General features: G+C 68.1%; 51 protein-coding genes. 25 read left to right on the top strand and 26 right to left on the bottom strand.

The features are described 5' to 3' along the window. Window positions 1-99: 99 nt before the first annotated feature. Complete coding sequence (locus ACFV15_RS25640; protein WP_378353138.1) at window positions 100-1,641, bottom strand: GMC oxidoreductase; 1,542 nt, start codon at window positions 1,639-1,641, stop codon at window positions 100-102. A 265-nt stretch (window positions 1,642-1,906) separates the two neighbouring features. On the opposite strand from ACFV15_RS25640, the gene ACFV15_RS25635 reads away from it, so the two are divergent. The 3 genes from ACFV15_RS25635 (at window position 1,907) to ACFV15_RS25625 (ending at window position 4,862) form a co-directional block, all read left to right on the top strand. Then, the gene (locus ACFV15_RS25635; protein WP_378353137.1) at window positions 1,907-2,320 is read left to right on the top strand and encodes a VOC family protein; all 414 of its coding nucleotides are present in this window, start codon (window positions 1,907-1,909) and stop codon (window positions 2,318-2,320) included. A 2-nt stretch (window positions 2,321-2,322) separates the two neighbouring features. Then, window positions 2,323-2,862 (top strand): YdeI family protein, encoded by a 540-nt coding sequence (locus tag ACFV15_RS25630; RefSeq protein ID WP_378353136.1) that lies wholly within the window; start codon window positions 2,323-2,325, stop codon window positions 2,860-2,862. Between the two features lie 179 nt (window positions 2,863-3,041). Then, on the top strand, window positions 3,042-4,862 hold the full coding sequence (locus ACFV15_RS25625) for a DUF262 domain-containing protein (RefSeq protein ID WP_378353135.1): 1,821 nt from the start codon (window positions 3,042-3,044) through the stop codon (window positions 4,860-4,862). 439 nt (window positions 4,863-5,301) lie between these two features. On the opposite strand, the gene msrA is transcribed toward ACFV15_RS25625, so the two are convergent. Continuing rightward, window positions 5,302-5,823, bottom strand: coding sequence for a peptide-methionine (S)-S-oxide reductase MsrA (gene msrA, locus ACFV15_RS25620; protein WP_378353134.1), 522 nt, complete (start codon window positions 5,821-5,823; stop codon window positions 5,302-5,304). Window positions 5,824-5,981: 158 nt separating this feature from the next. Between msrA and ACFV15_RS25615 the strand changes: the two genes are divergently transcribed. Then, the gene (locus ACFV15_RS25615) at window positions 5,982-6,335 is read left to right on the top strand and encodes a hypothetical protein (protein WP_378353133.1); all 354 of its coding nucleotides are present in this window, start codon (window positions 5,982-5,984) and stop codon (window positions 6,333-6,335) included. Here ACFV15_RS25615 and ACFV15_RS25610 read toward each other — a convergent pair. Together ACFV15_RS25610 and ACFV15_RS25605 are read right to left on the bottom strand one after the other, a co-directional pair. Then, window positions 6,325-7,767, bottom strand: coding sequence for a hypothetical protein (locus tag ACFV15_RS25610; RefSeq protein WP_378353132.1), 1,443 nt, complete (start codon window positions 7,765-7,767; stop codon window positions 6,325-6,327). The genes ACFV15_RS25615 and ACFV15_RS25610 overlap by 11 nt on opposite strands. Window positions 7,768-7,809: 42 nt before the next feature. Further along, complete coding sequence (locus ACFV15_RS25605) at window positions 7,810-10,080, bottom strand: NACHT domain-containing protein (protein ID WP_378353131.1); 2,271 nt, start codon at window positions 10,078-10,080, stop codon at window positions 7,810-7,812. A gap of 163 nt (window positions 10,081-10,243) precedes the next feature. On the opposite strand from ACFV15_RS25605, the gene ACFV15_RS25600 reads away from it, so the two are divergent. After that, entirely contained in the window at window positions 10,244-11,332 is a 1,089-nt protein-coding gene (locus tag ACFV15_RS25600) for an alpha/beta hydrolase (protein WP_378353130.1), read from the top strand. A gap of 69 nt (window positions 11,333-11,401) precedes the next feature. On the opposite strand, the gene ACFV15_RS25595 is transcribed toward ACFV15_RS25600, so the two are convergent. From ACFV15_RS25595 to ACFV15_RS25580, 4 genes are read right to left on the bottom strand one after another with little or no spacing between them, the layout of a single operon-like run. Continuing rightward, entirely contained in the window at window positions 11,402-12,610 is a 1,209-nt protein-coding gene (locus ACFV15_RS25595) for a glycosyltransferase 87 family protein (protein ID WP_378353129.1), read from the bottom strand. Then, the gene (locus ACFV15_RS25590) at window positions 12,607-13,686 is read right to left on the bottom strand and encodes an acyltransferase family protein (RefSeq protein WP_378353128.1); all 1,080 of its coding nucleotides are present in this window, start codon (window positions 13,684-13,686) and stop codon (window positions 12,607-12,609) included. Before ACFV15_RS25590 ends, ACFV15_RS25595 begins: the two co-directional genes overlap by 4 nt. A 57-nt stretch (window positions 13,687-13,743) precedes the next feature. After that, entirely contained in the window at window positions 13,744-15,162 is a 1,419-nt protein-coding gene (locus tag ACFV15_RS25585) for a sensor histidine kinase (protein WP_378353127.1), read from the bottom strand. Beyond that, entirely contained in the window at window positions 15,152-15,829 is a 678-nt protein-coding gene (locus ACFV15_RS25580) for a response regulator transcription factor (protein ID WP_378353126.1), read from the bottom strand. Before ACFV15_RS25580 ends, ACFV15_RS25585 begins: the two co-directional genes overlap by 11 nt. A gap of 19 nt (window positions 15,830-15,848) precedes the next feature. Here ACFV15_RS25580 and ACFV15_RS25575 point away from each other — a divergent pair, with 19 nt between their 5' ends. Next, window positions 15,849-17,015: a GDSL-type esterase/lipase family protein gene (locus tag ACFV15_RS25575; protein WP_378353125.1), complete on the top strand. Its 1,167-nt coding sequence runs from the start codon at window positions 15,849-15,851 to the stop codon at window positions 17,013-17,015. A 32-nt stretch (window positions 17,016-17,047) separates the two neighbouring features. Here the strand turns inward: ACFV15_RS25575 and ACFV15_RS25570 are convergent, their stop codons facing one another. Continuing rightward, complete coding sequence (locus ACFV15_RS25570) at window positions 17,048-17,611, bottom strand: TetR/AcrR family transcriptional regulator (RefSeq protein ID WP_378353124.1); 564 nt, start codon at window positions 17,609-17,611, stop codon at window positions 17,048-17,050. 128 nt (window positions 17,612-17,739) lie between these two features. On the opposite strand from ACFV15_RS25570, the gene ACFV15_RS25565 reads away from it, so the two are divergent. Further along, the gene (locus tag ACFV15_RS25565; RefSeq protein WP_378353123.1) at window positions 17,740-18,450 is read left to right on the top strand and encodes an alpha/beta fold hydrolase; all 711 of its coding nucleotides are present in this window, start codon (window positions 17,740-17,742) and stop codon (window positions 18,448-18,450) included. A 45-nt stretch (window positions 18,451-18,495) separates the two neighbouring features. Here the strand turns inward: ACFV15_RS25565 and ACFV15_RS25560 are convergent, their stop codons facing one another. From ACFV15_RS25560 to ACFV15_RS25545, 4 genes are all read right to left on the bottom strand, one after another. Beyond that, window positions 18,496-19,146 carry a cutinase family protein gene (locus ACFV15_RS25560; RefSeq protein ID WP_378353122.1) on the bottom strand — a complete coding sequence of 217 codons (651 nt, stop codon included), beginning with the start codon at window positions 19,144-19,146 and terminating at the stop codon, window positions 18,496-18,498. Between the two features lie 44 nt (window positions 19,147-19,190). Continuing rightward, complete coding sequence (locus tag ACFV15_RS25555) at window positions 19,191-19,562, bottom strand: VOC family protein (RefSeq protein WP_378353121.1); 372 nt, start codon at window positions 19,560-19,562, stop codon at window positions 19,191-19,193. Between the two features lie 10 nt (window positions 19,563-19,572). Beyond that, entirely contained in the window at window positions 19,573-20,022 is a 450-nt protein-coding gene (locus ACFV15_RS25550) for a hypothetical protein (protein ID WP_378353120.1), read from the bottom strand. A 448-nt stretch (window positions 20,023-20,470) separates the two neighbouring features. Next, window positions 20,471-21,877 carry a carboxylesterase/lipase family protein gene (locus ACFV15_RS25545; RefSeq protein ID WP_378353119.1) on the bottom strand — a complete coding sequence of 469 codons (1,407 nt, stop codon included), beginning with the start codon at window positions 21,875-21,877 and terminating at the stop codon, window positions 20,471-20,473. A gap of 57 nt (window positions 21,878-21,934) precedes the next feature. Between ACFV15_RS25545 and ACFV15_RS25540 the strand changes: the two genes are divergently transcribed. Continuing rightward, on the top strand, window positions 21,935-22,288 hold the full coding sequence (locus ACFV15_RS25540; protein ID WP_378353118.1) for a hypothetical protein: 354 nt from the start codon (window positions 21,935-21,937) through the stop codon (window positions 22,286-22,288). Between the two features lie 85 nt (window positions 22,289-22,373). On the opposite strand, the gene ACFV15_RS25535 is transcribed toward ACFV15_RS25540, so the two are convergent. Genes ACFV15_RS25535 through ACFV15_RS25520 form a run of 4 tightly spaced genes read right to left on the bottom strand, consistent with a single transcriptional unit; the run spans window position 22,374 to window position 26,315 of the window. Beyond that, window positions 22,374-23,192 (bottom strand): chitosanase, encoded by an 819-nt coding sequence (locus tag ACFV15_RS25535; protein ID WP_378353117.1) that lies wholly within the window; start codon window positions 23,190-23,192, stop codon window positions 22,374-22,376. A 16-nt stretch (window positions 23,193-23,208) separates the two neighbouring features. After that, window positions 23,209-24,186 (bottom strand): TolB family protein, encoded by a 978-nt coding sequence (locus ACFV15_RS25530; RefSeq protein WP_378353116.1) that lies wholly within the window; start codon window positions 24,184-24,186, stop codon window positions 23,209-23,211. Next, window positions 24,183-25,445, bottom strand: coding sequence for an MFS transporter (locus ACFV15_RS25525; protein ID WP_378353115.1), 1,263 nt, complete (start codon window positions 25,443-25,445; stop codon window positions 24,183-24,185). Before ACFV15_RS25525 ends, ACFV15_RS25530 begins: the two co-directional genes overlap by 4 nt. A gap of 3 nt (window positions 25,446-25,448) precedes the next feature. After that, on the bottom strand, window positions 25,449-26,315 hold the full coding sequence (locus ACFV15_RS25520; RefSeq protein ID WP_378353114.1) for an alkaline phosphatase family protein: 867 nt from the start codon (window positions 26,313-26,315) through the stop codon (window positions 25,449-25,451). A gap of 298 nt (window positions 26,316-26,613) precedes the next feature. Here ACFV15_RS25520 and ACFV15_RS25515 point away from each other — a divergent pair, with 298 nt between their 5' ends. Further along, window positions 26,614-27,117: a MerR family transcriptional regulator gene (locus ACFV15_RS25515; RefSeq protein ID WP_378353113.1), complete on the top strand. Its 504-nt coding sequence runs from the start codon at window positions 26,614-26,616 to the stop codon at window positions 27,115-27,117. A 63-nt stretch (window positions 27,118-27,180) separates the two neighbouring features. Here the strand turns inward: ACFV15_RS25515 and ACFV15_RS25510 are convergent, their stop codons facing one another. Then, on the bottom strand, window positions 27,181-27,918 hold the full coding sequence (locus tag ACFV15_RS25510) for an SDR family oxidoreductase (RefSeq protein WP_378353112.1): 738 nt from the start codon (window positions 27,916-27,918) through the stop codon (window positions 27,181-27,183). Window positions 27,919-28,087: 169 nt separating this feature from the next. On the opposite strand from ACFV15_RS25510, the gene ACFV15_RS25505 reads away from it, so the two are divergent. After that, on the top strand, window positions 28,088-28,513 hold the full coding sequence (locus tag ACFV15_RS25505; RefSeq protein WP_378353111.1) for a hypothetical protein: 426 nt from the start codon (window positions 28,088-28,090) through the stop codon (window positions 28,511-28,513). A gap of 47 nt (window positions 28,514-28,560) precedes the next feature. After that, on the top strand, window positions 28,561-29,352 hold the full coding sequence (locus ACFV15_RS25500; RefSeq protein ID WP_378353110.1) for a sensor histidine kinase: 792 nt from the start codon (window positions 28,561-28,563) through the stop codon (window positions 29,350-29,352). On the opposite strand, the gene ACFV15_RS25495 is transcribed toward ACFV15_RS25500, so the two are convergent. After that, window positions 29,327-30,529, bottom strand: a complete 1,203-nt coding sequence (locus ACFV15_RS25495; protein ID WP_378353109.1) for a serine hydrolase domain-containing protein — start codon at window positions 30,527-30,529, stop codon at window positions 29,327-29,329. The genes ACFV15_RS25500 and ACFV15_RS25495 overlap by 26 nt on opposite strands. A 110-nt stretch (window positions 30,530-30,639) precedes the next feature. Beyond that, window positions 30,640-31,536 (bottom strand): alpha/beta hydrolase, encoded by an 897-nt coding sequence (locus tag ACFV15_RS25490; protein ID WP_378353108.1) that lies wholly within the window; start codon window positions 31,534-31,536, stop codon window positions 30,640-30,642. Window positions 31,537-31,632: 96 nt separating this feature from the next. On the opposite strand from ACFV15_RS25490, the gene ACFV15_RS25485 reads away from it, so the two are divergent. Next, entirely contained in the window at window positions 31,633-32,673 is a 1,041-nt protein-coding gene (locus ACFV15_RS25485) for a helix-turn-helix domain-containing protein (protein ID WP_378353107.1), read from the top strand. 190 nt (window positions 32,674-32,863) lie between these two features. Beyond that, the gene (locus ACFV15_RS25480; protein WP_378353106.1) at window positions 32,864-33,289 is read left to right on the top strand and encodes a hypothetical protein; all 426 of its coding nucleotides are present in this window, start codon (window positions 32,864-32,866) and stop codon (window positions 33,287-33,289) included. Between the two features lie 74 nt (window positions 33,290-33,363). Here the strand turns inward: ACFV15_RS25480 and ACFV15_RS25475 are convergent, their stop codons facing one another. Beyond that, window positions 33,364-33,894, bottom strand: a complete 531-nt coding sequence (locus ACFV15_RS25475) for a 4'-phosphopantetheinyl transferase (protein WP_378353105.1) — start codon at window positions 33,892-33,894, stop codon at window positions 33,364-33,366. On the opposite strand from ACFV15_RS25475, the gene ACFV15_RS25470 reads away from it, so the two are divergent. Further along, the gene (locus ACFV15_RS25470) at window positions 33,863-34,549 is read left to right on the top strand and encodes an acyltransferase domain-containing protein (RefSeq protein ID WP_378353104.1); all 687 of its coding nucleotides are present in this window, start codon (window positions 33,863-33,865) and stop codon (window positions 34,547-34,549) included. The genes ACFV15_RS25475 and ACFV15_RS25470 overlap by 32 nt on opposite strands. Window positions 34,550-34,715: 166 nt before the next feature. Here the strand turns inward: ACFV15_RS25470 and ACFV15_RS25465 are convergent, their stop codons facing one another. The 5 genes from ACFV15_RS25465 to ACFV15_RS25445 form a co-directional block, all read right to left on the bottom strand. Further along, window positions 34,716-35,189, bottom strand: a complete 474-nt coding sequence (locus ACFV15_RS25465; protein WP_378353103.1) for a MerR family transcriptional regulator — start codon at window positions 35,187-35,189, stop codon at window positions 34,716-34,718. 10 nt (window positions 35,190-35,199) lie between these two features. Then, window positions 35,200-36,060, bottom strand: a complete 861-nt coding sequence (locus ACFV15_RS25460) for an SDR family NAD(P)-dependent oxidoreductase (RefSeq protein WP_378353102.1) — start codon at window positions 36,058-36,060, stop codon at window positions 35,200-35,202. Between the two features lie 245 nt (window positions 36,061-36,305). Beyond that, window positions 36,306-36,929 carry a glyoxalase gene (locus ACFV15_RS25455; RefSeq protein WP_378353101.1) on the bottom strand — a complete coding sequence of 208 codons (624 nt, stop codon included), beginning with the start codon at window positions 36,927-36,929 and terminating at the stop codon, window positions 36,306-36,308. A gap of 55 nt (window positions 36,930-36,984) precedes the next feature. Continuing rightward, window positions 36,985-37,587 carry a DUF4360 domain-containing protein gene (locus ACFV15_RS25450; protein WP_378353100.1) on the bottom strand — a complete coding sequence of 201 codons (603 nt, stop codon included), beginning with the start codon at window positions 37,585-37,587 and terminating at the stop codon, window positions 36,985-36,987. Window positions 37,588-37,694: 107 nt separating this feature from the next. Further along, complete coding sequence (locus ACFV15_RS25445; RefSeq protein WP_378353099.1) at window positions 37,695-38,978, bottom strand: amidohydrolase family protein; 1,284 nt, start codon at window positions 38,976-38,978, stop codon at window positions 37,695-37,697. A gap of 303 nt (window positions 38,979-39,281) precedes the next feature. Between ACFV15_RS25445 and ACFV15_RS25440 the strand changes: the two genes are divergently transcribed. From ACFV15_RS25440 to ACFV15_RS25390, 11 genes are all read left to right on the top strand, one after another. Next, complete coding sequence (locus tag ACFV15_RS25440; protein WP_378353098.1) at window positions 39,282-39,725, top strand: HIT family protein; 444 nt, start codon at window positions 39,282-39,284, stop codon at window positions 39,723-39,725. A gap of 233 nt (window positions 39,726-39,958) precedes the next feature. Continuing rightward, a complete protein-coding gene (locus ACFV15_RS25435) occupies window positions 39,959-41,110 on the top strand; it encodes an MFS transporter (RefSeq protein ID WP_378353097.1) in 1,152 nt (383 codons plus the stop codon). Between the two features lie 32 nt (window positions 41,111-41,142). Continuing rightward, window positions 41,143-42,177 (top strand): polysaccharide deacetylase family protein, encoded by a 1,035-nt coding sequence (locus tag ACFV15_RS25430; protein WP_378353096.1) that lies wholly within the window; start codon window positions 41,143-41,145, stop codon window positions 42,175-42,177. 2 nt (window positions 42,178-42,179) lie between these two features. Continuing rightward, the gene (locus tag ACFV15_RS25425; protein WP_378353095.1) at window positions 42,180-43,142 is read left to right on the top strand and encodes a diiron oxygenase; all 963 of its coding nucleotides are present in this window, start codon (window positions 42,180-42,182) and stop codon (window positions 43,140-43,142) included. After that, a complete protein-coding gene (dcd, locus tag ACFV15_RS25420) occupies window positions 43,139-43,669 on the top strand; it encodes a dCTP deaminase (RefSeq protein ID WP_378353094.1) in 531 nt (176 codons plus the stop codon). Before ACFV15_RS25425 ends, dcd begins: the two co-directional genes overlap by 4 nt. Next, the gene (locus tag ACFV15_RS25415) at window positions 43,666-44,190 is read left to right on the top strand and encodes a deoxycytidine triphosphate deaminase (RefSeq protein ID WP_378353093.1); all 525 of its coding nucleotides are present in this window, start codon (window positions 43,666-43,668) and stop codon (window positions 44,188-44,190) included. Before dcd ends, ACFV15_RS25415 begins: the two co-directional genes overlap by 4 nt. Further along, window positions 44,187-45,233: a glycosyltransferase family 4 protein gene (locus tag ACFV15_RS25410; RefSeq protein WP_378353092.1), complete on the top strand. Its 1,047-nt coding sequence runs from the start codon at window positions 44,187-44,189 to the stop codon at window positions 45,231-45,233. Before ACFV15_RS25415 ends, ACFV15_RS25410 begins: the two co-directional genes overlap by 4 nt. After that, entirely contained in the window at window positions 45,230-47,008 is a 1,779-nt protein-coding gene (locus ACFV15_RS25405; protein ID WP_378353091.1) for a glycosyltransferase, read from the top strand. Before ACFV15_RS25410 ends, ACFV15_RS25405 begins: the two co-directional genes overlap by 4 nt. Continuing rightward, on the top strand, window positions 47,005-47,820 hold the full coding sequence (locus ACFV15_RS25400) for an HAD family hydrolase (protein WP_378353090.1): 816 nt from the start codon (window positions 47,005-47,007) through the stop codon (window positions 47,818-47,820). Before ACFV15_RS25405 ends, ACFV15_RS25400 begins: the two co-directional genes overlap by 4 nt. Continuing rightward, a complete protein-coding gene (locus tag ACFV15_RS25395; RefSeq protein WP_378353145.1) occupies window positions 47,813-49,240 on the top strand; it encodes a glycoside hydrolase family 3 protein in 1,428 nt (475 codons plus the stop codon). The genes ACFV15_RS25400 and ACFV15_RS25395 overlap by 8 nt, the downstream gene beginning before the upstream one ends. An 11-nt stretch (window positions 49,241-49,251) precedes the next feature. Then, window positions 49,252-49,647 (top strand): phospholipase A2, encoded by a 396-nt coding sequence (locus ACFV15_RS25390; protein ID WP_378353089.1) that lies wholly within the window; start codon window positions 49,252-49,254, stop codon window positions 49,645-49,647. Window positions 49,648-49,717 lie beyond the last annotated feature (70 nt).

The raw sequence follows: 49,717 nt of genomic DNA, 5'->3' as shown, positions 1-49,717 counted from the left end.
ACTCGTTGTCCCCCCCCCTCCCACACCCCCCGTAGGTTCGGGCGCTGGGGGCGGGCCCCCCCCGTCACCCCCCGGCCGTACCACTCACGACTCCTTGGCTCAGAGGTCGGTGGCGATGATCTTTTCGATGTTGCGCTCGGCCAGTGCGGTGATCGTGACGAAGGGGTTGACGCTGGTGTTGCCGGGGATGAGCGAGCCGTCGATCGCGTAGAGCCCCGGGTGGCCGTGCAGGCGGCCGTAGTTGTCGGTGGCCTTGCCGAGTACCGCGCCGCCGAGCGGGTGGTACGTCAGGTGGTCGCCCCAGATCTTGTACACACCGAACAGATCGGTGCGGTAGATCGTGCCCTCCTTGGCGTTGATCTTGTCGAAGATCGACTTGGCCATGTCGATCGACGGCTGCTTCCACGCGGTCTGCCAGTTGAGGTCGACCTTCCCGGCCGCGCCGTTCCAGGTGAACTCAGCGCGGTTGGGGTTCTTGGTGATCGACAGGTAGAACGAGGCGTAGGTCTCGATGCCCGTCGGCAGCGGGGCGACCTCCGCGAAGGCGCCGCCCGCGGCCCAGTTGTCGATGCCACCACAGGGAATGGAGGACTGGAGCGCGCCCGTCGGGTCCCACATGTGGTTGGCGCGGCCGCACATGACGTTGCCGTTGTCGCCCCAGCCTTTGCCGATCTCGTTGTTGAGGTTGGGCAGCGCGCCGGTCGCCTTGAGCTTGACCAGGAGCTTGCTGGTGCCGACGCTGCCCGCCGCGAAGAACACCTTGTCGGCGACCACGGTCTTCGTCGCGATGGTGTCGCCGTTGGTGTTGAGCTGGTCCATGGCGACCGTGTAGCCGCCGCCGGACGCCGGGGTCACCGAGGTGACCTTGTGCAGTGGCGTGATGGTGACGCGGCCGGTCGCCTTGATCTGCGCGAGGTAGGTCTTCTGCAAGGACTTCTTGCCGTAGTTGTTGCCGTAGAGGATTTCGCCTGCCAGCGCGGACTTCGGGACGGTGCCCGCCGCCTCCTTCTTCATGTAGTCCCAGTCGTACACGTCCGGCACGAAGACGAACGGGAAACCCGAGCGCTGCGCGTGTTTGCGGCCGACGCGTGCGTACTGGTAGCAGTCGGTGGTGTCGAACCAGGCCGGGTCGATGGTGCTGACGCCGAGACCGGCGTTGGCGCGCGGGTAGTAGGTGCTGTACATCTCGTCGGCGTTGACCGTCGGGAGCACGGCGCCGAAGTTCTCACGCCTCGGCGTGACGGCCATGCCGCCGTTGACCAGCGAGCCGCCGCCGACGCCTCGGCCCTGGTACACGATGATCCCGCCGAACTCCTCGGCGTCGAGGATGCCGGTGTAGCGCGGGATGTCCTTGTCGATCGGGAAACCGAGGAAGTTGCTCAGCGGTTGTTTGGTCCTGGTCCGCAGCCAGAAGGACCGCTGGTCGGGGGTGGTCGTGTTGGCGAAGATCTTGCCGTCGGCGCCGGGGGTGTCCCAGGCCATCCCCATCTCGACCATCTGCACGTCGACCCCGGCCTGCGCGAGGCGCAACGCGGCGACCGAACCGCCGTATCCGGTCCCGATCACCAGTGCCGGTACCCGCGTGCCCGGGGTGAGTGGCGGGGCCGCGGAGGCACGGCCGCCGGCGATCGCGGCTCCCAATATAGAACTTGTTCCTACGATGAACGTGCGGCGTGAGACGTCTCCGAAACCCTTATAACTCCTGCTCTTGTCGCCCATGTGATGTTCCTCACTGTCGGCAGATAAGAACAAGTTATACTTGCAGGAGTAAGTCAAGTCACTACGTACTTGTGAGTAACTTTCAGGTTGACGCACCGCGGCAACTTCTCCGTAAAAGTGCTCAGTTGGTGAGCACTTTGGCAGGCAGAGTGGTCCTCATCAGACACACCGAAGGAAGGACCCACCGATGTTGCGAGGACTCACCACCTTCAACGTTTTCGCCGACGACGTCACCGCCGCCGCGGCCTGGTACACCGAGTTCTTCGGTACCGAGCCGTACTTCGCCCGCCCGCTCGAGGGCCCGCCCTCGTACGTCGAGTTCCGCATCGGCGACTACCAGGCCGAGTTCGGCATCGTCGACAGCCGGTTTTCCCCGCACGGCAAGTCGGAAAAGCCTGCGGGTGCGCTGACCTACTGGGCCGTCGACGACGTCCAGGCCACCTTCGACCGGCTGCTCGAACTCGGCGCCACCGTCCACGACAAGATCGTCGAGCGCGGCCCCGGTTTCGTCACCGCTTCGGTGATCGACCCGTTCGGCAACATCCTCGGCATCATGTTCAACCAGCACTACCTGGACATCCTGGCCACGAAGGGTGCCTGACGATGCACACGTTTTCCGCGGCCACCACTGAGGAATGGCGCGACTGGCTAATCCACAATGGACAGTCCGAAAAGGAAATCTGGCTGATCATCCACCACAAGGACAGCGAGACGCCGAGCATCCGCTACCACGAGGCGATCGAGCACGCGCTCTGCTTCGGCTGGATCGACGGCCTGCATCGCAAGCACGGCACCGGAAGTTCCCAGCTCCGCTTCACCCCGCGCACCGCGCGCAGCTCGTGGAGCGAGGTCAACCGCGAGCGCGCCGCGCGCATGATCGAGCAGGGCCTGATGACCCCGCACGGCCAGGCGCTGATCGATCTCGCCAAGGCGAAGGGCACCTGGGAGGTCTCGATGCCCGACGATCTGCGCGAGCAGCTCACCCGCGAACCGGCGGCGCACGCGAACTACGAGAAGTTCCCGCCGTCGTCGAAACGCCTGATCCTGCAATGGATCGTGACCGCGAAGAAGCCGGAAACCCGGCAGCGCCGCATCGCGGAGACGGTCACGCTCGCGGCGGCGAACATTCGCGCCAATCATTAACCACAAAGCCGATCAACGCCAGAGCGGCATCACAGCAAATCGGCCAGCGTCAGGCGCTAAGTCGTCGTTGCTCTTGACATCGCGCCAACATGGTGATTCCCGTAACACGCTGCCTAACGGAAGCGATAATCACCGGCACCGAAACAAGAGCCAGAATCCCAGCAGAGGAGACCGCGTACGTGCAGGCCAACACGCTGACGCCGCAAAAGTTGTTCGAGCCGCAGGTTCGGTACGTGATCCCGGTGTTTCAGCGCCCGTACGTGTGGCAGGTCGAGAAGCAGTGGGAACCACTGTGGGCAGACGTGCGCGCGGTCTCCGAGGAGTTGCTCGACAGTCAACTCGGCGGCAAGACCGCCGAAGTGCCGCCCCACTTCATGGGCGCAGTCGTACTTGATCAGCAACCGAATCCGGCCGGGTTCATCCAAGTCAGGCATGTCATCGATGGACAGCAGCGGCTCATCACACTTCAGTTGCTCCTCAACGCGGCGCGTCAAGTCGCCGAGAAGCACGGTCGTCCTCGCGATGCCGCGCTGCTGAAAGCGCTTGTCCGCAATCCCGAACACATCATCGACGAGCCGGACGAACTACTCAAGGTCTGGCCGATCCAGGCTGACCGCACCGCTTTTCAAAACGCCATGGATGACGATCCGGAAAACGACTCAAGCGAACATCGCGTCAGCAAGGCAATCGTCTTTTTGCGTGAGCGTATCGAAGCCTGGGCACTGGACGCCGAGGATGAACGCGAACCCGCGGATCGTCTTCGCGCATTGACCATGGCACTGGCACTTCACCTGAAACTGGTCGTCATAGACCTCGAACCTGGCGATAATGCACAGGCGATCTTCGAAGCACTCAACGATAGGGGCAGCCCGCTGCTCGCGGCCGACCTTGTCAAAAATGCCGTATTTCAGGCCGCCGAACGCCAGAAGCAAGACACTGAGCTCCTTGATCGTGAGTACTGGGACGCGTTGTCCGGTGATTACTGGCGCTTCGAACTCCGGCAAGGTCGCCTGGTCCGGCCGCGGATCGACGTCTTCCTCAACTACTGGTTGACGATGCGCCGAGCCCATCTCGTGCCCTCGGATCGCATCTTCGCAGACTTCCGCGATCACGTACTCGCAGGCGCAGACGATGTGCGCCCTGTGCTCTCAGAGCTCAAAGCCGACGCCGCTTGCTATCGGCAGCTCAGCGAACAGCCACCGCATTCCACGCCCGGTACTTTCTACTACCGCATCATCGAAGTCATGGACATCGCGGCAACCATGCCCCTGCTTCTCTGGTTGCAGAGGCCGAACTCGGCAGTGCCGACAGAGGCGCGAGACAGGGCTTTGCGGGCAGTGGAGAGCTGGCTCGTCCGACGAATGATCTGTCGTGTCACGTTGGCGGACACCAACAGCGTCGTCGTCGAGCTTCTGCGCCACCTCAAGCAGGCCGCACCAGCAGACGTCGGAAGCGAGTGCGAGAGGTTCCTCGCAGAACAGTCCGGCGACTCTCGACGGTGGCCACTCGACAACGAGGTGATCAGCAGCCTTTCACGCATCCGCTTCTATTCGATCATGATTCCGCGGCGACGCGGCCGCATGATCCTGGAAGCGTTGGAGGACAGCTACCGCACGTCTCATACGGAAGAAACCCACTGCCGCCGTGGGGAGCTCACGATCGAGCATGTGCTGCCGCAGACCTGGCAAACCCATTGGGCTCTTCCGGATGACGACAAGTCAGCCGAGGCCGAACGCAATCATCGGGTGCAGACCTTGGGTAACCTCACGCTCCTTACCAGCCGGTTGAATCCGCTGGTTTCGAACTATCCGTGGACACGCCAGGACAGCGGCGAAGGACCACGAGGCAAACGCGAAGCTCTCAACGAACACAGTGTGCTCATGCTCAACAAACACCTGATCGACGCGCATCCGCAGAACTGGAGCGACGCGGATATCGACCGACGCACACGGGCCCTCGCGGAACAGGTGGTCCGCATCTGGCCTCGGCCAGCGAACTGACCACCGGGGTCGTGAGTGTTGCGGGCGGTTATTGGGCGGAAGGTCAAAGGTGTCATGTTGTGCTGGGCGACCTTGGCCAGCGTCAGCCCTCCTCGAATGAGTGACTGTGGAGGATTTGCGGCGTTAGGCGACGCGAATCCTCCACGGTCAGCCTGCCAGGGCTTCGGGCGAGGGTTCCCCAACTGCATCGAGCGGAGGCAGGGAAACCCCTCGTTCAGCATGGGCGAGTGGTAACTCTGCTCCGTTAGATGCAGCAGAGTCACCACTCGCGGACTCCGCCAGCACCCCATCGTGAAGCGAGGGTGCCCCCGAGTGCGTACTACGCACCCAAAGGCCCCCTCGCTTCACGCCCACCCGAGGCTTCGGCGCGCCTCACCAGCCAGCCACATTTGGCTTTCAGCACAATAACCGCCCGCAACGCTCACGAGTCCTTTGAAACTCAGCCCGCGGAGGACGTCTTACGGGCGGGGAGCTTCCAGCCGGGCCGGATGAAGTGGCAGGTGTACCCGTTCGGGTACCGCTCCAGGTAGTCCTGGTGCTCCGGCTCGGCCTCCCAGAACGGCCCGGCCGGCTCGACCTCGGTGACGGCCTTACCAGGCCAGAGCCCGGAGGCGTCGACGTCGGCGATGGTGTCCTCGGCGACGCGCTTCTGCTCTTCGCTGGTGTAGTAGATGGCCGACCGGTAGCTCAGGCCGAGATCGTTGCCCTGACGGTTCTTGGTCGTCGGGTCGTGGATCTGGAAGAAGAACTCCAGCAGCTCACGGTAGGTGATGCGCTCGGGGTCGAACAGGATCTCGATGGCCTCGGCGTGCGTGCCGTGGTTGCGGTACGTGGCGTTGGGCACGTCGCCGCCGGTGTAGCCGACGCGGGTGGCGAGCACGCCGTCGTACTTGCGGATCAGGTCCTGCATGCCCCAAAAACAGCCGCCCGCGAGCACGGCCTTCTCGCTGGTCACAGTCATGTCCTCACTCTCCTCGCTGAGGTTCAACAGCACCTGGTCTCCGGCGATTCCCGGCGGCTCTACGCCACCTTACGTACCGCCGAGAGACGACACCGGGCGGACGCCGCGCCCCAGGTCGCGCGGACATGCTGAGCGCCTACCCGAACGAAGGAGAAAACATGAACGCGCGAGTGCTCACCATGGCCGGTCTGCTGATCGGCGCCATCGGGATCGCGGTGCTGTGGGCGTCAGGGGTCGTCTTCCCGTTCTACCCGCCGCCGGGGATCCTGATCCTGAGCGCGGGCACGATCTTCATCGCGCTGGTGAAGTGGCGGTGGGCGCCGCTCGTGGGCACCGCGCTCGGCTTGTTCATCATCGCCGGCTTCCTGATCAGCCCGACCGGGATCGGCAACCTGACCGGCGACTACGGCGCCGCCACCTCGATCGGCACGGTGATCCAGCTCGCGGGTGTGCTGACCGCGACCATCGCCGGCGTGGCCGCGGCCGTTCCCGCGCGCCGGGTCATGGGCTGACGACCGCCGCGAAGGCCGCCCTGATGTCGGCGTCGGACGGGGTCACGTACATCTCCGATGGCGGCCCGAGGTCGGCGATGAGGCTGGAGCGCGAGTAGTGGATGGTCTGGGGGCAGCTCGTGCCGCCGATCTCCGGGCGGGTGTCGGCCACGAGCTTGCCGGTCCGCAGCTCATAGGCGCGGATCGGGATCACGATCTTCTTGAACGTCACGTCCGTCGGGAAGCCGCGGATGCTCCCCTTGCTCGTGTACGGGCAGGTCCGGACCGGTGTGCCGTACTCCGCCTTGCCGACGCAGACGATCAGCGCCGCGTCTTCGGGACCCGAGGCCCGCCACTCGGCGGGAAGGCTGCCCGTGTAGGCCGTGTCGCCGTACATGAGCGTGCGATTCGGTCCTTTCGCGTACGAAGGCGCGCCGCTGTACTGCGCGGGGTTCCTGCAGTAGCTGGGTTCCGAGGTGCCGTACGCGCCTGACAGCAGGCCGCGGACGTCCTTGAGTTCGATCGCCAACGTGGCTTTCCGGGCGCCCTCTTCGGCCTTGGCCGTGAGGTCCCGGTCCCGGCCGCGGTAGTGGTCGAGGTATTGCTGATACCGCGCCCGCGCGGGTTCCAGGTAGCCGCCGGCCGCGAGCTGGTCACCGCAGCCGACGAGCGTGACGGGCTCGGTCCGGCCGATCGCCTCCACGGACCGGTCGAGGTCGTTGTTGGTGAACTGGCGAGCGCGAAGCCAGTCGGTGACTTTGGCGGTCTCGCAAGGATTCTTGGCCGGCAAGCCCGTGAGGAAACCGTCGAGTGTCTTGCCGACCATCTTTTCGTGGCCAGGCACTTCCGCGAGCACGGACGTCAGAGTCTCGAAACCGGCCTGCAGCGCGGCAGTGTCGCCGGTCAATCCGGTCGCGAGGCTGCCTGCGGCGTTTTGGATCCGGTGACACGCTTCGGCGGTCCGCTCACCGCGCACCGTCAGCGGGCCGTCGGCGATGCGGTGACCGAGCCACAGCCGGTCGATCGCGGCGAGCGCGGGCGCGCAGTCACCGCTTTCGCGCGCTTCGGTGACCGTGTCTTCGATCATGGCCGCGCCGAACCGGAGCAGTCCCACGATCAGCAGCACCGGGACCGCGACGACCAAAGCGACCAGGCGCTGGCCGTTCAGCACCGCCCGCGTGCCACGCCGCGTGGCCAGTGACCAGCCGTGCGCGATCGAGAGCAACCACCAGCACAGCGTGGTGATCTCCACCCAGAGCTCGCGGGCCGAGGCGAGCATGATCACGAGCGTGAGCGTGATCAGCCAGGTGAGAACGGCGAGCCCGCGCCGTTTGAGAAGCAGGTAGCCGACGCCGAGCAGCGAGGCGTTCCCGATCGCGACGGCCAGCGGATCGCGCGGCGCGGGCTCCGGCTCCGCCAGGAAGTCCGGCCGGTACTCGGGTGCGAGGTCCATGCCGGTGATTGTGCGGACCGCGACTGGGAGGGGTCCCGGTGTTCAGGCCGGGAAAGAACGGCTCAAGTGATCCTGGAGCCGGGCATGGCGGAACTGGTAGACGGCGCCCGCCTGCCGCAGGACCCCGCGCTGGTAAGCGTCTTCGAGGAACGCGAGCATCGCCCACGGCAGCTTGCCGGTCAGCGGCAGCCAGATACGCGCGAGGATCACCCACTGTCCCCACGCGGTGAACGCGAACGCGTACGCGAAGCCCGCGCCGAGGCCGCCGACCGCGCCGATGAGCAGTCCGCCGCTGAACGTCCAGATGAGCTCGCCCAGCACGCCTTGCAACGCACCGACCACGAGCCAGCCCGCGACCAGGATCGCGACGACGAGCAGCGGCACGAGCAGCAGCAACTGGCGGATGACCGTCGCGCGGTTCGCCGCGATCAGGCCTGCCGGGCTGGTGACCGCGTTCAGGTCGAGCGGCGCCTCGACCGCGGCCGCGAGCCCGAAGACCGGACCGGCGGCGAGCCCGAAGATGAGGCCGGTGGTGATCATGTTGACCGCCGCCCCTTCCATCACCTCGCCGAGTTCCGGTGGGAAGCCGAACATGAGCAGGCGCGCCAGCATGGTCGCCGGGCCGTAACCGAGCCCGACCACGAACCCGCCCAGCATCCCGGCGCCGAACCGGAGCACGAATCTCCTGGCGCGCCCGCTGCCCCGGTCGCCGCGGCCGAACAGCCGCACGCGCATCCGCGACGGCTCGAACACCGTCCCGCCGACGACCACCATCAGCCCGTAGACCAGCCCGAAACCGAGGCCGACGACCGGGCCGATGAACAGGCCGTCGATGAGGCCGGCGCGCAGGCCGAAGGCGGCGCCGAAGTTGATCATGTCGACCGGCAGGAAGAACAGCCAGTCGAACAACGCCGTCGTGACCGTGGCGACCAGCACCACGGTGAGGATGCGCGACGACCTGCTCAGCGAGTTGCCGAGCTGCCACCACGCCAGATCGCGGGTCTCCAGCCGGTCGAGGTGTCGCGCGAGGTACCCGAGCCAGCGCTGCGCGCGGTCCGCCGCCCAAGTCCGGCGCGAAGCCGCGGCGCCGGGCTGCTGCCGGTAGACGGTCGGCACGAAGCTGCCGAGCAGGTGGTCTTCGAGTGCTTCGCGGCCGGGGAACCGGGTCGTGTCCAGCAGCACGGCCGGGTCCTGGCCGGGGGTGTCGCTGTAGACGGTCCTGGCCAGCACCACCATCAGCGGGGTGGTCAGCACCGCGGCGAGGTCGGCGGCCCGGTCCTCACGGAGTTCGGTGAGCACGGGATCCCAGACCGTGCCGCCGCCGGCGTTGCGTCGCGTGGTGCGGGGCAGGTAGTTGGCCAGGTCCTCCGGCGTGAGGTCGATCAGCTCGATACCGGCGGCGCCGGTCAGCACGTCGGTGGCCGCGACCGCGCCCGCGTATTCGTCCGGCCTGCTGGTCAGCAGCAACGGCAGGGTCGTGGCGTTGAGCGCCTCCAGCGCGGGGCCGTGCAGACCGGCGGCGAGCTCGTCGAACCCGTCCAGCACCGGCAGGATGTGACCGGCTTCGACCAGCGCGGCCGCCAAGGTCGGGTGGCCGGGAGCGCGTTTGGTGAGGCCCGGGTAGTCGCGGAGCAGCTGGGCGGTCAGCCAGTCGCGCAGGGTGCTGGCGGTCGGATCCCAGGAGCCGAGGCTGAACACCACCGGGACCGGCTCGCCGGGAGTGCGTGTGCGCAGGTAGTCGAGCACGAACCGCAGCGTCAGCACGGTCTTGCCCGACCCGGCGCGCCCGAGCACCACCAGCCGCTGCGACGGGATCCGCCGGTAGGTGCCGTCGATCTCGTCCAGCGAGCCGGTCAGGTTCAACGGGACCGCGGCGGCACCGGCCGGGACGCGGCCGATGTTGTCGTCGTGATCCGTGAGCAGCGCGGCGACCGGCTGCCACCGCACCGGCAGCGGGAACGGGTCGTGGATGCGGCGCTGCTCCTCCTCACGCTGCCAGCGGCCGCCGACCACGCGGGCGAGTTCGTCGGCGGCGTCGGTCAGCGCGTCGCGCGGTACGGGTTCCGGCTCCGGGGCGGGCTCTTCCGGCTCGGTCTCACCGGCTTCGGACAGCAGCTTGCGGCGCTCGACCGGTGAGATGTCGAGTGCTTCGGCGAGCAGCTTCACGGTGCCGAGCCGGGGGTCGGTCGGGTCGCCGGTCTCCAGCCTGCGGATGGTGCGCACGCCGACGGTGGACCGTTCGGACAGCTGCTCCTGGGTCATCCCCGCCTGCCGCCGCAACTGCCGCAGCAGCGTGCCGAACTCGCTCGCCAATTCCCCTCGCCCCTCGCATCGGCGTGTGTTCTTCCCGTGATCGACCATAGCGTGGGTACCGGCCGTATTTGGCCGGTTTCCGACCTGGTCCGCTGACCAGCGGCAAAGCCAGTATTGGCACGGTCAACCTTGTGATCAACCTGCGAAATGAGTTGGGAATCCGATGAAGACGCGTTTCCGGAGTCCGCGTGGCACCGCCGCCGTGGTGGCGGGCCTGGCCTTCGCTTCCGCGCTGGCCGCGCCAGCCGCCGTCGCCGAAGCGGTGACACTGCCGCACTTCGAAAACGGTTTCGGGCTCACCGTGGTCCAGCAGCCCGCCTGGGTGGACGAGAGCGACGGCCGCCGCACGTTCACCTTCAGCGTGAGCTCCGACCAGGTGCCGACACCGACGCTGCTGCCCGGCCAGATCGCCGGCCAGCACCTGATCATGGTCACCCTCCCCGACGGCTACGACGACGCGGCCGCGACCCGCTACCCCGTGCTCTACAACCTGCACGGCAACCCCGACCGGCCGAACACGATCCCCAACCTGGAGATCACCGAGAAGTCGACCAAGAAGGCCCCGCTGATCACGGTCGCGCCCAATGGCGTCCGCAGCTGGTACTCGAACTGGGTCAACCCCGGCGCGGTCGGGCCGCAGAACTGGGAGAACTTCCACCTCGGCCAGCTGATCCCGCTGATCGACGCGAACATGAAGACGATCGGCTCGAAGGAGGGCCGGGCCATCGTCGGGCACTCGATGGGCGGCTTCGGCGCGTTCCACTACGCCGAGCACCGGCCCGACCTGTTCAGCTACGTCGGCGCGCTGTCCGGCGGGCTCGACCTGCTGAGCCAGGAGATCCGCGCCGCGGTGATCGGCACCTCGGTCGACTCGAGCGCCGGTGTCCCGACGGTGGGCGCCGACGCGATCTTCGGCCCGCCGATCTGGCCGTTCGACGGGATCTGGAACGCGCAGAGCCCCGCACAGCACGTGTCCTCGCTGCGCGGCATGGGCGTCGCCCTGTACACGGGCAACGGCGGCAACCTGCTGGACAACCCGATCCAGGCGGTGTTCGAGAACCGGGCACGGGAGACCGCGCTGGTGACGGCGGCCAACCTGAACGCGGCAGGCATCCCGTACTACTTCGCCGACTACGGCGACGGCAGCACCTGGGCGCCGGGCTGCACCGGCAAGCACGCGCAGCAGCCGTGCCTGCAGGCCGACATGGACCACTTCGTCCCGCTGATCATGGGGCGGCTCCAGCACCCGTGACCGTCCGCCTGCCGGGCGGTGAGGGGGCCGCCCGGCAGGCCCGAAAGGACCACCATGGCCGAATACCGGTCACGCCGGGAATCCGGTGGCGGCGGCGGGGGCTGCCTGGCGATCGTGGGGCTCTTGTTCGTGCTCCTGCTGCTCGTGTCGACCTGCCGCGAGGCGCCGAGACGCGAGCAGCTGCCAGGTCAGGAAGGCCAGCGCGAGAATCAGGTACACGTTGCCGATCACGTGCTCCACCGGCGACCAGGCGAGTTCGCGATCGCCGCCGGCGGGCGGGAGCGTGAACGGCGGTATGACGAACACCGCGGCGAGCACGAGCGTCAGCCATGGTTTCGCGGACCTGGCGAACACGAGCAGCGCGGGCGCGATCCACACCCAGTGGTGTGACCAGGAGATCGGCGAGATCACCAGCGCGGCGGCCGCGGTGACCATGACCGCCATCGGCGCCTCGACCCGGCCGATGACGAGCGCGGCGGCGACGAGCACCAGCAGCACGAGCACCCACCAGAGCAGCCCGTCAGGCGGCAGGTGCAGCCTGCGCAGCGCCGCCGCGATCGTCTGGTTGGTGTTGAGCGGTGAACCGCTGATCCCGGAGGCGCTGGTCAGCTGGCCGCCGAACCAGTACTTGACCGAAGCGGCGGGCGCCATGACGAACGCGAGCAGGCTGGCAGCGGCACCCGACACGACGACCGTCAGCGCGGCACGGAAATCCTTGCGCAGCAAGAAGAACAGCAAGAACGCGGCCGGGGTGACCTTGATGGCCGCCGCGATGCCTATCAGCATGCCCCTTGGCCAGGGCGGCTTCTCGGCGAGGCAGTCGATGACCACCAGCGCCATCAGCACCATGTTGATCTGGCCGAACGACAGGGTGTTACGCACCGGTTCCAGCGCGAGCGACGGCACGGTCGCGACCAGCGCGGCCACCGAGGCCATGCGGGGCGTGACCGTCCACAAGCGACGGATGACGACCCGCAGCGCCGCCCAGAGCGAGGCCATGGTCGCCGCGATGAGCAGCACCGAGGCCACGGCCAGCGGCGGGAGGGCCAGCGGCAGCATCACCAGCGCGCCGAACGGCGGATAGATGAACGGGAGCGAGACGCCCAGGCGGGTGACGGGCAGCGGTCCGTACAGGTCGTGGCCAGCGACCAGCGCCTGCGAGCCGAACCGGTAGACCTCCAGGTCCAACGGCCCGAAACTGCAGAAGGTGGGTAAGACCGCGAGCGCGACCAAGACCGCGCTCACGATCAGCAGCAGCTCACCTCGCTTGGGTGTCACGCGGCACCCACCAGCGCTGCCGGACGGCGGCGGGACGCGATCTGCCTGCCGCGCGCGATCATCGGCGTTTCGATCCAGCGGTACAGCACGCAGGCGATGCCGAGCGCGACCGCCACGGTGGCGGCCGCCTTCACGTAGCCGGACGGCGCGAGCAGGCCGGTCACCGCGGCGGCCATGACCTGGCTCAGGTAGAGCCCGTAGGACCGGTCGCCCACGAAGGTCAGCGGACGGCACGCGAGCACCCGCTGCACCGGGCCGGGCGCGAGCGCGGCGACCAGCAGGACCGCCGACACGACCGCGTAGATCGGGGTGAACCAGGGAATCCCGCCGACCAGCGGCACCAGGTCACCGACACACAGCTGGAACACGCAGAAGCCGACCGCGATCGGCACGGCCACGACCGGCCGCATCAACGGGCGTACCAGCGCGAAACCCTTGGGGTGGTGCATGAGCAGCCCGAGCAGGCAGCCGATCACCAGCGAAACGTAGTGCGCCGCGAGCTTTCCCCAGCCCTGTCCGTGTGTCAGCGGCAGCACCACCGCGACGACCGCCACCACCGACACCACGCAGATTCCCGCGCGCAGCCAGAGTTTCCGGCTCTTCGCCAGCGCGGTGAGCACCAGCAGCGCCGGCCAGACGAAGTAGAATTTCTCTTCGACACCGAGTGTCCACGACATGCCCAGCGGGGTGTTGTAGTCGACGAGTTCGTTGCCGAACACGAGGTACAACGGCATCGCGTCGCCCAGCCTGGTGCTCCAGTAGGTCCCGCCGATGAGGACGAACACCGTCGTCAGCGCGAGCACCGTGTAGTACACCGGCATGATCCGGAACACCCGGCGGATCCAGAACGCGCGCAGCGAGATCCGCCCGGCGCGGTCCTCCTCGCGCAGGCTCAACGTCGTGATCAGGAAGCCCGACAGCACGAAGAACAGGTGCACGGCGATCCAGCCCTGCAGCCTGTCCAGCGCGGGCCCGCCATAGTGGAAGAACACCACGGCGGCCGCGGCGAGCGCGCGCAAGCCGGTGAGCCCGTGGAACTGGCGGGTGGCGAGGTACTCGGCATGACTCATCGGCATGCCGAGCAGCTTCGGGCTCAGTCGCTGAAGCGAACCTTAAGATCGCTGAAGACGTCTTCAGCTTTCCACGCGCGGCAGCCTCACGGTCAGCACGGAGCCCTCAGCTGAGACGGTGCCGCCGTGTGCGTGCGCGATCTCGGCGACGATCGCGAGGCCAAGCCCGGAGCCACCCTCGTCACGGTCGCGGCCGTCGTCGAGCCGCACGAACCGGTCGAAGACGCGCTCGGCGTCCTCTTCAGGGATGCCCGCGCCGTCATCGGCGACGGTCAGCACGCAGTCATCGTCCACGATGGACACCGTGACGCGCACACTCGACGTCGCATGGCGTTCCGCGTTGTCGACGAGGTTGCGCAGCAGCCGGGTGAGCCTGGTCCGGTGACCCAGCACCACCGCCGCTCTGTCCACATCGGACTCGATGGTGACGCCTTCGCGTGGCTCGCGGCCGTCGAGACAGGCCGCGACGATCTCGGCCAGCGGCACCGGGACCAGCCCGGTCTCCGCCGCTTCGACCTTGCTGAGCAGCAGCAGGTCGGCGACCAGCTCTTCCATCCTCGTGACGTCGAGCAGCGCGTTCTCACACGACGGCCGCCATTCGATCTGGTCGGGGTAGGTGAGCAGCACCTCGAGCTGGTTGCGCATCGAGGTGAGCGGGGTGCGCAGCTCGTGCGAGGCGTCGGCGGTGAACTGGACCTGCCTGGTCATCGCGGTGTCCAGCCTGTCCAGCATGGTGTTCATGGTGGCGGCCAAGCGAGGGATCTCGTCACGGCCGCCGGGCTCCGGCACGCGGCGGCCGAGGTCGTGCCCGCTGATCTCCGCGACCTCCCGGCGCAACGCTTCGACCGGGCGCAGTGAGCTGCGGACGGCGAACCAGGCGATCACGCCGATGAGCAGTGACACCAGCGGAATCCCGACCAGCAGCAAGGTTCGCGTCGTCTCGGCCGCCGTCAGAGCGGCCGCGTCGATCGTGGCCGCCGCGTACACGACGTAGCGTTGGTCTTCGGAATATCCCATAGCGTTGTACAGCGGAATCGGCTGCGACTCGTCCAGCTGCTCCGGTTTGTCCCGATAGGCATATTCCTGCAGCTCGGCCAGGCAATTCATCGGCTCTCGCTGGTTACGGTCCACGTCATACAGCCTGAAGTCGGTAAAGCCCGTTCCAGCCGACTCCGCCCGCGCGATCAGCGGCTTCCCATTCCAGGTCGCCGGGCAGCTCGCCACCCGCTTTCCCTCCCGATCGAGGATCTCGTAGAGCAGGTCGGGAACCCTGCTGTTGATCTTGTCCACCGGGGTGCCCGCGTTCAGCAGCTCCTGGATCCGGTAGACCCGCTGCTTGGCCGTGTACGTGGCGGTCGCTTCGAGCCGGTCCTGTGTCTGCACGACGAACACGACCCCGATGGCGCCGAGCGCGATCATCGACGACAACGCGGCCGCGGCCGCGACCCGGAGGCGCGTGGACCGCCGCAGATCACGAAGCATTCGGCACCACCAGATATCCGGCACCGCGCACCGTCCTGATGGTCTCGGCGCCGAACGGGGTGTCGATCTTCCGCCGCAGCGCGCTGATGTGCACCTCCACCACATTGGCGGTCGCGGTGGACGCGAAGTCCCACAGGTTCTCGAGCAGCTCGCTCTTGGTGACCACCGTGCCAGGCCGCCGCAGCAGGTAGGCGAGCAGCGCGAACTCCTTGGCGGTCAACGGGATCTCCGTCTCGCCGCGACGGCAGCGATGGCTGCCGGTGTCGAGTTCGAGGTCGCCGAGCCGCAGCGGACCGGCCTGAGTGGACCCACCGCGCCGGATCAGCGCCCGCAGCCGCGAAAGCAGCACCGGATAGGAGAACGGCTTGGGCAGGAAGTCGTCGGCGCCGGTGTCGAGCGCCTCGATCTCGTCGTGCTCCCCGTCCTTGGCGGTGAGCATCAGGATCGGCGTCGTGTCCCCGTTCGCGCGCAGGCGCTGGCAGACGCGGTAGCCGTTCAGCCCCGGCAGCATGATGTCGAGGATCATCGCCGAATACGGGTTCTCCCCGGCGAGCCACAGCGCGTCGCGGCCGTTGTTCGCGACGTCGACGGCGTAGCCCTCGGCCGTGAGGCCCGCACGCAAGGACTCGGCGAGCCGCCGTTCATCCTCGACCACCAATACGCGCATCCCGGTACGGTCTCACATCATGACCGCGCCGAACTGGATCACCACACCCCTCACCGCGGACCTCCTGCGTGGCGCGCAGGACCTGGAGCGCACCGCCAACGGCCTGCTCCCCCACCGGCTGCCCGCCTGGGCACGCGCGCAGTGCGCCGACCCGCAGCTGGCCACGGCGGAATCGAAGCCGTCCGGCGTCCGGCTGGCCTTCCACACCACGGCGGGTGCGGTCGAACTGGACGTCTTCCGCACCAAAATGGACCTCCGCGGCCTGCCTCCGCGTCCCGACGGCTGCTTCGACCTGGTCATCGACGGCGAACTCAGCGCGCAAGCCCGCACGAGCGGCGGCGACGTCCACGTGGCGGATCCGGTGACCGGGGCCGTCGAAACCACATCGGGCCCGCACTGCACGCTGCGCTTCACCGGCCTGCCGCCGGGCGCCAAGGACGTCGAGATCTGGCTGCCGCACAACGAACGCGTCGAACTCGGCGCACTGCGCACCGACGCCCCGGTCCAGCGGGCACCCGACCGAGGCAAGCGGGTCTGGCTGCACCACGGCAGCTCGATCAGCCAGGGCTCCAACGCCGCGAGCATCACCGGCATCTGGCCGATGGTGGCCGCTTCGCTCGGCGGGGTCGAGCTGATCAACCTCGGCCTCGGCGGCAGTGCGCTGCTCGACCCGTTCACCGCCAGGACCCTGCGCGACACCCCGGCCGACGTGATCAGCGTCAAGCTCGGCATCAACCTGGCCAACGCCGACCTCATGCGCCTGCGCGCCTTCGGCCCGGCGGTCCATGGCTTCCTCGACACCATCCGCGAAGGCCACCCGGCCACCCCGCTCCTGGTCGTCTCCCCGATCTTCTGCCCGATCCAGGAGGACACCCCCGGCCCGGTCGCCTTCGACCTCGACGCGATCCGCGAGGGCGAACTCCGCTTCGTGGCGACCGGCGATCCCGCCGAGCGCGCCGCCGGGAAGCTGACGCTCAAGGTCATCCGAGAGGAACTCGCGCGGATAGTGCGGGAGCGGGCCGATGCCCGGCTGTCCTATCTGGACGGTCTGGAGCTGTACGGGGAAGCGGACTTCGCCGAACTTCCGATGCCGGACCGCCTGCACCCCGACGCCGCCGCGCACCGCCGGATCGGGGAACGCTTCGCCAAGCTGGCTTTCGGGCCTGGCGGCCCCTTCTGGTCGTGAGTGTTTAGACCGGTTAGAACCGGCCGTACCACTCACGACCCCTGAGCGAAAAGGTCGGCCACGGCTCGACGCAAGGTCTCGCGGACCGTCTCGGCGTCGTCGAGGTCACCGCCGCTGAGCGCGCCGTCGCGCAGCAGGACCAGTACGCGGGCGGCGTGGTCGGGATCGGGATGCCCGAGCGTGGCCGACAGGTCGCGGAGCACGCCGAAGAACCAGGCGCGGTGGTCGTCGATGACCTGGCGGACCTTGTGCTCGGGGTCCGGGTACTCGGCGGCGGCGTTGAGGAACTGGCAGCCGCGGAAGTCCTCGCCCGTGGTCGCGTTGCCGACGACGGCCATGGTGTCGACCAGCGCCTCCAGCGCGGGTTTGTCCTGCCGCGCGGCGGCGACGGCCGTCCTGATGCGCTCGCTCGTGAGTGCCAGGTAGGCCGCGACCAGATCGTCCTTGGCGGGGTAGTGCCGGTAGAAGGTCGCCCTGGTCACGGCTGCTTCGGAGGTCAGGCGGTCGACGCCGACCGCGTGGATGCCCTCCGCGTAGAACAGGCGCGCCGCGGTTTCGAGCAGGCGCTCCTTGGGGTGAACCTCACCGGTCCTCATGCCCGCATCGTAGAGAAAGAACGTTCGTTCCACAAGATGGGTCTCATCACATTGCCCCAGCCCCGGCAGCACCCCATGATTGCTAGCAGAAAGACCGTTCGTTCTCTCTCGAAGCCCAAGGAGTCACCATGACCGCCACCAAGCCCACCATCGTCCTGGTCCACGGCGCGTTCGCCGACTCGTCCAGCTGGACCGGCGTGGTCTCGAAGCTGCGCGAGCAGGGCTATCCGGTGATCGCCGCCGCCAACCCGCTGCGGGGTGTCGAGTCCGACGCGGCCTACGTCGCGGACGTCGTCAACGGCGTGTCCGGCCCGGTCGTGCTGGCCGGCCACTCCTACGGCGGCGCATTGATCAGCCGCGCGGCCGCCGAGACGCCGAACGTGCGGGCGCTGGTCTACATCGCGGCCTTCCAGCCGGACAACGGCGAGAGCGTGTTCGAGCTGTCCGGCCGGTTCCCGGGCGGCAAGCTCGGGCCGGACACCACGAATGTCCTTGTCGCACAAGGCAAGCCCGAGCTGTCGATCAAGACGGAGGACTTCGCCGAGGTGTTCGCCGCCGACGTGCCCGCCGAGACCGCGGCGATCATGGCGGTCACGCAGCGGCCCGTCGCCGAGGCGGCTCTGGCCGCGCCGTTCGACGCCGTCCCCGCGTGGACGAAGCTGCCTTCGTGGGCACTGATCGCCAACCACGACAACGCGATTCCCGCCGCCGCCCAGGAGTTCATGGCCAAGCGCGCCTCGTCGGAGATCACCAGGATCGACGCCTCGCACGCCGTCGCGGTCTCCCAGCCCGGCATGGTGGCCGACGTCATCATCGCCGCGGCCACCCACACCGCCTAGCGCAAGACGCGAAAGATGCCCCCGTCGCCGGGGGCATCTTCGCCGCTACCAGGGCTGCCAGGCGCCGTTGTACCACTGCTCGTTGGCGTCGTCGTTGTGATGGTCGACGTTGAAGTCGTTGGGATAGTTGTTGACGTGGTTGTGCGGGTAGGTCCAGATGCCGGCGGACTCGTCACAGACGTAGTCCCAGTGGCAGATCGACTTCACCGGCACGTTGCCGAAGAACCGGTCGGCGCCGGCGAGTGGAGCGCCGACGAACCCGCCGAACGGCACGCTCCCGCCATTGGCCCCTGGCGGCGCCTGGCGCTTGGGGTCGGAGACGAGGATGGCGTTGACGTTGTCGAACGTCTGCCAGTTCTCGGTGACCCAGGTGTGCACGACAGCGGCGCCCAGCGAGTAGCCTGCCACCTTCGCGTGCTGCCACGGGCAGGCGGCGCGCTGGTCGCGGATCAGCCGGTTCAGCTCATTGACGCCCGCACGGGCGCTGGCGCCGTTCGGGATGGCCGTCGGGTAGCCGACGTGCTGCTGGATGTTGCCGGTGAAACCGTCGTTGTTCCACGAGCTGCCGGTGCCACCGACGACGATCGTGTACGTGCCGTCGCACGAAGCCGCGTGTGCCGCAGGCGCCTGTGCCAGAGAAATCCCCGCTGTGGCCAGAAGACCGGCCAGCAGCACCGAAGTCCTTTTCTTCTTCATGACGGCGACGCTAACGAGATCCGATGAAATCTCGATGACACCGCTCAGGCGCGCTCCCCCGCGCTCCGCTCGACACAGAACTCGTTGCCTTCCGGGTCGAGCAGCGTGACCCAGCCGCGCCCGTCGGGCTTGCGGTGGTCCTCGTGCAGCGTGGCGCCCAGCGCGAGGACGCGCTCCACTTCGGCGTCACGGGTGCGCTCGGTCGGCATCCAGTCGAAGTGGACGCGGTTCTTCACCGTCTTGGGCTCGGGCACGCGGATGAACAGGAAGCCGGGTGCCGGAGCGGGAGCTTCGACGAGGACCTCCGGATCACCGGGAACGTCCTCATCGGACAGCGGCCAGCCGGTCACGGCACTCCAGAAGGTCGCGAGCGCGTACGGATCGGCGCAGTCGATGGTCACGTGGCGAAGGATCATGAACCGCAGCCTAAAGCGGTACGAGGGTGACGAGGTTGTCAGCCGGGTCGACGGTGGCGTGAAAGCGGGCGCCGACCTTGAACTCGGGTTGGCCCGGGGTCCGGTACCACGCTTCGAACGGCGGCACCTCCGCGCCGGCGATCCGCAGTCTCAGCACCGCCATTTCCGTTGAGCCGTCATGGACATCCTCCAGTTCGATGACGAGGATCTCGGCGACGGCCCGCCGTCCCGCCGCGCGCAACCGCTCGGTGTCCTGCTTCTCGTCGCCCGCGTCCCACCAGCTCGCGAATCCGAGGAACAGCGAGAAGAGCACCACGAGGGCCACGTGCCACCAAGCCCAGCCGAGATCACCGGAGACCAGCAGCGCGGGCAGTACCGGCACCGGCAGCCAGAACATGACCGCCATGACGCGATGCATGAACCGCGAGCCGCGGCCACCGGTCGACGCCTGCCTGCTCATCCGGTGATCGTGCCCGGCGCCGCCGCCGCCGGACGAGGGCAATATTGCCGGTCCGCCACCGTCGCGTGGTCAAGCCCGCTGCTCGGCGGGTGCCGCAGGGGTGGTTCAACGTTGCGAACGGGGCGTTCGCAACGCTGAGCGACACATACGCCCCGTTCATTCCGTCCACGCCGCCCCGCAAAGCAGGCAAATGCGACATCGCGGGCGAAATTCAGCCGCTTGAGTCCTTTGTGGACGTTAGATGGGTTGCGGCCGGGCCACCGACGACGGCCCGACCGACCCGGGTTTCACGTGCTCACGTGCCGATTGACAACGCGGGCCAAGCCTCAACTGCCCAGCATTGCGTATATCTGACTGAAGGAGGCCCTCACTCAGCTGCCCTGGGGGTAAGCCACATTTGGTTTTTCCCTCAATAACCGGCGACCAGCACCGGCAGGATCACGCGACGCTAGAGCAGCGGCAGCGGAGCGAACGCGTAGTCCTGCCAAAGCAGCCGGGACGTCTCTTCCGGATACGCGGCGACCGTCGACGGCGTGTCGAAGATCCGCGTAAGCCGTCCCTCGGGTTCGTAAGCGGGCCAACCTGGATCGCCATGCGTAGCGAACGCGATCCACGCGGCGCGCATGTCCGCGGACACCGCCTCGGCGGCCGCCACGTCCTCGATGAGCATGGCGGGCTGCCCGCGTTGCAGGTTTCCGAAGACGAGCGGCACGTCAAGCCCATGGCAAGCGCCGAGAATCCCAGACCACGTCAGCTCGTACAGATAGGTACGCCCCGTCTTGGCAAGGTGAAGCGACGGCATGCGGAACAGCCAATCCGAGTTGACGAACTCAAGTAGCTCATCCGGGCTCACTCCAGGAAAACTTTCCCGATACCGCCGCGCGTCCGGGGCCAAGACCTCCAACGGCGCCGACGCGTTCTCGATCACGCTGAAGAGCCGTTGCTCGTCACGCGTATGCCCGGCGATGATGTCGACTTGCCGGCTGGCCTCCCACGGAGTCGTCGGCAGCACCTCCCCGTCGACAACCGGCGCGAACGGGATCGACCGATGCGCGGCCTGCCCCCAGCGCGTCCGCTGCCCGATCTTCGCGGTCACCTCGTCCCCGGCGGCAGGCAGCTCACGAGGGTCCACAGTAGACAGTTGACTCACCGTGGGCAGTAACTCGTACTCGGCGGCGAACGCGGCGGCGATATCACCGGCCAACTCCGGCGTGAAGTACGTCCCCGGCACACTTTGCGCGATCGCCCGCCGGAAGAGCCCCTCCGCCAGCGGCATCACCAGCAGCGAGGCGACCGACCCACCACCCGCCGACTGCCCGAACACCGTCACCAGGTCCGGATCGCCCCCGAAGGCCCGGATGTTGCCGCGCACCCATTCGAGCGCGGCCACCTGATCCAGCAACCCCCGGTTGGCGGGCGCCCCTTCGATCCGCGCGAACCCCTCGATCCCCACGCGATAGTTGAACGTCACCAAGACAACCCCGTCGCGCGCGAGCCTGGCGCCGTCGTACTCGGCCAGGCCCGACATGCCGATCCCGTAGCCGCCGCCCTGGATCCAGACCATGACCGGCAGCCCGGCTCCCTGGCTTGGCTCAGGCGACCAGACATTGACGGTGAGCCAGTCATCGCCCCCGGGCACCGCGTCCATGCCGAAAGCGCCTGCCTGCGGTGGCGGCGGGCCGAACTCGACGGCTTCGCGTAGTCCGTCCCAGTGCCGGACCGGCCGGGGCGCGGCGAAGCGGAGTGCGCCGACCGGCGGCTCGGCGAACGGGATGCCACGGAAGACCGCGATCCCCGATTCGCGGGTGCCGCGCAGTTTCCCAGCCGTCACGCGGACCTCAGGCCTGTCGCTCACCGCGCGAATCATCCTCGGTGAATCCCCAAGCGCGCCACCGAATTACGAGTAGGCTCGATGACCATGTGCCGCTACGCCGAATCGACCTACAAGGTCCATTACGTCTGCGTGGCATGCCGCAAGAGCCACAAGTACGCCTGGGACGGGGCCGAGCATCCCTGCCCGTCGTGCCGTCGGCCGTTGGTCTACGCCGGGCACGACTTCGCGGCGCCGCGACGCCGGAACGACTCGGGCTGGGCAGCGGTCAAGGCGGTGCTCGAAGCCGGGCTCAAGTACGAGGGCTTCGAGACGTGTGGCTGCGGCCAGGAACCGAAGTCACGGCCACGGACCAGTGCTCAAGTGCGGCGACGACGGCGGCTCGCCGAACGGCTGGGCTTGCCGGAGGCCGAGGCACTGGGGAGGCGCGAATGACGGCCGCGCGACCGGCGAGCAAGAGCTGACGAAACACGGGACCCGCCGGGCACGGGGGGCGAACCCGGCGAGCCCCGTTCGCCGGTCAGTCGTGCGGGTTGGTGATGGTGACGTCGTAGCCGCCGCCGACGGTCAGCGGCGGGCGCAGGTCCTGCTTGCCCGTGTCGGACAGCTTCTGCAGTGCTTCGGAGCGGTCGACCGCCTGCGGCCAGTCGGCTTCGCGGCCGGGGGTGCAGGGCTTCTTCATGTGCTTGACGCGGATCTCGTTGTAGGTCTTGAGCCAGGCCTTCTCGTTCTTGCCGGTCGCGGGGGTGCCGCCGACGGCCGCCGTGGTCTCCTTGACGATCTTGGGCATGCCGTCGCAGTCCTTCGGACCGGGGCCCATCATCAGCGCGGTGTCGAAGAGGTTCTCGACGCCGAGGTTGGTCTTGATGCCGATCTGGCCGGCGATGGTGAGCGCCGGGGTCAGGTAGAGGTCGTGGCCGATCTTGATCTGGAGCTGCTGGAACGCCTTGTCCTTGGCCGCGGTCTTCCAGTCGGCGGGGAACTTGGTGCCCAGTTCCTTGACGCTGTCACTGCCGGAGTCGGCCAGCTTGCGCAGGGTCGGGGTGTACTTCTCGAGTACGTTGCCCGGCTTGGCCTTGTTGTACTTTTCGACCAGCTCCAGCATGTCGCCGGTGGCGGTACAGAACCCGATCCAGCCCGCGGTCCAGCCGCAGCCGTCCTTGTCGTTCTCGATGTTGCCGTACTGCGGCGCGTTCGCGCCCTGCTCGAAGACCGCGGTGATGTCGTCCATCATGTAGACGGTCTTCTGGTCGAGCTGGGGAGCCGCGGCCGAAGCCACGCTGGTCAGCACGAGCCCGGCGGTCAATGCCAGTGAGACCGGCACCAGGTATCGCTTCATTTCTGCCTCCGAAAGGTTAGAGCGCCGAGGGGGATTCGGCCTCGGGGATGAGCAGGCGCGGTGCGCCGGTGCCGTCCGACGGCACGGACCAGACGTCGGAATGCCCGCCGCCGCGAGGGATCGCGTAGCCGATGGTCTGCGCGTCGAGCCAGGCAGGCTGGTCGTCGACGCTGCGGGTTTCGGCGAGTGGGGTGATGGCGCCGGTGGCGAGGTCGAGCACGGAGACGCGCCAGCCTTTGGCGGGGTCGCCGTCGATGGCCGCCTTGTAGGCGATGCGTTTTTCGTCGGGTGAAAGGGATGGGCACTCGACGTTGTCACGGAGTGTGCGGACCGTGCGCGCCGCGAGATCGCCTTCGACCAGGTACCGGTGGGTCCCGGTGGACATGGTCGCGTAGAACCGGTTCTGCTGCGAGGTGAAGGTGACACCCCAGAAATTGAGGTCGGCCGCCTGATAGGGCTTGCCGTCCACGGTCACGGTGAAGTCTTCGAGCGTGCCTTCGAGCAGGTCGGACGTGGAGTCCAGGACGCCGGCGCGGGTGGAGAACCGGCCGCCGTTGTACGAGTCGCCGGTGACGAACACGGTCCAGCCGAACCGTTTCCCGTCGGCGGACACCCTGGCCCGGTTGGGCAGCCCCACCAGCGGGATCTCCCTGGTGACCGAGAGCTGCTTGTCGAGCACGACGAGCTGGTACGTGCTCAATCCGCCCTCCGCGCGCAGGCAGATCCCGGTGCCGCTCGCGGCGTAGACACGCGCGCAGCTCAGCGCCGACACCGACCGCGCGCCGCCGGGATCGCTCGTGGCGACGGTGGCGACGCGTCCGGCTTCGCCGTCGGCCGTGCTGCGGAACAGGAGCCGCTGGCCGTCGAGCGTCACCACGCTCGTCGCGCTGGCCGCTTGGCCGCGCGTCCCGCTCAGTCCGATGTAGACGACCGCGGTCACGGCCAGCGCGAGCACGCCCGCGATGGCGATCCAGATCCTGGTGCGTGTGGTCATGCCTTCGCCTCCTTGCCACGTGGGACGAGCAGCAAGAAGGTGATCACGATCGCGGCACCCACGGTGCACGCGGCGACGGTGATCGCGGTGCTCGCTCCCCACACCTGCCAGGCCAGTCCGAAAAGGACGGACGACACGAAGTAGGAAAGCGCTTGCCCGGACTGCACTATCGAGATACCGGTGGTGCGCAGGGCTTCCGGCAGCAGCGGCCCGGCCAGTGCCATGAGGATGCCGTCGGTCGCCGCGTAGAACGCGCCGTAACAGCCCAGGGTGAGCACGAACAGCGGCCAGCCCGAAATCGGGCTGAGCAGCAGGACGTACACGGCGGCGAGCAGGCCGTACCCGCACAGCATCACCGGCAGGCGGCCGACGCGGTCGGCCAGCGCGCCGAGCGGCGCCGCGAGCAGCAGGTAGCCCAGGTTGGTGCCCACCGCCAGCAGCGGGAACCAGCCGGTGGCGATGTCTTCCTTGCGCTGCAGCAACAGGTAGACGAACCCGTCACCGATCGTGGTCATGCCGAGCACGCAGGCGGCCAGCAGCAGCCGCCGGACCCCCGCGCCGCGCAGCAGCGCCGCCACCGCGCGGGGCGAGACCGTGCCTGCCGGAGGCCGCTCGCCTCGGCGGTCGCGCACGAACAGGCACAGCAGCAGCACGCCGATCGCGGCGATGCAGAAGCTGGTGACGAAGATGGCGTCGAAGCCGCCCACGCCGCTGGACGAGCCGACCGCGGCGAGTACGCCCACCGCGACCAGCGGCCCGGCGAACGCGCCGACGCTGTCCATCGCGCGATGGACCCCGAAGGCGCGGCCGAGCATGTCCTCCGGGGCGGACAACGTGATCAGCGCGTCACGCGGCGCTGTTCGCAGGCCCTTGCCGGTGCGGTCGGCGGTCAGCACGACCCCGATCGCCGCGGCGGACGAGCCCGCGGCCAGCAGGCCGAGCTTGGCCACCGCGGAGAGCCCGTAGCCCACCGCGGCGACCGCCTTGCGCCGTCTGACCCGGTCCGCGACGTACCCGCCGATCAAGCGCAGGAACGCCGTGGCACCGGTGTAGAGCCCGTCGACCAGGCCGTAGGCGGCGGGGCTGAGATGCAGGCCCAGCACGAGATACACGGGCAGGATGGCGGTCACCATCTCCGACGAGATGTCGGTGACGAGACTGACCGTGCCCAGCGCCAGCACGTTGCCGCTCATACCGCCGAGCGAGCGCCGCGAGAGCCCGCCTGGGTTGTCCTTACGGCCGATGGTCGACAGGTACATGGGCTACTGCCAGACGCTGGTGATCGGCGACTTCTCGGCCGCGTGCCCGATGCCGGGGAGCCCGAACGAGGCTTCGATCGTGCGCAGCACCGAGTAGTGGTTGATGTTGTCGCCGTAGCTGCCCGGCTTGACGTGCGCGCCGGTGAACGTGGTGAAGATCTGGTTCACCGAGGTGTTGCTGTCCTCGTCGAAGGTGACGATCAGCAGGCTGTTGTGCGTCTTCGCCCACTGCGCGTACGCGTCGAGGTGGTTCTTCAGCCAGTTGTCACCGGTGTCGATCCCGCAGTCGTGCATGTCGTTGCACATGTCGGGGGTCACGAAGGCGACGTGCGGCAGCTTCGTGAAGTCGCTCGGGAACGACGAGAAGCGCTTGTTGCTCGACGACGGCACGTTGCCGAAGTCGACCCAGCTGTTGTGCTTGCGCTTGTAGGTGCCGCTGGTACAGCCGGTGTACCCGTCGGACGGCATCGCCTCGGAGTAGCCGGTGAATTTCTTGCCGGCGCCGATCAGCTGCGCGCCGAGGTTGGGCTTGCTGCCGAGGTTGACAGGGCAGCTGTCGTTGTCGACGCCCTGCGTCGAGCCGGAGAACAGCGCGATGTAGTTCGGCTGGCTCGGGTGCGTGACCGCGAACGAATTCGTGAACTTCGCGCTCTGCGAGGCCAGCTTGTTGAAGTACGGCGCGCTCGAACTGCCATTGATGGACGAGTACTTCTTGTTCTCGAACATCACCAGCACGATGTGGTCGAACGCGGGCACCGTCGAGGCGACGGCCTCGATCGCGGGTCCGGTCGTGTCCTCATGCGACACCACAAGAGCTGTGGCGACGCTGGTCGCGACCACTGTCGCGGCCGCGATCCGCTTCCAGAACATGGAATCTCCTTCAGCTATGACGAGACATCCGATGTCTCGAAGGGCATTTAATCCCCAACAGTGGCATGTAATACACCAAGATCAACCATTCGGCGTAATTCAATCCCTACGAAAGTAGGTGAGAACGGAGATTTTGAGAATGGTTTGCACAGATCGGTGTAACCGTTCGAATTGATGCATACTTGAATTGCCACGGGCGACCGGCAGAACCTCCCACCTGCGGTTCTGCCGGTGGTTCTGCCTGGTGTGCCGCTCAGCGCCATGCTTCCATCGACCGCGCGGTCAAGGGAGATATCACATGGTATCGTCACACGGCTATACGATTGAAGAACTGTCCTCGGCCATTGGCATGTCCGTGCGCAATATCCGTGCGCACCAGACACGAGGCTTACTGCCCGCGCCCGCGAAAAGCGGCAGGTTCGCGCTTTACGGGCCCGTGCACATGCGACGGCTCGAACAGATCGCGTCTTTGCAGAAACAGGGCTTCAATCTGGTTTCCATCGCCGCGATGCTCGGCGCAGGCCAGGAGCCCCAGGAGACCGGCGCCGCCTGCCCCGAGGTGATGCGCGCGGCGATCGACATGGCCGCGGCGGGCATCCCGCTCCCGACCGCGCTGCGTTTTTTGGCCCAGGCCATGGACAGCGTCATCCCGGTCGCGCAGGCGATGGCCGACGCGCACGCCGAGCGGGTCCCCGTCCCGTACTCCGAGGAAGACTTCGCGGAGCTTCTTGTAAGCGCTTTCAGAGTGGTGGTCGCGAACCGCCCCGAGAACCGGATCCGGCCCCGCGCGGCCGCGGGCTGACCTGACGAAGTCTCCGCGGCGACCTCGTCGCCGCGGAGACATCGGATGATGCTTCGAGTGGCGTCAGCCCAGCCACTCGGCCAAGCGGATCTGGCCGATCAGCGCGTCGGAAGCGGGCAGCAGCGTCCTCTCCCCCAGCAACTCACCGAAGTAGCGGGCTTCACGATCCGTCACGACCTCACGCGAGTCGTTCCTCACCGCGAGCACGGTGCGGATCCACTCGTCGAGGCCGAACACCTCGGGCCCGGCGATTTCGACGACTCCGTCGAGCGGGTCGCCTACCGAAGTCCGCCCGACGACCGCGGCGACATCGGCGGCCGCGACCGGCTGCGCGCCACCGTCCGGCAGGCGCACGACACCGTCGACGGTCGCGCTGTCCGCGATACCGGCGGCGAACTCGAAGAACTGCGTGGCATGCACCAGCGAGTAGCGCAGGCCCGACTCGCGGATCAGCTTCTCCTGCGCCACCTTCGCCCGCATGTACCCCGAGTCGGCCGCTCGCTCGGCGCCGACAACGGACAGCGCGACGTAGTGCCCGACGCCGGCTGCCGCCGCGGCCTCGGTCAGGTTGCCGGTCGAGGTCGTGAAGAAGGCCAGCACGTCGTCATCGGCGAACGAAGGCGAGTTCGACACGTCGACCAGCACGTCCGCGCCATGCAGTACCTCCTTGAGCCCCTCCCCGGTGATCGTGTCGACGCCGGTCGAGGGGGCGGCGGGCACCGCCTCGTGCCCGTGTTCGCCGAGCCGGGCGACGACAGTTGACCCGATCAGCCCGGTCCCGCCGATCACGACGACCTTCATGGGTGACTCCTTACGTCCCGCGTCCGGCCGATCCGGAACGCCTGCGAAGAGCTGGGACAGGGCAGCACGCTGATCTGTGACAGGGCTCGAAACTTTTTTGGCGGCGGATGTCGATTGGGGGCGGTGGCCGTTCGACGCAGGGGTGAGAAGCCGGACAGAGGAGAGACACATGACTGCCACCATCGCTGCCCCCGCCCAGGTCAAGACGCCCGTCCGCGTTGTGACGGCGACCGTTCGGACGCTCGTGGGGCTGCTGTTCACCGTGACCGGCTCGAACGGGTTCCTGAACTTCATGCCCGGTGACGCGAGTGGGATGCCCGAGGGTGCTTTGAAGTTCACCATGGCCTTGTTCGAGACCGGGTACATGCTGCCGCTGGTGTCCGGGATTCAGCTCGTGGTGGGGATTTTGCTGCTGGCGAACCGATTCGTTCCGCTCGCACTGGCGGTGCTGGCGCCGGTCGTGGTGGGGATCTTCGCGTTCCATGTTTTCCTGGCGCCGTCCGGGCTGGTGCTCGCCGCGGCGATCGGGGTCGCCGAGGTCTACCTGGCGTGGGCGCATCGGGAGGCGTTCCGGGGGATGCTGCAGGCGAAATAGCGGCCGAGGCATCGACGCAGGGGCAGCGGCCGCGTACTTTCTGCTCTATGTGGCACTACGCGCTGTGGGGGCTGGCCGGGGCGGCGGTCGGCGCGGCCGTGCCCATCGCCGTGCTGCGACGCGGGCGAGAGCCGTCGAAAGCGGATACGACCGAGGTGCCGCAGGCACTGCTGACGTTCTCCACGGAGATGTCGCAGCGGATCGGGCCGCTGATCGACCGGCAGCTGGCCATCATCGACCGGCTGGAGCAGACCGAAGAGGACCCTGACCGGCTGGCCAAGCTGTTCGAGCTGGACCAGATGGCGACCTTGATGCGGCGGAACCAGGAGCGGCTGCTGCTGCTCGCGGGCGCTCCTTACCCTCGGCAGGTCGATCGGCCGGCGCCGCTCGAGGATGTCCTGGGTGCGGCCGTGTCGGCCGTCGAGGAGTACACGCGGGTGGAGGTGCACCAGGTCATCGGGTTCGCCGTGGTGGGCGACGCCGTGTTCGACCTGGTCCACCTGATCACCGAACTGCTCGCTAACGCCACGTCGTTCTCGCCGCCGGACACCAAGGTCGTGCTCCGGGTGACCGCGACCGACGAGGGCGATCTGGCCGTCGAGATCGCCGACGCGGGGCTCGGGCTGGCCGAGCCGGAGCTCGGCAAGGCCAACAGCAGGCTGGCGACCCCGCACAAGATCGATCTCGGCGCCGGCACCCACCTCGGACTGGACGTGGTGGCGCTGGTGAGCCAGCGGCAGGGCATCGCCGTCAGCCTGCGCGGCAATGACGACGATGGCCTGACGGCGGCGTTCACCGTGCCCGCCGCACTGGTCAGGGATGAGCGGGCGGAGGCGTGACCGCGGCCTTCGCGATCTCCTGCACGATCTTCGGCTGGCCGTCCTGCGACTTGACGGTGGCGTTGACCGAGTAGGCCATCTTGCGCTTCAGGTCCCTGGTCGCGAAGACACCGCTCGAATAGCCGTAGCGGCTGCCGGTCTTGCCCCAGACCGTGAACGGCCCCAGCTGGAGGCTCATCAGGCCCTGGCTGAAGGTCGCCATCCCCGTGCCGTCGAACATGGGCACCTCGGGGACGGTGAAGAGCCTCGACATCATTTCCTCGCCGAGCAGGCGGCCGTCGAACAGCCCGGTGATGAACGCGTCCAGGTCGGCCGAGGTGGAGATGATGGCGCCCGCGGCGCCGGGGATCGACTGGTTCATCTCGGTCACGTCGGCGAGCTTCGTCGTCCCGTTCAGTGTGACGACGTCGACGTCGATCCCGGTGAGGTCGACCCCGTCCACGTTGAGGTAGCCGCGGGCGGCCGGGTTGGGCAGGTGCGGGTCGTCGTTCGGGTAGTAGGTGTGGCACAGGCCCAGCGGCCCGGTGATCCGCTCACGCAGATTTCGGGCGTATGACCGGCCGGTGATCTTTTCGACGAGCATGCCGGCGGTGACATACGCGGTGTTCGTGTACTTCTGCGCGGTGCCCGGCTGGAAATCGATCGGGTGCTTCAACGCCGTTTCCACGACCTGGCGCGGACTCCAGTACTCGTAGCGGTGCTTGAGAATCCACTGTGGATCGTAGAGACCGTCGATGTCCACCGACGGCAGGCCGGAAGTGTGGTCCAGCAAGGTGTACACCGGGATCTTCGGGTAGCTCGCGGGGAGCAGTCCCGGCAGGTAGCGCTGCACCGGCTGGTCGAGGTCGATCCGGTGTTCCTGCGCGAGCTGCAGCACCATCACGGCGGTGTAGACCTTGGTGGTGCTGCCTATCCGGAAGTAGCCGTCCGGCCGCACCGGCGCGTGGGTGCGGAGGTCGGATTCGCCGGAGGTGCCGGACCACTGGCCGCGCTCACCGGTGATCCGGACCAGTGCGCCGGTCGTGTCTTCGTCGGGCAGGCCCGCGATCGCCGCCGCCAGTGCGGCCGCGTTGATCGCCGGGAGCTCGGGTTGCCCGGGGTCATCCGCCGCGAGTGCGGGCAGTGCGGTGAACAGGAGCGTGGCGGCGGTGGCCAGTGCGGTGAGTGCTGATCTCATGTGACGAGAATGTCCACTCGCGACGATGGTCACATCAGGGATCGACCCGGTGTCGAAAGATCAGGGACATCAGGGAATTGGCGGATCCGCCAGCTTGACATCTCGGCTGGTCATCCGGCCAGCGCGCGACGCAGTGCGGCGCCGAGTTCCGCGTTCTGCCGCTGCGAGATCTCCGCGGACAGGATCGCCTGCGAGCCGTGGAAGGTGCCTGCCCACTGATGCAGCTCGACCGAGACGCCCGCCTCCATCAGGCGCAGCGCGTAGACGATGTCCTCGTCACGGTTCGGGCAGAACTCCGCGCTGGCGATGTAGGCAGGCGGCAGGCCGGTCAGATCGGCGGCACGCGCCGGTGCGGCGTACGGCGTGGCGGGTACGCCGCCGAGGTAGTGCGCCCACGCTGACGCGAGTTTGCCGCGGGTCAGCCAGGGCGTGCCGGTGAAGTTCCGCGCCGACCATGTCTCCTGCCGGTCGTCGAGTCCCGCCTGGTTGAGCAGCTGGAAGCAGATGCGCGGCCCCTGCCGGTCGCGTGCGCGCAGTGCCACGCCCGCCGCGATCCCCGCACCCGCGCTGTGCCCGCCGACCGCGATGCGCTCGGGGTCGATGCCCAGGCCGGACGCGTTGCCTGCGGTCCAGGCGAGCACCGCGTAGGCGTCGTCGAGCGCTGCGGGGAACCGGTTCTCCGGTGCCAGCCGGTAGTCGACCGAGATCACCACGGCGCCGGAGCTTTCGGCGAGCCTGGCGGCCCATGGATGCTCCGTGGCCAGGTCGCCCATGACGAATCCGCCGCCGTGCAGCCAGACGATGGCGCCCTGCGCGAGGCTCGGGCGGTAGATCCGGATCGCGACTTCGGGATCGGCGGGCACCGTGCGGTCCTCGATCACCATGTCCCCGGTGTCCGGCGCCGGGATCGCGGCGGCGAGCTCGGCGAAGTTCGCGCGGGCGTCCAGCGGGTCGCCGAGGTCGGCCTGGGGGAACAGCGGGAGGAAAGGTTCGAGTTCGGAATCCATGGGCAGATCCTCTCGGCTCGCGGCCGTCACGGCATCCGCCAGGCGTCGCGCTCCGAAGCCGGTTCACGCACCGATCGGCGCGGTTATCCTGAGGCGATGGAGGCTCTGGCCCAGCGGCTGTCGCAGCTGGATTCGCACGTCGAAGGCGCACTTCGCGTGGTCATGTTCTACGACACGCTGATGCGGCGGCGGGTCGACCTGCCCGCGCTCGCGCGTGCGTCGGCCGGGCTGGCCGAGTGCGTGGCCGCGATCCGCCTGCACGGCACGGGCCGGGTGATCCGCATGTCGCCCGATGGCAGGGAAGCCACCTCGACGCTCACCGCGTCCACCACGGCCGCGATCACGCTCGACGAGGAAGAGATCGGCACGGTGTGGCTGGAGCGCTCCGGTGCGGCAGGCGGGCTCGACGAGGTGCTGCTGGAGCGGCTCGCCATCGCGGCCGCGGCGGTGGTCGAGCGGTATGGACCGGCGCGCACCACGATGGCCGATCCCGCGTTGCTGGAGCTGGTGATCACCGCCGACTGCGACGACGCGGCCAGGGACCGCGCGTTGCGGTTGCTGGGTTTCGCCGCCGAACTGCCGGTACACGTGGTCACCGTCCGTGCGGGGGCGCCGCTCGACCGGGTCGCCGCGCTGATCTGCCCGGCGCGGCCGGTGAAAGCGGCCTCGGTCGCCGACGTGGGCGTCATACTAGCCACCACGGTGGACGCGGCCGGTTTCCCGGCGGGCGTGCGCGCCGGCATCGGCGCTTCGGCGGACCCCGGCCGTGCGTGGCGGGAGGCCCGTACCGCGCTGCGCTTCAGCACGGCGCGCAAGCCGGTCGTCCACTATGCACACCTGGGCGGCTTGGCGTTGCTGGCGGAGATACCCCGTGAGATCGCGCGTGACAACGCCGATGTGGCCGCGATCGCGGGCCTGGCTGGAAATCCGGATGAGCTGGATACGCTGGATATCTATTGTGCGACCGGTTCATCGCGCCGCGCCGCCGAACTGCTGCACCTGCATCACAGCAGCGTCTCCCGGCGGCTCGATCAGCTCGGAAAGACGCTGGGCTTCGACCTCACCGAGCCCGCCGGCCTGATCAGGGCCGGTCTCGCGCTCACCGCCTGGCGGATCGTCTCCGACACCCAGTCGTAGTGGACAATACGTTTCACCATTCGCAACGAGCGGTTTTGCCTGTCGCCCGTATGGGGGCTTATAACACCGTTGTGGTGCGGGCTAGTCTTCATTTCGGCGGATAAATCGGCGGCCGGGTGCTGACCCTCGCCGCCACCAGCACCGCCATTTCGGTAATTCCTCTTTACAATACCTTTGAAAGGTTTATTTAATGCGCGTCAGTTACGCGATCTTCGCCGCCTCCGCCGCCATGCTCGCTCTCGCCCCGTCGGCCATGGCCGCGCCGTACTCCGGCAACCTTGGCACCGCCACCTACCAGGGCGTCGCCAAGTACACCACCGGCTACACGGCCGACTGGGACGACGTGGCCTGCGAAAAGTCCGCCAACCTGCCGAGCCTGCCGAAGGGGAACATCGCCGCGCTGAACCTGGCCCAGTACGGCAGCGAGCACTCCAGCAGCGTCAACTGCGGTGTCGTCGTGCAGGTGACCGGCCCCAAGGGAACGGTCAAGGTGCAGATCGTCGACGCCGTCGGCGGCCAGAAGAAAGGCGACCTCATCCTGAGCAAGGACGCTTTCGCCAAGATCGGCACGATCGACAATGGCATCGAGAAAATCACCTGGAGTGTCGCGCCCTGATTTAGGCTTGCGAGGTGATTCCGGCCAGTCCGCCGCCCGGGCCGGAATCACCTCCGCAATTCAGGTAAACGATTTCACGGCGGCGATGACCACTTCATCCGCCACCATGAAGGCGCCCGCGAAGCCGGTGATCTCCCGGCCGGCGACACGGGGGCACGCACCAGCAGCCGAGCCGTGAACGTGTGCTCGACCGGGTCGATGGTCACCTCGGCCTCATGGAAGTCCAGCCAGCGCCCGGTAAGCGGGAACCATGCCTTGTAGACAGTCTCCTTCACGCAGAAGACCAGCCGGTCCCAGTGCACACCGTCCGGCAGCTCACCGAGCCGGTCGCGCTCGGCGCGGGTCGCGACCATCGGGAGCAGGCCGTCGGTCAGCGGCCGGTGCGGCTCGGCGTCGATGCCGAGCACCGGCACGGACTCGGCACGGGCGACGACCGCCGCGCTGTAGCCCTCGCAATGGGTGACGCTCCCGACGATCCCGCTCGGCCACACCGGCTCGCCGGACGGGCCACGCAGGATCGGGAACGGCGGATGGCCCAGCGAAGCCAACGCGCGGCGGGCGCAGGTGCGGGCCGTGGTGAAGGTGCGCAGCCTGCGGGCGCCCACGCCGTGGACGAGCGGGCGTTCCGCCGGGTGGAGCGAGATGTCGGGGTCCTCGCCCCAGATCTCGGCCGCCGAAGCCGCGGCGGGAATGATCCGCCCGATGGCCGGAGATTCGGAACGGGTCGCGCCCTACCTGACGCCGAGCGTCGTCATCGGCGCGATGAACACCCCGCGTCAGCTACTGCTTTCCGGACCGGCAGACGAACTGGCCGAGGTGGGTGCGACCCTTTCCGCGAATGGTTTCGCAAGCCAGCCCGCGCGCTCGGAACAAGCGTTTCACAGTCCCGCCTGCGCGCCTGCGGCGAAAGAATTCGCCGACGGTTTCTCGGGCAGTCCGCTTTCCGCGCCGGAAATCCGGATCCAGTCGACCGGGACCGGATTACCGGTCACCGATCAGGAAGCACTGGACCCGGATTTCCGGGCACGGCAGCTGGCCGATCCGGTGCTGTTCTGGTCCGCTTTGGACAACCTGCTGACCGAGGGCGACGACTACCTGCTGCTGGAGGCCGGCCCCCGCGGAAGCTGCAGCGCGATGGCCCGTCGTCACCCGGCGCTGAAGTCCAAGCGGAGCAGGCTGCTGCCACTGCTGCCCTCGGCCGGTGGCGATCCGGCCGCCGCACCCGACCTCGTGCGGGCGGGCCGTCGCATAGGGTCGTGAGTGGTATGGCCGGTTCTAACCGTCGGCAACACTCACGACCTCTCTTTCGTCAGGCTCGCCTCACCACGCGCGTGGACTCGGCTTGAGTGAGGGCCTCCTTCACCCAAACCCTTGTGCACGAGCACGCCACCTTTGCGTTTCCCCTCACTAGAACCGCCCGCAACGCTCACGACCGCACATCCGGGCCGGTCGAACCCCCATAGGTCGCGATCTTGTATTCGGTCGCCGTGAGCGACAGCGTCAGCTCGCGGATCCGGCGCCGGATGGTGTCACGGTGCTCGATCAGCATGTCCAGCCGCTCGGGCACCGTCTCCTCCCCCGCGTCCACAAGGGACACGTAGTGCTGCAGGTCCCGCATCGGCATCCCGGACAGCCGCATGCGGGTGAGGAACACCAGCCGCCGCACCGCTTCCTTGTCGTAGACGCGGTACCCGTTGCCGTCGCGCGGCACCTCAACGAGTCCGGCCCGCTCGTAGTACCGCAGGGTGTGCGGCGAGAGGTCGAGCAGCTCGGCGACCTCGGCGATAGCCAGCGGCGCGGGCACATCGGCCAGGTCGGTGAGGAGATGGATCACCTCGACCGAGGCCTCGTCATCGCCAAGCGAGTCGAGCGCGCGGGTCATCAGGTCGTCGGTGGCCATGATCAGCAGCCTAGACCGGCCGGACCGAGGCGGGGACCCCGTCGAAGTCGGCACTGCGCGCGGTCTCCGCCCACCGCTCGACCTCGGCCAGCCCCCGCGTGTAGACACCCGAAATCCGCTCGACGGCCTCGCGGCCGAGCGCCAGCCGCAGCGGCACCTCGTCCCCGTGCGCGAGCTCGACGATGATCTCGGCGGCCTTGACCGGGTCGCCTTCCTGCTTGCCGTCCACCCCGGCGAGGTCTCCGCGCACCGCGGCGAGGATGTCGCGGTAGGTGTCGGACACCTCGGCGAACTCGAGGACATCCGTCGCGTTGAAATCGGTGCGGAACCGGCTCGGCTCGACCAGCATCACGCGGATCCCGAACGGGGCGACCTCCCCGGCCAGTGCTTCGGACCATCCCTCGAGCGCGAACTTCGACGCGCAGTAGGCGGAGACGCCGGGGAACGCCATGCGCCCACCCTGACTGCTCATCTGCACGATCGTTCCGCTCTTCCGCTCGCGCATGATCGGCAGCGCCGCGCGGACGAGCGCGGCAGGGCCGAACAGGTGCAGGTCCATCAGTTCCCTGAGCGGCGCGTCCCCGACCTCCTCCGCGGCACCGACCACGGCCCGGCCCGCGTTGTTGACCAGGACGTCGAGGCCGCCGAAGCGGTCGACGGCCGCCTGGACAAGGCCTTCGGCTTGTGTGGTGTCGCGGACGTCGAAGGCCTTGATCAGGCAGTTGCCGGGGTAGGCGGCTTCGAGGTCCGCGACGCTCTCCGGGCTGCGGACGGCGGCCACCACGTTGTCGCCGTCTTTGAGCGCCGCCTCGGCCAGTGCGCGGCCGAAGCCTCGGGAAGCGCCGGTGATGATCCAGGTCTGTGTTGTCATGCGAAGGACGCTATGGCTTTGAGCGCGCTCGAACGCAAGCCTGGATCCCCGGCCGCGGGCTTCGTGAAACGGTTTCGTGTGTGTGATTCGCGGCGTTGAACGACGCAAAACCCACACACCAGCCCCTCATCCCGCGCTACCCTCCGCGACCAGCTCAGCCGAATCCGGTTCTTCGACCTCCACCGGGGGCTCGCCGTTCTCCTCCGCGAGTGCGGCGAGCATCCCCGGCAGGTGATAGAGGCACATCAGGACCTGGCCGTCACGGAAGCAGCCTCCCAGGCGAAACCGTCCGGGTCGGTGAACGGACCGGCGCCGCCGACCGCGATCCGGTGCGAGCCGGAGCCCTCCGGGGCGACGCCCGCGTCCTTGGCCAGCGCCTTGTGGCGGTACAGGGCCAGCTTGACCGGGCTCGATCCGCTCTCGAACTCGACGTACATGCGGCCGAAGCTCTTCGCGACCGTGAAGCCGCGCTCCAGGTAGAAGCGCTTGCTCGCGGCCACGTCGGCGACGCCGAGCAGCAGGACCATGTCGTCGAACTCCTTGGCGGCCGGGCCGGTGTCCTTCTTGGCCGAGGTCGCGATCTTCCAGATGGTGCCGTCCGGGGCTTGGACGGTCCCGCCGTAGCCCCACATCGACTTCGTGGCCGGCTTGAGGGTGGTCGCGCCCGCCGCGAGTGCGGCGTCGATGAGGGCGTTGACGTTGGCCGGCTGGGATACGGTGAGTGACAGGGTGAAGCCGCGGAAGCCGGTGGCGGGCTCGTGCGAGGCGCGGACGCGCAAGCGGGAGTCCAGGCCGAAGGCCGTGGCGTAGAAGCGTTCGGCGGCGGCGGTGTCGGCCGCCTCGATGGTGATGCTGGTGATTGAGGTCATGCCGGTAACGCTAGGCGCGGGCCGGTGACCTGTGCTTCTTGATTCCTGATCGGTCTCAGCAGGGCTTGACGGCGAAGTCGTACTTCGCGCGGACGATGCCCCTCGAGGCATCGGCGAGCAGGAAGCTCCGCTTGGCCGGGTCCGAGGTGCTGACCCGTAACTCCGCGTTGATGTTCAGGTTGCGGCTGTCACCGCACGGGGAGTAGACGATCTCGGTGGGGTGCGGCCGGTAGTCCGTGCGCCATTCGTCGGTCAGCGGGCCGGTGAACGGGAAGTTCAGCGCGACGGTCGGCGACGTGCCCTGGAAGTACAGGCTGACCCGGTGCAGCGCCGAAGCGCCGGCCTCCAGGTGGGCGAAGCCGGTGTACGTGGTGCCCGCGAGGCCGTAGGTGTAGCCGGGCGGCAGGCTCACGCGGACGTTCACCTGGCAGTTCTTGCGGGAGTCGACCGGGTTCGCTCCCCCGCCCGCCTGCGCGAAGAAGGCGCGGTAGGACACGCTGAACGTGTTGCCGCCCGCCGAGGTCTCCGCGGTGCCCGCCGGGCAGCCCGAGCCGTTGACCGTCACGACCTCGACCCGCGCCGGGATCTCGTCCGTTCCGGTGACCGGGATTACCGCTGAAGAAACCGCCAGGAAAGTTGCCGCAGCCGTGGTGAGCATGAGGAGCCTCTCTGGATCCGTGCGTGGTGACGGCGGTAGCACGGAAAACGGTATCGGAAGGCGCAGCGGCGAGACTCCGCCAGACGGCGGATACGCCGCTGCGTCACTCATCCGGCCAGCGCACCGCCGAGGATGACGGCGCGCACGGTCCTCGTGTTGGCGATGTCGTCGAGCGGGTTCGCTTGGAGGAGAACAAGATCCGCTGTCATGCCGGGTGCGATGGCACCGAAGCGGTCCTCGACGCCGAGGAAACGGGCGGGTGCGACGGTCGCCGCGCGCAGCGCTTCCAGCGGGGTCAGCCCGGCGCGCACGAGCAGGCCCAGCTCGTCATGCAGGCTGTGGCCTGGCACGAACGTGTCGGTGCCCGCAAGTAGCGGAACTCCTGCCCGGTGCAGCTCGCCGACCAGGCGCAGGCTGTGCTCGAACACCTCCTGCTCCCCCTCGCCCGCCTGCCAGGAGCCGACGCGAGCCCATGCGGGGCGCAGCGCCGGTTCGATGTCCGGCAGGTAAGGGGCGAGCGGGAATTCCGGGGTGCCAGCCGTGGCCTTGGCGTGCAACACCGCCAGTGTCGGCACATGCCAGGTGCCGTGCTCGAGGAAGACCTGGCACAGCGCGGCCAGCCGAGCCGGGTCATGGGTGGTAGCGGCCAAGTGGTTGAGCCTGCCGAATTCCGCGAACATCGCCGCCGGATCACTGGGGTCCAATGTGGACAGACCGGAACGGATCTCCGCCTCACGCGAAGAGGTGCCCAGCGCCAGGCCGTCCAGGTGTTCCACGCTGCGCTGTCCGGAGACAGCGGCCGTCTCGATCGGCACTTCGAACGGCACGTGACCGGCGAAGGGGAAGCCCGAGGCCGCGATGGCGGCATAGGCGTCGGCGGGCAATCCCGAGTACACCTTGAGGAACTCGGCGCCGTCCGCGACGCACCGGACCACGGCCGCCTCGGCGTCTTCGGCCGTCGCCAGCGCGAGCGAACCGGGCCTGCTCGGCCTTGGCCCGTCGAGGATCGGGCTGGCGAACACCATCCGGGGTGCGAGCCAGTCACCCCCGCGCAATCTGGCCCGCCACTCGGCGTGCACGGGCGCGCCGCCCATGTGCCGGATGCCGGTGACGCCGCGCGCGAGGAACTTCGGGAGGGTGGACTCGTCGAAGGTATGGACATGCATGTCCCACAATCCGGGCAGCGCGACCAGGCCCGCGCCGGGAAGCACTTCCGCATCGGGAACTCTCAGCGCGGCGCCGACCCGCGCCACGCGGCCTTCGGTGATCAGGATGTCTTGGCGAGTGGTCACGGAGCCGGTCACGGGGTCGAGCACATCGACCTCGGTGACCAACAACGGCTTACGAGCACGGAAACCGGCCAATTCGGGAATCGCACGAAACTCTGTCATGCCCTCCCAGAATAACATCGCGCTCCACGAGGGTACGTGCGCCGGGGCGAGTGGTGACTCTGCTGCGTCCAACGGAGCAGAGTCACCACTCGCGCACATTTATCGCGCCGGAACGAGGGGGATCCCCTCGCAAACATGGCGTGCCTCGGCCCAGTGCGGGACCTAGCCGTGCCAGACCGGCGTCGGCGTGAGCGTTGCGACCTGGCCGGTCCGCATGAACGCCACGTTCGCAACGTTGAGCGTCGCGGAAGCGCCGTTCACGTCACGCGAGTCGAGCAGGCGGGACGCCCTAAAGTCGAGCCCATGGATGAAGCTGAGAAGCCCTGCGTGTTCTGTGAGATCGCGGCGGGCCGCGAGGGGGACGGGCGCGTGCTGTTCGAGGACGAACGCACGATCGCGTTCCTCGACCACACCGCCGTCACGCCGGGGCACACCCTTGTCGTGCCGAGGATGCACGCCGCGGACATCTGGGAGATCTCGGCGGACGACGCGGCCGCCGTCATGCGGACCGTCCACTCGGTGGCCGCCACGATCCGGGAGGCGCTGCGGCCGGATGGCCTAACTTTGTTCCAGGCCAACCGATCCGCCGGGTGGCAGGATGTTTTCCATCTCCATGTCCACCTTGTGCCCAGAGCGGCCGGTGATCATCTGGTCAGGCCGTGGGTCGCCACCGCGAAAAGTGACGCGGAGCTGTCGGCCGTGCGCAGCCTGCTCGTGACCGGCCGTCGGACCCCACTCGAAGCGTGAGATGTCACTTGACAGCGGGACACCCCGACTGCAGAATTAAATAGGAAAGTTTCTTTACTATTTGAGTGCGCCCGCATCGTCGCGGATCCGATCGAACTGGGGGAACAGTTCACGGCATTCCGTCCTCAGTGGACAGCGGATGACTCCCCCTTGGTCGTGCACTCCACCAAAGAAGGAAGTCCGCCGCTGTGACGCGTCCCGAGCCTGCCCTGCTTCGCGCCAGAATGGCCGTGGTGGCCGTTTTCTGGCTCTGCGGGCTGATCTGTGCCATCTGGAGCGCGTCGCTGCCCGCGATCAACGCCCGGCTACACCTCGGCGAGGGCCGAATCGGGCTGGTACTGCTGCTGACCGCGCTCGGTTCGATGGCGTGCATGCCGGTGGCGGGCAGGCTGGCCGACGTCTGGTCGAGCCGGGCCGTTTTGCGTGTGATCGCACCGATCGCGGCGCTCGCACTGCTCGGCCCGGCACTGGCGCCGAGTTTCCCGATGCTGCTGGTGTCCGCGTTCGTGCTCGGCGGCACGCTCGGGTCACTGGACGTCGCGATGAATGCGCAGGCCGTCGAGGTCGAAACCCGGTACGGGCGCTCGATCATGTCGACGTTCCACGGCGTGTGGAGCCTGGGCGGTGTGGTCGGCGGCCTCACGATCACCGTCGGCTTGCATCTCGACACGAGCGGCACCGCGCTGATGATCGGCGCAAGCACGGTCGCCGCGATCATGTTCCTCTTGCCTGGCAAGCATTTGCTGACAGGCAAGGCACAAAGCAAGAAGAGCGGTGAGCCGGTCGCCTCGTCCGGCGGCCTGCCGACGCTCACGATCATGCTGCTCGGACTGGTCGCGCTGGCCGGATTCGTCAGCGAAGGCGCGGGCTACAGCTGGGCCTCGCTGCACGCCGAGGAAATGCTCGGCGCGGACCCGGCGACGGCTTCGTTCGCGTACACCGTGTTCGCCGCCGCGCTGACCGTCACCCGCCTTACGGCCGATCGGCTTAGGTCGAAAGTGGACCCGGCGAGCTGGATGCGGCTCGCGGGTTCGGTCGCGGTGCTGGGTTACGCGCTCGTGCTCGTCGCGCCGCTGCTCCCGAGTGGACGGTTGGCGTTCGGGCTGGCCGGCTGGGTGGTCGTCGCGGCCGGGCTGGCGACCGTCGTACCGGCGATCTTCAGCGCCGTCGGCGCCGGTGGCGCGAACGTCGGGAGAGCGCTTTCTTGGGTGACCACCATGGCGTACGCGGGACAGCTGGGCGGACCCGCCGTCATCGGCCCGCTCGCCGATGTCACGTCGCTGGGCGTCGCCATGCTCGTGCCAGGCCTGCTCGCCGCGGCGATCGCCATCGCCGGGCCGATCGCCATCCGGCGTACCACCGCCAAGCAACTCGTGGCCGTTTAGTTCGGCTGAACATCACTGGGGGTAAGGAATCGATGCTGTATGCCGGAATCAGCTGGACCGCTTCGGGTTTCGAGGTCGCGGTCGTGGACGGGAACGGGCGCGGTGACCGGCCCGCCGTGCGGTTCGCCGCCGACCGCAGCAAGGAGATCGCGTCCTATCTGAAAGGCCTCGGCGGCCCGGTGACCACGGTCGTCGACAGCACCAACGGCATGCTGGACGGCGGTTTCATGGCCGCGGGCCTGGACATGTACCGCGCCGACCCGGAAATCCTCCCGCCACGGCCGGATTTCGGCTCGGTACCGGCGGCGGAACTGGCACGCGCGGCCTGGCGTGACCCCGCTTCCGTTGTGCGCCTGGTTATCGAGTCGGGCTCGCTGACCGGGCGGCTCGACGAACACCACGCGGCGATGGAGTCCAGCGCCGAAGCACTCGCCGCGCTGACGGCGACCGGGCATTCGCTGGAACACGGCGACCGGACGCGGAACCAGATCGCGCTCACGTTCGACGACGGCCCGCATCCTCCTTACACCGGACGGATTCTCGACGTCCTCGAGTCCTACGGCGTGCCAGCCACCTTCTTCTGCGTCGGCCTCAACGCGGGCGCGCGCGGCGAAGACCTGAAGCGCATGGTGGAACAAGGCCACGGCATCGGCAACCACACGTGGTCCCATCCTTATCTGCCGGACCTCTCCACGACCGAACTGGCCGATCAGCTCAACCGCACCGGCGACGTGATCGCGGCGGCCGCCGGCACGACGCCCGCTTTCTTCCGCCCGCCCTACGGATCGCGGACGCCCACGGTGCTCCGCTCGCTGGTTAACCTCGGCACAAGGCTCGCGCTGTGGGACGTCGACACCGAGGACTGGGCGATGCCTGGACCGGAAGTGATCGCGCAAACCGTGTTGCGCCAGGCGAATCCCGGCTCCATCGTGCTGATGCACGACGGTGGCGGCGACCGCTCCCAGACCGTCGCCGCCCTGCCCGCTGTGATCGAAGGCCTGCTTGCCCGCGGACTCGAGTTCGTCCGCGTCGAAGACCTGATGACCCTCTCGACAGAAACGAGATAGCGATGCACCCGATCGAGCTTGCGGAGACCCACGTCGGACCGAGCATGCTGCGCAGGCTGGCAGCGGCATGGCCCAAGCGCGCGACCATCCGCACGGACATGGCCGGCGTGATCAACCCCGGCGAGTACGACCCCAGCCTGCTGGACTACCCGCTGCACCTGATGCCGTTCTCCAACCACCCGCGTTTCCTCGAAGCCTCGGAAGAGCAGAGGCTGCTGGTCAACACGCTGGCGTGGATCGCCTACAACGAACGCGTCATCGCCGCCGAAGAACACGTGGCGAACCCGACGTTCGAGAAGCTCGCGCACGGCGTGTTCCCTGGCGTCGACCGGTACGAGGTCAAGGAAGTCGTTCAGCAGTCCCACATCGACGAGGTGTGGCACACCTACATGCACATGATGGCGATGCAGCGCACCCGCGAGGCACGCGAGATCAGCCTCGAGGACTCCTTTGTGGAGCCCGTGACGAACCGCAGGCTCTACGCGCTGGCCGAGAGCATGGACGAGCAGTGGCAGCGTGACCTTCTCTATCTCATGTGGACGGTCGTCGGCGAGGTCAGCATCAACGCCTTCCTCGACCTGCTGGCAGGCGACAAGTCCATCCAGCCGATGCACGCGCTCATCGCCAGGCTGCACGCGCGTGACGAGGCGGCGCACGGCCCCGTGCTGGCCGAGCTGATGAAGGAGATATACCCGAAGCTGGAGCCGGAGCGGCAGGAGTTCTTCATCCGGTACCTACCCGAGGCGATCACCGCGTTCGGCGCCGAGGACTACGAGCTGTGGCCGCAGGTGCTCCGCTTCGCAGGCATCGAGCACGTCGACGAGATCATCGCGGATTGCCGCGCGCAGGAAGACGGCGAGGTCATGATGAACGACTTCGCGACCGTGCGGCGGCTGCTCAAGGACCTCGAGATCGAAGACAAGGTGAAGTACGACTTCGTGACGGCCAAGGGCGGCTCGAAATGATACTGACGGGACCGGAGATCGCCGAGTCGGTGACCGACGGCCGGATCGCGATTTCGCCGTTCAACTCCGACCAGGTCAACCCGAACAGCTACAACGTCAGGCTCGGCGGCACGCTGATGTCCTATCGGGACAAGATCGTCGACTCCTACCGTCCGAACCCGACCAAGACGATCGAGCTGCCCGAAGACGGGTACGTGCTCCAGCCGGATCAGCTCTACCTCGGGCACACCGAGGAGCGCATCGGCTCCGACATCTACGTCCCGTTGCTGTTCGGCCGGTCGTCGGTCGGCAGGCTCGGGCTGTTCGTCGAGATCACCGCGCCGATCGGGGACATCGGCTTCCACGGCCAGTGGACGCTCATGCTCTCCCCCGTGCAGCCGCTGCGTGTCTACCCCGGCATGAAGATCGGCCAGATCATGTTCTTCGTGTCCTCCGGCGAGATCGACCTGTACGCGGGCAAGTACCAGTCCGCGGTCGGCCCGCAGGAGTCCCGCTACTGGCGCGACCGGGTGGCGGTCGCCTCGTGATCCTCACCCGCAAGGCGATCGAGAAGGCGCTGGAGAGCGGGGACATCGTGATCGACCCGTTCGAGCCGGAACGGGTGTCCCCCAACGCCTATGACTGGCGCCTCGGCGAGAAGATGCGGGTGTTCGACGCGGACCTGGACGCGGCCAGGTCGACGCCGTACACCGAGCTGGTCATCCCGCCGGAGGGCCTGGTGCTCGAACCGGGGCGGCTGTACCTGGGCGTCACGCACGAGCGGACGCATTCCGAGCGGTACGCGCAGATGATCAACGGCGATCACACGATCGGCGGACTCGGGATCTGGGTGCATGTCTCGGCGCCGCTCGGGCACGTCGGGCACGCGATCAACTGGACGCTGGAGATCAGGGTCGCCAGGCCGGTGCGGGTCTACCCGCTGATGACCTTCGGCAAGATCATCTTCCTGGTCGCGCACGGGTCGCTGGCGAGCTACCAGAGCATCGGCGTGAAGTACACGAGCACGGCCGGGATCGACATTTCCCGGCTGTACGAGGAATTGTCGTGACGACACTGACGGGAATCGACCTCCCGCCGGGCAGTCCCGGCGGGAGCGTCGAGCTGCTCAAGGATCTCTATCTCGGGCCGGAAGCGCCGATCAGGGCCGAGGTCTTCATGCTCGGATCGGGTACGGGTAAGCCGGAATTGCTCGATGTGCCGGGAAAGCAGCTCGACGGACCAGGATTCTGGTCCTATGTGGATGCTCTGGCCTTCGCGCTGCGCGAGCGTTTCGACCCGGCGGGATTCGACGCGGTGCACTGGCAGCATTTGAGTTTCGGTGCCACGCCCGCGTTGCTCCGCGCGTTCCCCGATCATCCGAGGATCGCGCTGGTGCACGGCACCGATCTGCTGTTCGCGGCGGATCATCCCACGCAGCGCGATGTGCTGCGCGAGGCGGGCGCGGCGGCCGACGCGGTCGTCGTGCCGACCTCGGCGATGGCCGACCTGCTGCGCACGGTCACCCCGGTCGAACCGAAGCGGATCGTCCACGTGCCATGGGGAATCCCCGATCGGCTGCTGCACTCGCCGCCGCCACGGCCCGAGACACGGGACGGGTTCCGCGTGCTCTACGCGGGGCGGCTGACGGCGGAGAAGGGCGCGGCCCAGCTGATCGCGAGCCTGACCGGGCTGCCCGGCGTGACGTTGTGCGTCGCGGCGCCCGAGCACGAGTTCGCCGCTTTGCCGGTGGACACCACGGAGGTCGACTACCTCGGCTGGTTCGATCGGCCCGCGTTGTGGGAGGCCTTCGCGCGGCATGACCTGCTCGTCGTGCCGTCGACGACGCTGGAGGCGTTCGGGCTGGTCGCGGTCGAGGCGCAGGCGTGCGGCCTGCCCGTGGCGTACCAGCCGGTGCCAGGGTTGGACGAGGTCCTGGGTGACTCGGCGCTCCGGGTCGCGCAGTCCGCACTCGCGGACACCGTCCGGCTGCTGGCCAAGGACGACGACGCGCTGACGGACCTGCGCGCGGCAGGTCTGCGCAACGCGGCCCGCTTCCCGCTGTCCCGTACCGCGGCCGAATTGGACGCGCTGACCGCCGAGGTGCGCCGGTGATCGCCCAGCGGGGGCTGTTCGCCGGGCCCGATCCGGTCATCAGCAAGGATCTCTACGCCCAGGCCGTCTCGGGCAGTGCTTGCCGCGAGCGGTCCACGCTCACGGTGGAGCCCGCGTCGAAGGTCTCGGGCAACACCTACTTCGGGCGGTTCCCGGCGAGCTACTGGCAGCGCTGGACCACAGTGGACACTGTCGAGGTCTCACTGGAGGCCAGTGGTTCGGGCACGATTTCCTTGCTGGCATCCGATTTCGAGGGCGAGCCGCGGGTGGTGACCGCGCGGGTCGTCGGCGATGAGACGGTCTCGCTGAGCGCTCCGCTCGATCGGTTCGTCGACGGCGGCGCGATGTGGCTGGAATGGGAAACCGAGCCAGGCCAACGACTTATCGTCGAAGATGTGCGCTGGACGGTTCCGGCGACGGAGCGGTCACGGCTGACGGCGGTGACCATCTGCACGATGAACCGTCCGGCCGACTGCCTCGCCACGCTGACCGCGATCGAGAGTGACAGCCTGGCTTCGGATGCACTGCACTCCATCTACGTCGTCGATCAGGGGACCGACAAGGTGCGGGCCGATGGCGTGTTGCCGGGCAAGTTGCGGTACCTGACGCAGCCGAACCTGGGTGGCGCGGGCGGGTTCACGCGTGGCCTGTACGAGGTCGCGGACGAGAACGTGAACATGCTCTTCATGGACGACGACATCGTGCTGGAGCCCGATCTGATCGTCCGGATGACCGCGTTCTCGGCATGCACCGCGGAACCGCTGATCCTCGGTGGGCAGATGCTGAACCTGTTGCACCCCACGCGTTTGCACGCGGCGGCCGAGTACACCGACCTCGACGGCATCCGGCCCGGTATGCCGATCCGGCACAGCCTGCACGCGGTCGACCTGCTGGCCACGGATCCGGCCACCGGCAGGCCGTACCGGCAGGAGTTCCGCGTCGACGCCGGGTACAACGGCTGGTGGGCCTGCCTGATCCCGTACGAGGTGGTCAAGGAGGTCGGCTATCCACTCGCCCTGTTCTTCCAGGGTGACGACGCCGAGTACTCGTACCGGGCGCGGGAACACGGATTCCCGACGGTGACGCTGCCGGGTGCGGGCCTGTGGCACACCGACTTCCCGTGGAAGGACACCGACGAGCTGAACCGGTACTTCATCCTGCGCAACTACACGATCATTTCGGCGCTGCACGGTGACTTCCCGGTCCTGAAGATCGCCGGGACGCTGCTCGCCGAGCTGGTCCCCTACCTGCTGGGCATGCAGTACGGCGCTGCGGCGACCTTGATCCAGGCGGTGTCTGACTTCCTGGACGGACCGTCCATTCTGGATGATGGCGGGGTTTCGGCGCTGGCTCGGGTCCGCGAGCTGCGCGCCCGCTATCCGGAGACGGTCGCGCATCCGCCGACGGCCGCGCCGGGACTCGCGTCGAACGACATCGTGATCAGCGAGCCGGGCTTCCTCGACCGGCTCGCGCTCGGGCCGTTGCTCGGCGTGCATCGGCTGGCGCTGGGGTCGGTCCCGGTTTCGGAGGCCACATGGTGGCGGGTCGGCGCGCTGCGCACAGCGGTCGTGACCGACGCGTCCCAACGCGGGGTCCGAGTCCGGACGTACGACCGCTCACACCTGATTCGCCTGGCGTATCAGGGCGCGCAGGTGCTCACCCGGTTCATCCGCGACGGCTCGGCCGTCCGCGAGCGGTACCGCGCGGCGCTGCCGCAGCTGACCAGCCGGGCCTCGTGGTCCGGATTGTTCTCGAACGAAGGACTGATTCCATGACGCCCTTGCTGGTGGCGACGGACCTCGACGGCACGGTGGTGCGCCCGGACGGCAGCATCTCCGAGCGAACGGTGTCGGCGTTCGCGCTGGTCGAAGAGTCGGGCGCCGAATTCGTGGTCGCCACCGGGCGGCCGCCCCGGCTGGTCGACGAGATCGCCGAGAAGTTCGGCAACCGTGGCCTCGCGATCTGTTCCAACGGCGCGTACCTGTACGACATGCACGCCAGGAAGGTCGTCGAGGAGTACGCCATCACGACGCCCGACCTGGCCGAAGCGGTCGCCAGGCTGCGTGCGGCGATCCCCGGCATCGGCATCGCCGTGGAGCACGCCGACCGGCTGGTCGCGGACTCGCTCTACGAGCCATGGGAATGGGACCGCGGCGCGACGATCGAGCGCGCCGACGACGCGACGTTGCTCAGCCTGCCCGCGCCGAAGCTGCTCGGCCGTCACCCGTCGCTCTCCGCCGACGAGCTACTCGAGCTGGCCAAACCGGTGCTGGACGGGCTCGTCGCCGCGTACCACTCCAACGGCTCGCGCCTGGTCGAGGCCATCGCGATCGGCGTGAACAAGGCCGCCGCACTGGCCAGGCTGGCCGAGCGGGGCGGAGTGGCGGCTTCGGACGTGATCGCGTTCGGCGACATGCCCAACGACCTGCCGATGCTGTCGTGGGCCGGCACCGCGTACGGCGTGGCCAACGCGCACCCCGACGTGCTCGCGCTGGTGGACCACGTGATCGGCAGCAACAGTGAAGACGGCGTCGCCGTCGTACTCGAACAGCTCTACGCGAAGGAGACCTCCGTTGTCGGTGAATGAGCTCGACCGGCTCGTCAACGCCTGCCTGCTGGCCGGGTACACCGGGGCCGAACCCCCGTCGTGGGTGCACTCGGCGCTGGCCGAGGGGCTCGCAGGCGTCACCCTGTTCCCGTCCAATCTGGACGGTGGCAGGCAGGCCGTACTCCGGCACACCCGCGCGCTGCGGCGGACCGCGCCCGACGCGCTGATCGCGCTGGACGAGGAGGGCGGTGACGTCACCCGCCTCGACTACGAGACGGGCAGCGCGTATCCGGGCAACCTGGCACTTGGCGAGATCGACGACCTGGCGCTGACCTCTGGGGTCGCCGCGGCCATCGCGGCGGACCTGAAGGCCTGCGGGGTCAACCTCAACCTGGCCCCGTCGATCGACGTCAACAGCGACCCCGACAACCCGATCATCGGCGTCCGGTCGTTCGGCGCACGGCCGGACCTGGTCGCCGCGCACGGCGCCGCGTTCATCGAGTCCATGCAGGACGGTGGCGTGTCCGTCTGCGCCAAGCACTTCCCCGGCCACGGTGCCACGGTGACCGACCCGCACCAGTCATTGCCCATTGTGGACTGTTCCGTCTCGGTATTCCGCGAGCGCGAGCTGGCGCCGTTCGTGTCGGCGATCAAGGCGGGCGTCCACGCGATGATGACCGCCCACGTGCTCTACCCGGCGCTCGATCCCGACAACCCGGCTACTTTGAGCCGCCGCCTGCTGCACGACCTCGTCCGCGAGGAGCTGGGCTACAACGGCGTGCTGCTGTCCAGCGCGATCGCCATCGAGGCGGGCCAGGGCAATCCGGACATCGGCGCGGTGGCGGTCCGGGCGTTCCAGGCGGGCTCCGACCTGCTGCTGCTCGGCCCGACGGACGGCCCGGAGCTCGTGGACGCCATCCGTACTTCGGTGACCGAGGCCGTCCGTGCAGGCACGCTTTCAATCGAGACGCTGGAAACCGCGGCGGCGCGAGTGTCCACTTTGCGCGCCCAGGCCGCTCCGCGTGACCTCGGGCTGGAAGCCGCGCGGCGCGCGCTGCGCGTCGACGGACCGGTCACGTTGACCGCTCCCGCGGTCGTGGTCGAACTGCGGGCGGGTGGGAATGCGCTGGGTGAAGCCCACTGGAGCCTCGCCGACCGGTTGACCGAGCTGGGCGCGGCCCAGTCGACGGTGCTCGTCAGCGAGGGCGATCCGGTGGACTTGCCGTCGGCCGACCCGGTGGTGCTGGTGGTCAGGGACGCTTACCGGACCCCGTGGCAGGCGGCTTGGGTCGCCGAGGCTTTGGCCGCCCGGCCTGACACGATCGTGGTGGCCGTCGGCATGCCGGACGACGTGACTCCGCAGGTCAAGGCCAGTATTCGGACCTACGGGGCGGGCGCGGTCAACATCGAGGCGGCGGCGGAACGGCTCTCTGGGCGGAATCTGGGCGGCGCGTCCTGATACTGGCGCGCATGACCAAAGCAAAAGTCGCAGGGGTAATGGCAGGCACGTTCATGCTGATGGGCTTCGGCGCCGAAATGGCATCGGCGGCCCCGGTCGAGGCCGCGGCGCCCGCGCCCGCGGTCCGCATCATGAGCGACGGCTGCACGAAGGTCCCGGACTCCTTCCTCGGCGCGAACTTCAAGCCTGCCTGCGACACGCACGACCGGTGCTACAGCCGCAGCAGCACCACCAGCAGGCTCGAGTGCGACAAGCGCCTGTTCACCGATCTCAAGAAGGCCTGCACCTCGAAGTTCGGGAAGTTCAACCCGCTTCGCTACGAGTGCGTCAAAATGGCGGGCGTCTACTACGTCGGCGTCCGCGAGCTCGCCCGCTCCCACTACCACGGCAAGGGCGACCCCACGTAAAGCCTCGTGAGTGGTTCGGCCGGGTAGAAACGGCCCTGCCACACACGACCCCTTTAAGCAGTGGTCGGGG

Source organism: Amycolatopsis sp. NPDC059657, assembly GCF_042734395.1.
In the GTDB taxonomy this organism is placed as follows: domain Bacteria; phylum Actinomycetota; class Actinomycetes; order Mycobacteriales; family Pseudonocardiaceae; genus Amycolatopsis.
This window is presented reverse-complemented; position numbering and strand designations above follow the sequence as displayed.

Coding starts and splice junctions, on each gene's coding strand:
- ACFV15_RS25390 (WP_378353089.1), top strand. CDS start 49,252: ATGACCAAAGCAAAAGTCGCAGGGGTAATGGCAGGCACGTTCATGCTG.
- ACFV15_RS25610 (WP_378353132.1), bottom strand. CDS start 7,767: ATGGACCTCGCACCCGAGTACCGGCCGGACTTCCTGGCGGAGCCGGAG.
- ACFV15_RS25455 (WP_378353101.1), bottom strand. CDS start 36,929: ATGACCTCAATCACCAGCATCACCATCGAGGCGGCCGACACCGCCGCC.
- ACFV15_RS25515 (WP_378353113.1), top strand. CDS start 26,614: ATGGTATCGTCACACGGCTATACGATTGAAGAACTGTCCTCGGCCATT.
- dcd (WP_378353094.1), top strand. CDS start 43,139: ATGATACTGACGGGACCGGAGATCGCCGAGTCGGTGACCGACGGCCGG.
- ACFV15_RS25630 (WP_378353136.1), top strand. CDS start 2,323: ATGCACACGTTTTCCGCGGCCACCACTGAGGAATGGCGCGACTGGCTA.
- ACFV15_RS25430 (WP_378353096.1), top strand. CDS start 41,143: ATGCTGTATGCCGGAATCAGCTGGACCGCTTCGGGTTTCGAGGTCGCG.
- ACFV15_RS25535 (WP_378353117.1), bottom strand. CDS start 23,192: ATGAAGCGATACCTGGTGCCGGTCTCACTGGCATTGACCGCCGGGCTC.
- ACFV15_RS25550 (WP_378353120.1), bottom strand. CDS start 20,022: ATGAGCAGGCAGGCGTCGACCGGTGGCCGCGGCTCGCGGTTCATGCAT.
- ACFV15_RS25440 (WP_378353098.1), top strand. CDS start 39,282: ATGGATGAAGCTGAGAAGCCCTGCGTGTTCTGTGAGATCGCGGCGGGC.
- ACFV15_RS25585 (WP_378353127.1), bottom strand. CDS start 15,162: ATGCTTCGTGATCTGCGGCGGTCCACGCGCCTCCGGGTCGCGGCCGCG.
- ACFV15_RS25445 (WP_378353099.1), bottom strand. CDS start 38,978: ATGACAGAGTTTCGTGCGATTCCCGAATTGGCCGGTTTCCGTGCTCGT.
- msrA (WP_378353134.1), bottom strand. CDS start 5,823: ATGACTGTGACCAGCGAGAAGGCCGTGCTCGCGGGCGGCTGTTTTTGG.
- ACFV15_RS25555 (WP_378353121.1), bottom strand. CDS start 19,562: ATGATCCTTCGCCACGTGACCATCGACTGCGCCGATCCGTACGCGCTC.
- ACFV15_RS25560 (WP_378353122.1), bottom strand. CDS start 19,146: ATGAAGAAGAAAAGGACTTCGGTGCTGCTGGCCGGTCTTCTGGCCACA.
- ACFV15_RS25570 (WP_378353124.1), bottom strand. CDS start 17,611: ATGAGGACCGGTGAGGTTCACCCCAAGGAGCGCCTGCTCGAAACCGCG.
- ACFV15_RS25530 (WP_378353116.1), bottom strand. CDS start 24,186: ATGACCACACGCACCAGGATCTGGATCGCCATCGCGGGCGTGCTCGCG.
- ACFV15_RS25590 (WP_378353128.1), bottom strand. CDS start 13,686: ATGCCGATGAGTCATGCCGAGTACCTCGCCACCCGCCAGTTCCACGGG.
- ACFV15_RS25495 (WP_378353109.1), bottom strand. CDS start 30,529: ATGAGATCAGCACTCACCGCACTGGCCACCGCCGCCACGCTCCTGTTC.
- ACFV15_RS25460 (WP_378353102.1), bottom strand. CDS start 36,060: ATGACAACACAGACCTGGATCATCACCGGCGCTTCCCGAGGCTTCGGC.
- ACFV15_RS25465 (WP_378353103.1), bottom strand. CDS start 35,189: ATGGCCACCGACGACCTGATGACCCGCGCGCTCGACTCGCTTGGCGAT.
- ACFV15_RS25425 (WP_378353095.1), top strand. CDS start 42,180: ATGCACCCGATCGAGCTTGCGGAGACCCACGTCGGACCGAGCATGCTG.
- ACFV15_RS25635 (WP_378353137.1), top strand. CDS start 1,907: ATGTTGCGAGGACTCACCACCTTCAACGTTTTCGCCGACGACGTCACC.
- ACFV15_RS25450 (WP_378353100.1), bottom strand. CDS start 37,587: ATGCTCACCACGGCTGCGGCAACTTTCCTGGCGGTTTCTTCAGCGGTA.
- ACFV15_RS25540 (WP_378353118.1), top strand. CDS start 21,935: ATGACCATGTGCCGCTACGCCGAATCGACCTACAAGGTCCATTACGTC.
- ACFV15_RS25400 (WP_378353090.1), top strand. CDS start 47,005: ATGACGCCCTTGCTGGTGGCGACGGACCTCGACGGCACGGTGGTGCGC.
- ACFV15_RS25510 (WP_378353112.1), bottom strand. CDS start 27,918: ATGAAGGTCGTCGTGATCGGCGGGACCGGGCTGATCGGGTCAACTGTC.
- ACFV15_RS25505 (WP_378353111.1), top strand. CDS start 28,088: ATGACTGCCACCATCGCTGCCCCCGCCCAGGTCAAGACGCCCGTCCGC.
- ACFV15_RS25520 (WP_378353114.1), bottom strand. CDS start 26,315: ATGTTCTGGAAGCGGATCGCGGCCGCGACAGTGGTCGCGACCAGCGTC.
- ACFV15_RS25485 (WP_378353107.1), top strand. CDS start 31,633: ATGGAGGCTCTGGCCCAGCGGCTGTCGCAGCTGGATTCGCACGTCGAA.
- ACFV15_RS25525 (WP_378353115.1), bottom strand. CDS start 25,445: ATGTACCTGTCGACCATCGGCCGTAAGGACAACCCAGGCGGGCTCTCG.
- ACFV15_RS25500 (WP_378353110.1), top strand. CDS start 28,561: ATGTGGCACTACGCGCTGTGGGGGCTGGCCGGGGCGGCGGTCGGCGCG.
- ACFV15_RS25490 (WP_378353108.1), bottom strand. CDS start 31,536: ATGGATTCCGAACTCGAACCTTTCCTCCCGCTGTTCCCCCAGGCCGAC.
- ACFV15_RS25600 (WP_378353130.1), top strand. CDS start 10,244: ATGAAGACGCGTTTCCGGAGTCCGCGTGGCACCGCCGCCGTGGTGGCG.
- ACFV15_RS25580 (WP_378353126.1), bottom strand. CDS start 15,829: ATGCGCGTATTGGTGGTCGAGGATGAACGGCGGCTCGCCGAGTCCTTG.
- ACFV15_RS25575 (WP_378353125.1), top strand. CDS start 15,849: ATGACCGCGCCGAACTGGATCACCACACCCCTCACCGCGGACCTCCTG.
- ACFV15_RS25480 (WP_378353106.1), top strand. CDS start 32,864: ATGCGCGTCAGTTACGCGATCTTCGCCGCCTCCGCCGCCATGCTCGCT.
- ACFV15_RS25565 (WP_378353123.1), top strand. CDS start 17,740: ATGACCGCCACCAAGCCCACCATCGTCCTGGTCCACGGCGCGTTCGCC.
- ACFV15_RS25615 (WP_378353133.1), top strand. CDS start 5,982: ATGAACGCGCGAGTGCTCACCATGGCCGGTCTGCTGATCGGCGCCATC.